Origin of the sequence: Lichenihabitans psoromatis (assembly GCF_004323635.1) — a bacterium.
Classification (GTDB): Bacteria; Pseudomonadota; Alphaproteobacteria; order Rhizobiales; family Beijerinckiaceae; genus Lichenihabitans; species Lichenihabitans psoromatis.
On record NZ_CP036515.1, the window covers coordinates 3,702,116 to 3,759,786 of the forward strand.

Sequence of the window (57,671 nt, forward strand, 5' to 3'; positions counted from 1 at the left end):
GGCATTGAACGCCGCAGTCTCACCATCCCCTTTGAGATCGGCCGGATAGGTGTGCGTAAAGACGATGCTGCTTTCGTTCCGCTGCTTTGCCTCGCGAAGCTCGCGATCGATCCACGCGACCTGATCCGGTCCCAGCCTGAAATCCGGGCCGCCGTGACCCGATCCGCTGGTGTCGAGGAATAAGCAGCGGACCCCGCGGATTGTTTTTGAGTGCGGCAGCAAGTCAGATTGCAAGATCGCGTAGAAAGCATCCAACCCGCCCTGCGCCATGTCATGGTCGCCGGGGATGGCATGCACCGGAATGCTCAGCATCTTCAGTGCTGTCGCGGCTAAAGCATATTGCCCGGGCAGGCCATTGTCGGCGTTGTCGCCGGGCAGGACGACGAGATCGACCATAGAGGCGCACTCGATCTCGATCTGAGCGACGATCGCGAGGAAATCGAGGAAGTTGCGTTGCTTGGCGTCGGTGAGGTGCAGATCGCCGATGTGGATAAAGGCCAGCACCTCACCAGAGTTGGCCGGGTGGGTGGATGGAGACGTCACGAGGGAAGCAGCGTCCGTCGTCATGCGGCAGCTCCGGCTTGAGCGACATCATTCATGTCATCGTCCGATCGTCCGGCACAGGCCGGTTTCAGAACGGACGCGAAGCCGACCCAAAGTGCGATGGAGCCGATCGCGAAGCTACCCAGGATGAGGAACATGGGGCTATACCCGATCGCTTGAGCAATCCAGCCGCCGATTGCAGGGCTTAGAGATGCGCCGAGGCCCTGAACCGTCATGACGGCCCCCTGCCCGACGTTGACGCGCCCCGTCCCATTCAGGATGCGTGCGACAAGCCCCGGCACCGCGACGCTCTGTAGGCCGGCCCCGATCCCATCGAGCATCTGCACGGGATAGACGCCCCATTTGCCAATGAAAAAGGCCGCGATCACGCCCCGAAGCGGGAGGGCCATGAAGGAGATCAGAAGCACGAGCCAATAGCCGCGCTTTTCAGCGACCCGCATCGCGACCAGAGAGACCGCGATCATGACGGCCTGGGCCACCACGATCGTGATGGCGACGAAGCTGGCCGGGTCGCTGTTGCGCGTGGCGACGACAGCCAGACCGTAAAGCGGCAGCATCGCGCCGTTACCGAGATGAAAGAATGCAAGCGCCGCAGCAAGGATAAGGAGCGGCTTGCACTCGAGCAGAACCCGAAAGCCACTGGCTTGCTCGCCCGTCCCCTTGCGATCGCCCTTTCCGTCTTTCATGCCGCGCGCCGCCTTGTCGTCGATCGCGTCTCGCGGGATCATCAGAACCGAAATGATAGCCAGAATGCCGAAGAGAGCGGCGAGCCAGAACACGGCCGTGAAGCCAAATTTCCAACCGAGAAAGCCTGAGAGCCCGGCCCCCACCATGTTGCCGGCATGGTTGTAGGCCTGATTGCGCCCATTCTGCTGGTTGAAACCCGCCTGGCGCGCAATGCCGAGCGTGATCCCGCTGACGGCCGGCCCGATCGCAGCGCCTGCGATCGCGGTTGCGATCTGCGATACGGCCACCAGCCAAAAGCTTTGCGACACGAGGATGATGGTGGAGGCCAGGACCGTGCAAATGCCGGGAATGATGACGTAAAGCCGCTTGCGCGAGGTCGCGTCGACCAATGCGCCAGCCGGTGCCGTCATCAAGGTGCCGGCAACGCCCCCGATGGTCATGACCGAGCCGATCAGCCCGCTTTCCCAACCATGGGCTCGAAGGAACACCCCGAGAAACGGACCAATTCCGGCCTGCATGTCGGCCATGAAGAAGTTCAGAGACTGGAGAGGCCAGACGGCTCGCGCGGCAGGATCGACAGTGACTTGCTTTTCGGGCAAACGGCCCTCCCCCTGTTTTTTTAACAACGATGGTGCGCTAACGGTCCGACGCCGTATTTCGTCGCGTCGATTTTTTGCTCGGCCGCCATCGTCTGGCTTTTGTCACTGGTATCGGCAGGAGGTTGCCTCAGCCGGGTCGCCTTCGTGGTTTTAGGCAACTCTCCCAAATCCAGCATGAACCTCCCGGTTCAGGTTGGGTTAAGCTATCGATCGTTGTTGGACAGTCCGCGCGCCGTCGTCTGGCCCAGCCAAAATTCGAGCCCCGTCATGACCCTGAGATCAGCACCAAAGCCGCTTCATCCGCTCGATCTCGATCGGGTCGCGGCCCTCACCTATAGCGCCGTTTTTTCGGACGTATGCGACGCGATGGGGCTTCGCGGCCAGACCGTGTCACCGGGGATCATGCCGCTCAGCCGGACGGGTACACTCGTTGGTTGGGCCCGCACCGCGTTCAGCGTGCCGGTGGAGGCGCCTCCCGCCCGCCATTACGGTGCCGAGATCGACTTCATCGACAGTCTGCGGCCGGGAGATGTCGCAGTAGTGGATTGTTCGCAACACCCGGCTGCCGCCTGGGGCGAACTCTTCTCGACGGCATCGCAAGGACGCGGCGCGCGCGGTGCGGTCATCGACGGCCTGATCCGGGATCGGCGAAAAATCGAGCAGCTTGGCTTTCCGATCTATGGGCGAGGACAGCGCCCGACCGACAGCCTCGGCCGTGTGTCGATCACCGAGATCGACCAGACCATCCAGCTCGGGGGCGTCGACGTCCACACCGGCGACCTGATCGTCGCCGACGAGGATGGCATTACCGTGGTGCCCCGCGACTATGCCGATGAGGCGGTGGATCGCGCGATTGCCAAAGCGACGACCGAGAACAAAGCTCGCGATCTTCTACTTGCCGGCGGAACACTCGCCGATGTCTGGGAGCGCTTCCGCGTGCTTTGACGACGGCGCGGTCAGGACAAAGCCTATCAGGGCCTTGTCGGTCCGCCATCGACCGAAACAGCGTCAGTGGTGATGTGCTCGTTATATTGCGGCAGGTCGTCGGTTATCGTGAACCACGCCGCCTTCGATCCGACGAAGATATGCGCGGTTGGCCGGATGGTGGGGTCGTCGATGAGCGTGCCCATGGTCACATGCACGTAGGCGCCGTCGCGAACGACTGCGAACAGCAATGAGCCGCATCGGTTGCAGCGCTCGTCATGCCAGCCGTGAGCGCCGATCACCTGGATGCAATCAAGACCTTGCGTGACCCTGAGCTTCGCGCGTTCGATACCGGCAAGCGGCTTGAAGGCGGCGCCGGTGCCCCGACGGCAAATCGAGCAGTGACAATTCACGGCATAAAGAAACGCATCCTCGACCAAATAGGTCACCTGTCCACATTGGCACGATCCGGCAAGGGTCCGCTGAGGGGTGGGTGGCTGCAGGGTCAAAGGCGGTCTCATCAGCAAAGGTCTCGCGAGCTCAATCTCGAGGTGCAATCGGAGGTTACGAGTTCGCCGAAAACGCGTTCATCCTGCAATGAGCCGGCTGACGTGGTTCATCAGCCTGTCCTCGCTGCACCGCAAGAGGTTGGCGTGGCTGCGCGGCACGAGCCGCCGCAACGTCTAACAGTACCATCTCCCAGAGGAGGAGATTTGCAACGAGATCGACGCCTAAACCTTCAATCGCCACTGTTCTGCTATCGCCATTATATTTGACTGTAACAACTGCGCCCGGGCCGAGGCCCCGCACGTCGATATCGCCGAAAAACGTGTTGCCACAATCACGCATGAGGTTTGTCGTCGCACGAGTTTGCCCCCTTGGCTCGCACGGCATGTAGCGTTCCCATGTGGCGGGTTGGAGTCCGGACGGTGTCGCAGACGGGCCGTTGCGTGAAGCGGCGTACCCGGATGACATCACTGGTCCGTGATCGGGTCGATCAGAAGCACCCCGTCGGGCCCGTATCGTTCGACGATGGCGGTTTGCCGGCGCAAGCTTACCGGTGTCGTGGACACGTCTTGCTCGACACGATGGCGAATGTGCAATTCTTCAACGAGATACAACTGCTTGACGATCACGAAGCGCTCTTCAAGCACGGGTACGATCGTGGTGTCGCCCTCTGTTCGAACACTAGGGGCTTCATCGACGATGCGCCCGACCGGTACACGCGAGACATCGACGATGCTTCGCTCGAGCGTGACCTCGGCCAAGGCCTCGACGCCTTCGGTTCGTGTCGAGACGCGAACTTTCCCGGTGAGAATGCTTTGTTTTGAAACGCTAAAGGTTTCCTCGATCAGCGGAATGCGCTGTGAGAGATCGGCGTCACCGTCGGCATGATCCGGTTGTTCAGCCACCTCACGCAATAAACCAGCCGCATTGGCATTTCGGTCAACTCCAATAGGATCCACCGAGGCTTCCTTGGTCACGTCGCTCATCGCCGCTGCCCACGCTTAAATTGTTCGGGGCGCGACAGCGCCCCGAGTCTATGGTTGAGACGCAAGACGCAGAGGTCGGCGTCTTGCGATCGTCAGCTCTTCGTTCAGGCTGCCGTCCATCGCGACATCACGTCTGCGGCTGCCGTCTTAAGCGTGACCTTCTGGTCAACCATCTTGACCCAATCGGTCGGGATCAAGTGATGGCTGCCACCGGAGGCTGGATCCATCTTCTTCAGCTTGATGGTCGCGCCATCGACATGATCGACGACACCGACATGTGCGCCATCAGATCCAACGACGTCCATGCCGTCGGCGATCGCGGTCGTCGCACCGCCGACTAGGTTGGCCTGGGTCCCGATCGTCCGCCCATCATCGATATCGACCTTCGTGCTGCGGACCGTGTCGGTGACGGTCTGGACACGATCGTTGACGGCCTTGCTGATTCCGATCTCTTCGACCACGCGCGCCGACTTGGCGACGACAGCCTCCTCCTTCATCTCGTCCATTTCGATCGTACGATCCTTAAAGGGATCGGCCCCGAGTTCGCCAACGCCCAAGGCGCGGTCGACGGGCCTGCGGTCGATGCTGACCGTCTCATCACGCAGATTTACTGTTTCGCTGACGGGTGTCTCAACCACATAGCTATGAATGCGAACCTTGCCGCGATTGACCGCGCGCTTGCCAACCTCGAGAGTCTCCTCGACGACCTGGAGAACATCGTCGGCTCCTGTCCGCGGGGAGGTGGCTTTAGACGCAACAGTCCGGTCGGTCGTTGTGGCGGCGACGGGTTTCACCGCAGTCACAGGAGCCGTCTCCGACACGGGAGACATCGACCGGAGCGGGCCAGCACCGGTATCAGCGACGCCACCGCCGGTCACGGCCGTTGCGCCTGTCCAACCGTCATTGCGCCAGGTCGTTTCGCGCTCGTCCATATCGACCGAGCCATGCTGCTCGAGAATGCGGATCGCATCGTCGACATGAGCGTCATCGACGTGAGCCACCACCATGACGCCGCCGCGGCGAAGTCCCTCCGCATAGGTCTCGTGATCGGCAGAGCCACCGAACATGTCTTCCAACGATGCCCAAAACCCCTTGGCCGGGCGATTCGCGTCGTCATAAGAAACCGTTGTGGAGCTTTCCGGCGATACCGTCACGTCTGCGTCGGGGATGCCGGCCTGTCGAAGCATGAGCGCTGCGTTATTGGCATATTCGCGGGTATCGTAAAAAGCAGTAATGGTTTGCTTTGCCATGGTGTGACCTCGTTGTTCGGATGAATTTTCGGTCAAGTCGAGAGAGGCCGCTGTATAGAAAATACAGCGCGCATCTTAAGCTGAACAATTGGCTTGCTTGACTTTGATCTAGGGGTCGGTGGTGACACCGGCACTGAGGTGCAACGATCCCAAGCGCCGGTGAGACGAGGGACAGTGTGAAAACACCACGTTCACTCCAAAGCGGAGCCGGACTGCTTCCTGCTAAATTGCTGTCGCATCTAACAGGTCCTCCCGATGAGGTCTTTGCATTGCAAGAACCGCTCGGATGATGGTTGGTTCCGCGCAAAAGCGCAGTAGTTTTCGGCGATGTTTTATTTTTCTTCTTGCGTCGGAAACAAGAATAGAAGCGACTATTAAAGCCAAGATCAAGCTTGGATCGCTTTGTGCTCTCGACGACGAGATCTGACGAGACGGTTTCGGCTCATCATCCGGTGTCGTGGCTCATTGTTCTTTGTCACGGAGTGCTGAGATCGTGCGCACGAGCGGCCGTCGTGGCGTCGCCGCTGCGCCCGATGATGTGGTCCCGTAAATCTGGACTATGCCCTGCCGGCCGACCGCGTCGGCGCGCAACATCTTTCGGGATCGGCTCAGCCGCGACGGCGCGCGCCGTCGCGGAAACCAGCCGGCAGAAGAAAGCGAACGCGACGGCTCGTCAGGCCGCCCATTCGCCGCGACGGAAAACCGGGACCGTCGTTCCATCCGCCGCGATGCCGTCGATATCTATCGAGCCCGACCCGATCATCCAGTCGATATGGATCAAGCTTTTATTGCCGCCCTGCGCGGCGATTTGCTCGGGGGTGAGCGACGCTCCATCGAGAAAACATTTCGAGTAGCATTGACCGAGCGCGATATGGCACGCGGCATTCTCATCGAACAGCGTGTTGAAGAAGAGCAAGCCGCTCTTCGAGATGGGCGACGAATGCGGCACCAGCGCTACTTCGCCGATGCGGCTGGCGCCCTCGTCGGTCTCGAGCACCTTGCGCAGGACGTCTTGGCCACGGGTCGCATTGGCCTCGACAATGCGGCCCTGCTCGAAGCGGACCGCAATGCAGTCGATCAACGTCCCCTGATACGACAAGGGTTTGGTGCTGGCGACATAACCATCGACGCGGCGTGCATGCGGCGTCGTGAAAACCTCTTCGGTGGGAATGTTCGGATTGCAGGTGATGCCGTTTTTAGCGGTCGAGGCCCCACCCTGCCATTCATGACCATCTGCTAGCCCGATCGTCAGATCCGTCCCCGGCCCGGTGAAATGCAGCGACGCAAACCGCTTGCTGTTCAGCCATTGTGTTCGGCTGCGAAGCGCACTGTTGTGGAGGGTCCACGCGCCGATGGGATCGTCACCCTGAACGCGTGATGCTGAGAAGATCGCCTCGGCGAGCTTGCCGATTGCTGTCTCTTCGGAATCGTTCGGAAACACCAGCTTGGCCCAAGCAGCCCCGGGATAGGCCAGGATGTTCCAGTTGATATCGAAACCCGCGATCTTCTCGAGCGCCGGTTGGTAGGCGCGCGACATGGCCTTGCTGGCGCGCGCGACCTTGCTGGGCTCCTCGCCAGACAGAAGCATCGGGTTGTCGCCGACGATCGCGAGTCGCGCGGTGTTGGACGCAAAAGCTTTCGCGATCCCCTCGTATAACCAGTCGGCGGCCCGATCGAAGCTGTCATCCTGCCCGACGCGATAGCGCGCCAGCGTGATGGCTTCGTCCGAGAGGAGCGGCGTCACCACGCCAGCGCCAACCCGATAGGCATGCTCTGCGATGCGCCGCACTAGCGGCAGAGCCGCCACGGGCGCCGTGATGACAAGGTCCTGCCCGGCTTGCAGTTGAAGCCCGACCTTCACGGCGGTTTCGGCGAGTCGGTCCAGCTTCACGAGGTCGATGGCGGGAGAGGTCGCGATGGCATCATGGGTCATGGATCGAAAAATCTCCGAACATGGAAGGGCCGTCGAGCCGTACCACGGCTCACGAGCCAGAACTCTAGCCAAGGAGGTCGATGAAAGCGCAAGGGGTTGTTGTCGCGGCGCCAACCTCGCGACGGCGCCGGTCTAGGCCACTGCGTCAAAGGTGCGAATGTGAGAAGAGCCCACCCGCCGATGCGGACTCGATCTTCCGCTGAGCAGATATGCCGAACCAAGCAGTCGGACGACAGGCGTCCGAAATCAATCCTTGGTTTTGTCGGCGGCCGGTCCCGGTCGCTCATCCGGTTTGGTCGGCGTGTCCGGGGTGACAGCCGTCCGCCGCTTCTCGCTCTGATCCGACGCCTGGCTTAATTCGTCGGATAATCTCCGCATCTCCGCCGCCAATCGATTCGCTCGTGCGACCGCCTCGCCAGCGCGCTGCGCCAGCGCCCGGTCGAGGTCTTTATCACCAGATTCCGCCAAGCTTCCTCATCCCAAAATGAAGCACAAAGCGAAACTACGACGGCACCGTCGCGGAGTTTCAACCGGGAGTCACTTTCGGCGGCTCTGTCTCATCGACGTCAGCGTCCGACCGCGACCACGAGGACCTCGCCGCCTGCAACGAAGGCCTCATCGCCGACGCGTTTGCCGAGAAGGGCGCGCGCCAGCGGCGACACATGGGACACTGAGCCTCGAGCCGCATCAGCCTCGTCCTCGCCCACGATGCGAAAGGTTTGACGCCGCCCGTCGTCGCGGTCGAACGTGACAGTCCCGCCGAACGCGACCACGTCGGACTGCGTGGGCGGCTCGATGAGCTGGGCACTCGCCCGGCGCGAGGCGTAATAGCGGAGGTCGCGGGTCGCCAGCGCCATCGCGCTTCGATCGCCTTGGACGCCGCCGTCGGCCTGGGCCGCCTGATGCGCCGCCCGCGCTCTCGCCAGAGCCTCGTCGAGCGCCGCGAGACCCGCGGGCGTCACGTTGTTGGGATGCGGCGATACGGGTCGATCCGGCACAAACGCCGCCGCAGCCTCGACATCCTCCTCGCGCGTGAACGCAACACTCATGGTTCTCGATCTCCAAACAGGCGAAACATCGACCGCCCCGATTGGCGAGCCCTGATCAGGGTCTCTAGCTGGGGATGACGGGCCGCCACGCAAGGCCGGACGTGGTTTGGATGGGTTTCAATGCGCCTCGATGGTTGCGAGATCGATCGCCTCGCCCATTCTTCGATATCCAGCATCGTTGGGATGCAGATGATCGCCGAAATCGTAATCGGCGATCAGGTGGTCGGGGCGAGCGGGGTCGCGCAGCAAGGCATCAAAATCGATGACCCCATCGAGGGTCTTGGTGGTGCGGATCCATTGATTGACGGCTTGACGTTTCGTTTCGCCCTCGGCGGAATAATAGCCTGGAAAGACGGTGTCGCCGTAAGGCGTCAGGGTCGCGCCGAGTACCCGTATCCCGTGAGCGTGGGCCCGGTCGGCGAGTTGGCGCAGCCCAGCCGTAATCTCCTCCGGCGCGACAGCTTGTTCGGCCAAGCCGGCGCTTCCCGGGTGCCCGATATCATTGATCGACTCCATCACGATCACGGTTTTGACGCCCGGAACCGACAGCACATCGCGATCAAACCGCGCGAGGGCCGATGGGCCAAAGGTCCCTTCCGGCAGATCGTGCAAAACGCGATTGCCGCTGATCCCGGCATTGACGATCCCCAGCGATCGTTTTCCAGCCGCGATACGGTCCGCCAACACGTCCGGCCAGCGATGATCCGCATCGGCGGTGGACCCGTAGCCATCGGTGATGCTGTCGCCGAACGTCACGATCGTCCCGGCGCCGGGAGCCTCGACCTCGATGCCTGACAAAAAGAACCGGGCCGTACTGGTCGTGGCGTTCGGCAAGGTCGCCAAGGCGGTTTGGTCTCCGGCATCCGAAAGCGTCGTCGTGGCTTGGCCAAGCGGGTGGGTGGCGGCCGGACCGGTGTCCCGCGCGACATAGAGGCTCACTGTGAGCCGATCGAGCGCCGCCGTCTCGAGCGTCACAGGATCGCTGAGCACCGGCGCACCCGGCGGCACCGTCACGCTGGTTTGACCCGCGAAGGTCAGCGCCCGATCGGTCGAGGGATCGATGCTGCCGACCGTCGCGCCCGGTCTGGCGATGTGGGCCGCCCCGATGACGAGCGGCGACGTCCCCATCTCATTGCTCAAGCGAATCCGAACCGCGTGCCCCCCGAGCGACAGGCGGACGACCTGCCGAATGGTCCGATTGGTAATCTCCGGGCCGTTCGGGAAAGCCGGCGAGGCGCCCCAGCTTCCCACCCAATGCGGCGCAGCCGCAATGTCCTGGGCACTGGCATCGGAGCGGACCGCCAGCGGGGCGACGGACAGCAACACAAAAGCGATCGCGGTCTGCGACGCGGCAAGTCCCAGGCGTTTCATGACGTCTCCCTCGATCTCTTTTGAAGGAGCTTTTCGCTCGCGACACGTCTTGTCAACCAGATCGCATCCGCCAGCCAAGTTGACGCTCGGCGATGGTGTTGTGGCGCGGCCTCGCCGATTGTAGGACTGCGCGGCCCGCAAGGGTCATCTCGATAGCCGGTGCCGTCTTCGCCATGCCGCTCCCCCTCGGATCCGACACGCTTTCCGCAGCCGATAGCGTGGCTCACGTCATTCAAGTCGCGTTGACGCCGGTGTTCCTGCTGTCCGGCATCGCATCGCTGCTCGGGGTATTTTCTGGGCGACTGGCGCGTGTCGCCGACCGTGTCGACCAACTCGCAGAGAAACTCGAAACCGCCGATCTCGGCGAAAAAGGCCGGCTCAGCCGACGCCTCTCCCATTTGCGGCGACGCTCTCGGACGCTCGACGTGGCGGTTTTGCTCGGCACCGCAGGCGGATCAGCCACCTGTGCGGCCGCACTCGCGCTGTTCATCGGGACGTTGCGCGACAGCAGCGGGGGCATCTTGATGTTTGCGGCGTTCGGCTTGGCCCTCGTTTGCACAGCAGGAGCGCTCTCGGCCTTCGCGCTCGAAATGCTAATGGCGAGCCGCGGCTTGCGCGACGAGGTCGCGGTCCATCGCCGCGAGGCGCAACGCGAGGGACCCATCGACGCCGAACCGGAAGCGCCTGGCGACGAGGCGGCGGACGCGTGCCCGCCGCCCGGTTCTTCAGGCTAGCCGATCACGCTGCAGCGAATGCTGCGAGATCGGCGTTCAAGCGGTCTTTGGCGGTGGAGAATAGGCCGTGTGGCTCCCCATCATATTCGACCAAGCGAGCGCTCGGGATCATTTTGGCAGTGACCCGACCCGAATGGTCGATCGGCACGGAGGCGTCGGACGTCCCGTGGATGATGAGGGTCGGCACCGTAAAAGCGGCCATGTCGGCGCGGAAATCCGTTGCCGAAAAAGCCTTCACACATTCGATCGTAGCGCGAAGCGACCCCATCATGGCCATCTGCAGCGACCACTGCAGCACCTCGTCCGACACGCGTCTCCCGACCAATCCATTGCCGTAGAAGCCCTTGGCAAATCCCGCGAGGAAGTGGGGTCGATCCTTCCGCAGACCGTCGATCATCTGATCGAAAACCGATGGATCGACACCCGTCGGATTGTCGTTCGTCTTGAGCAGATAGGGCGTGACAGCGGAGACCAGCACCGCCTTGGCGATGCGAGCGGAGCCGTGCCGCGCGAGATACCGCGCCACTTCGCCGCCACCCATGGAAAAGCCGACCAACGTCACATTCGAGAGGTCGAGATGATCGAGCACCGCGGCGAGATCGTCGGCCAACGTGTCGTAATCGTAACCGGTCCAGGGTTGGCTGGACCGTCCAAAGCCGCGCCTGTCGTAAGTGATGGCTCGAAAGCCGTTTTCAGCCAGGAACACGGCCTGGTCGGACCACATATCCCCGTCGAGCGGCCAGCCGGGCACCAGCACGATAGGGCGGCCCTGCCCCCAGTCGTTATAGTAGAGTTCGGTTCCGTCCTTGGTTGTGACGCGTGCCATGCGTTGCTCCTTTTCCAAGCCGTTGAAACTCGGTTAGCGACGGAATGGTTCGGTGATGACGGTCCGCAGGATCTCGAAGGGAAACACAATGGACCACCTGAACGTGCAGGCGAATGGCGCCTCGTTTCATGTCGCGAGCGTGGGGACCGGGCGCCCCCTTCTGCTGCTTCACGGCTGGCCGGAATTCTGGTTGACGTGGGAGCCCGTGATGCGCCGCTTAGAGAAGCGTTATTGCCTGATCGCGCCCGATCTTCGGGGCTTCGGGCAGAGCGACAAGCCGTCGGGCCCTTATGGTGCTGCCGAACACGCGACGGATCTTCTGGCCTTGCTCGATGCGATGGGGCTCGATCGTGTCGGCGTCGTCGGGCATGACGTCGGCGGTTCGATTATGCAGCCGCTTGCCCGCAAGGCACCCGAACGGCTGACCGGACTCTTCTTCTTCGATTTTGCCTACCCAGGCATTGGCCACCGCGGCGGTACGCCGGATCGTCTCGGTGAGATCTGGTACCAATCCTTCCACCAGATGAAACTGGCGACCGAATTGGTCGGCGCGTCACGGGAGAGTTGCCGCGCCTATGTGTCGCATTTTCTGCGCCATTGGTCGTTCCGCAAAGAGGCGTTTAACGACGTTCTCGAAGCGTTCGTCGACAACTTCATGCAGCCAGGCAATATCGACGGCGGCTTCGACTATTATCGGGCCGCACAGGCCAGCCGTCTCGCGGTCATGACAGGCGAGGCGCCGACGTTGCCGCCGATCTCGGTTCCGACCTGTGTGCGATGGGCCGAACACGATCCGCTCTTTCCTTTTGCGTGGACCGACCGACTCGGCGAGACCTTCACGCAACTCGATCTGGCGCAGTTCCCTGGGGTCGGGCATTTCCCACATCGCGAAGACCCCGATCGGGCAGCCTTTGAGATCGCGAGCTTCTTTGATCGGATCGGTTGATCCAAAACGAGCGGCACGGTGGCAGATCGTGACCCAGCGTTAACCCGCCTCAGTCTAGAAGGAGTGAACAGAAAAACATCAAGTCGATCGATTGGGGACCAGTCAAGATGGCACGGAGCCGATTTTACCATGTCCTCCTGATGTCCACGGCCTTGGTCTCGATCGGCGTCGCCGATCGATGCGCGACAGCCCAGACGCTCGATCTCGCGGGGCAGGATGTGACGTTGCCGCGCGGCACATCATTCAACGGACAGGGCTTTCTCAACGGAAGCGACGCGGTCACCAACAATGGCGGATCGGCCGCGACCCTGACAGAGGGTGGCGGAACCAGCGGGACCACCTATTCTGGAGCTGTTTCCGATGGCACCGCGCAGACGTCGCTGGTCCATAGCGGTGGCGCGGTCACGCTGACCGGCCCGAATTCATATTCCGGCACCACGACGGTTCAAGCCGGCAACGTCCAACTCGGCACGGCCACGGCCGAGACGTCGTTGGCCGGAAGGGTCAACGTGCTGCCCTCCGCTGCCGTGGCGGTCGTCAATGCCGATCTCGGACGAGTGACCGAAACAATCAATGACGGCGGCACCATCACGTTCTCCGGGACCGCGAACGCGGCACCCTCGACCCTTACTAACAGCTACAATGCTGCCTCGGGTCTTGGGCTCGTGCAGTTCACAGAAGCAAATTCGGCGGCTGGCGCGACACTGGTCAACAATGCCGGAGCCACGATCGCCCTGTCGGGCAGCAGCCGCCTCGGCTCGGCGGCCACAACGGGCGATTATACGACGACGCTGAACAACAATGGCACGGTCACGTTCGTGGACGGCAGCTCCGCGGGACATGCGCGGCTGGTCGACAATGCTTCCGGTGTCACGACATTTGCCGGGCAAGCGAATGCCGCGACGGCCTCGGTCGACAACAATGGCGTGCTGTCGTTCACCGGACAGAGCAGTGCCGCCGCCGCGACTGTGGTCAACAACGGATCCTTGCGCTTCACTGATACCAGTACGGCTGGCTCCGCCCAGATCGCCAACAATGCCACGGCGACCTTCGACAGCGCTGCGAGTGCTGGGTCGGCCACCCTGACGACCAATGGAACGGGGCGCTTGACGTTCTCGGGCACCAGCACGGCCGGCACCGCGCAGGTGATCGACAATGGTGCGACCGTGTTCGCCGGGTCGAGCACGGCCGCCGCCGCCTCGATCACCACCAATGCGACCGGCACGCTGACGTTCCAGGACACCGCCCATGCGGGCACCTCGACCGTCACCAACAATGGCGACTTGCAGTTTGCGGGACAAGCATCCGGCGACAGCGCCACAGTCGTCAGCAATCTTGGCAGCCGAGTCGATCTCTCCGGTCTGACGAATGGCGGCACCACACTTGGGTCTCTCGATGGCGCCGGTGCCGTGTCGCTAGGCGGCAACGTTCTGGCGGTCGGCAGCAACGATCGATCGACCACTTTGCTCGGCTCCGTGACGGACGGTGGAGCGGGCGGCGGTTTGACCAAGCTCGGCAGTGGGACTCTCATTCTGGGCGGGCAGAACACCTATGCGGGCCAGACGGTGGTGGATGGCGGCACACTGAAGGCCGCGGCCTCCGGCGCGTTCGCGTCAGGATCAGCCTTCACGGTCGCGAGCGGTGCGACGCTCGACCTCGGCGGCACCAATCAGACCACGGCGTCGATCTCGGGTAGCGGCACCATCGGCAATAGCGGCGCTCCGAACGCGGTGCTGACGACCGGTGCCAATGATGCGTCGACGATCTTTTCCGGAGTGATTCAGCAGGTCGGCCTGAACAAGGTCGGCGACGGCACGCTGACGCTGAGCGGCGACAACACTTATGCGGGTGCCACGGTGGTGAGCGGCGGGACCTTGCTGGTGAGCGGATCGATCGCCAATTCGACCGTCACGCTGGAGAACGGCGGTATGCTGGCTGGAAGCGGCCTGCTTGGGGCACTCGTGGTGCAGGCCGGCTCGGTGCTGGCGCCCGGCGCCACCACACCCTTCTCGACCCTGAAGATTTCCGGCAACGTCACCTTCGACCAAGGCTCCATCTACCGGATCAACGTCGATCCCACCGGACGAACCGACTCGATTGCGGCAACTGGCAGCGCCACCCTCAACGGCGGCACAGTTGATGTCGTAGCGGGCGGTCGTTTCGCGACATCGCAGCGCTATACGATTCTCACTGCGGAGGGTGGTGTGACGGGCGCCTTCTCGTCCCTCACCGCAACCTCGAACCTCGCCTTTCTGGCACCCACGCTCAGCTATGACGCGACCAGCGTCTCGCTCGGGCTCACGCGCAACGAGGTCGATTTCGTCAGTCTGGCGCAGAGCGCAAACCAGCGCGCGACCGCGCGGGCGCTCCAATCTCTTGACCTCGACAACGTGCTCTATAATGCCGTGCTGAACCAAAGTGCGGCCGGAGCGCGACAAGCTTTCGACGCGACCTCGGGCGAAATTCACGCGAGCGCCGTGACGGCGGCCTTCGAGGATGCGACCCAGGTGGTCCGCTCGGTGACGAACCGGCTGGACGACGCCGATCGTGCGACCTCGGGCACCGCCCTGCAATCGCTCAATCAATTCGCTCCCCCGCCCGCGCTTCTTCCCGGCTCCGCCCAGGGTTATGCTCCGCCGGCGCAGACGGTTCAGGTCCCAGCATCGCTGCCCTACTCCCTTTGGGGCAGCGGTTTCGGCGACTTCGGGCATAACGGCCGCGACGGCAATGCTGCAGCGCTCGATCGTGCGCTCGGCGGCTTCGTGCTGGGCGGCGACGTCCGCATCGACGGATCGGCCTTGAACAACTGGCGCATCGGTCTCGTCGGTGGCTACACAAACGATCAGATCGACGTGAAGGCGCGCGGCGCGTCCGGCAGCGTCGAAACATTCTTCGGTGGCGTCTACGGGGGCGCGCATTATGGCGCAGTCGATATCAAGCTCGGGGTCACGGGCGGTGGCCTCCAAACCACGACGCAGAGCAATGTCGCTTTTCCGGGCTTCATCGACCGGACCGACGCGACCTATGGTGGCTCGATGGTCCAGGGCTTCGGTGAAATCGGTTATAAGATCGCGCTCGGCTACGGCACGATCGAACCCGTTCTACAGGGCGCCGCGATCCATATTGACCAGGATGGGTTCACCGAACGAGGCGGAGCCGCTGCGCTTTCGGGCTTCACTCGAGGCTATGACGTCCAAACGACGACGCTCGGCCTCCGGGGAGAGAGCGCAATTTTCACCACGCTGCCGCTGAGCGCCCGCGGGTTTGTCGGCTGGCGTCATGCATTCGGCGACGTGACCCCGAGCGCATTGCTGGCCTTTAGCGCGGGTTCTAATGCGTTCGCGATCAGTGGCAGTCCCATCGATCGCGACGCTGTGGTGGCGGAGGTTGGCCTCGACTATCATGCGGCGGCAAATCTGGTCATCGGGGTCAGCTATGCCGGCCAAGCTGGCCAACGCGCTTATGACAATGCCATTTCGGCCCGCCTCGCTTATCGCTTCTGATCGAGACGACAAGAATGCCGCGGCGGTGAAACGCGAAAGGGAGGCCTGTGAGCCGCAACGACGAACAGACCAAGCTGACCGCGACATTTCTGAACACGATCGCGGTGGCGGTCATCGTGGCGGGAACGATAGCGCCGCTCTTCAGCGTGCTTTATGGACTAACGACGCTGACGCCAGATCAAATTCGGTTCATTGCACTAGCGGCGCCGACTTGGTTCTTGATCGGAGTCGCCATACATTCACTGGCGAGGCTGGTTCTACGCAGCGTCGGAGGATCGCATGACCCTGTTTGAAGTTTATGCCGTGTTTGGTGCACCGCTGATGCTCTTGGCCGGCTGTGCCGGCATCGCCTGGTACGCCATTCACCATTGAACGTCACCATCGCGCAGGCGGGTGGAGGCGTTTCAGTCGACGGTTGCTAATCGCCGGTTGAGGTGCAGGTAATTCGGATTAAATCCGGAAAATGCCGCCAGTTTTGCCACGTCGATAATGTCGAGGACGCCCGCTTTGAAGGTGATGAACCGATCGTAGCGGAGTTGCTGCAGCGTTCGGTTCACGTGAATGGTCGAAAGCCCCATCGTGTCAGCCAGTTCTTCCTGCGTCATGGGCAGGTCGAAACTGTTGTTGTGACACAGGCCAACCGCCTGCAGCCTGAAAAAGAGCTCGCAGAAGAGATGAGCGATCTGCTGATCGGCCGGGCGTTGCCCCATGCTGACCAACCACTCCCTTAAGATGCCCTCATCGACAAGGGTCGCCCACCAGAGCGCGCGGCTGATGCGGGAGTGTCGCGCGGTGAGTTCCTCAACGACGACGCGAGGGATATCGACGATAATGCAAGGGCTGAGGGTGCCGATGTTATGGTCCATCTCGCCGAGGATCGCGACATGCAGGTCGCAAAAGTCGCCGGGGACCAAAAAAGCCAAAATCTGACGGCGCCCCTGCTCGATGATCTTATAGCGACACGCAAATCCCTTCATGACGAGACGGACGTGCTCGGGTCGGTCGCCTTCCCGGATCAGGTCGCGATGACTGTCGACCTGCCGGGTTCGGGAGGATAGATGCGCGAGCGTTACATTGTCGGCGACGGTCAGAAACCCGCTATGGGCGAGCTTGCGGATGAGCGGATTTTGCATGTCGCGTCCTCCGGCATTGGCGATCAAAGTGAGCCGGTGACCTCCAAGGGTCCGACACTCGATTGATCACGCATCCCGGAAAAAACGTCGAGACCCACCAACGACACCTAGCCCTAACACGGCCCGAACACTCTGTACGTTTTGTGATGTTGCATCCGGCAGACACGTGATCGCCAGACACGCGGACGCCCTGACCGAAGGCCGTCTCGTTGCGAAGCGAAACCGGAACGATGATCGTGGCAATGGGTTGTTTTCATGAATATGTCGTAAACGGAGTCGAAAAATGACAAGGCAGACGATCGTCGTCGTCGAAGACGAACCCGCACAACGGATCGGGGCTGCTGCGATGTTCGCCGATCATGGCTTCGACACTGCCGAATTCGAGAATGCTGACGAGGCGGGCGCCTACGTGCGGCAGAACGAGGATAAGGTGCTGGCCGTTTCACCGATGTTCAAATGCCGGGCGACACCGATGGCGTCAATCTCGTGGCCCAGATCGCGGTCACTTGCCCGACCATTACGTTGTTGGTGACGTCGGGACGATCCGAGGGCGTTCTGGAGCGACTACCCCCGAATGGGTTCTTCGTCCCGAAGCCGTGGAGCGCGACGGATCTCGATCAGGCCATCGACCATATCCGACGCCGCCAACAATAAACCCGAAGGTCACGAGGGCGGTTGATCGAGAGTCTCGCGCAAGGTCACGAGTTTGGTTTTCAGTGCGTCGAGCTCGTCGAACGGGAGCCCGGTCGCGCATATCATCCCGGTGCGGATCGATCTGCAGCGCTCGTGGAGCGCTTGGCCCGCTTCGGTCAGGGACACTCGAACCTGCCGCTCGTCGACCTTATCGCGGCGTCGCGAGACGAGGCCGGCGGCTTCGAGCCGCTTGAGCAGGGGCGTTAGCGTCCCTGAATCCAGCAGCAATCGTTCGCCGATCGCCTTGACGGTCAGCCCGTCCGTCTCCCACAGCACCAACAGGCAGACGTATTGCGGATATGTGATGCCGATCTCGTCGAGATGCGGTTTGTAGCGGCGGGAGAACGCATGCGCCAAGGCATAAACCGCAAAACAGATCTGGTCGCCCAGCAGCAAGGACGCCTGTCCCGCCTCCCCGACACGTTCCAGATCATCGACGTCGCTCGGCGACCCATTATCCGCATTCGGCGTCTCGCGTGAGCCCGACGGTCGCGCCGGATCGTCAGAGAGAATCATGCTGATCTACCTGTCACAAAAATCCCGAATACGTCGACGGCGAGAACGGGGATGGATCGCACACCCTGTTCAATCCCCAACGACCAAGCTCTTGAAGCTGAACCATAACATCAGCAAAGCGCTCCCGTGTCATCCGAAGGATGACCGAAGCTGGTAGGTAGAGTGAGCGGCGGCGTGCACTTGGTCTCCGAGAATTTTCTGTTGACCCTGCATCTTCGAGCCTTGTCAAAACTGGCACATTCACCTGTTGTTCTGGCTTCGATGGCGATTCGACTTGCGCCACTCCCCCGTCCCGCCTTCGCCCTAATGCTGGATCATTTCCGATGAGCATGCGTTGACGAAAGCAATTGGAAGGCAGTTCTATGATCCTTAAGACCCTCACGTTCGTTGGAGCCCTGGTGCTTGTTTGCCCCACGCTGGCTTTGGCGCAGCATCAAGGCTCGATGGAAGACCAACTCGCGTGCACCCCCGACGTCTACCGGCTTTGCTCATCCATGATCCCGGACGAGGATAAGATCGTGGCGTGCCTTGAGCGGAACAAGCCAACCCTGTCGGCGGCCTGTCAGAAGGTGTTTTCGGCGCCGAACCCCGGACACAGTCAATCCGACAACAACGACGACTGACCCGCTTTCCCGACCGAAAGGTTCACTGATCGGCAGACGACGACTCGTCTTCATCTGGGTCGTCTGTCGCGGGCACCGCATAAACCCCGCCAAGCCATCTGTTGAGATCGACATCCGCGCAGCGGGTTGAGCAAAACGGATCATGGGCGGGGACGACAGGCTTTCCGCAGATCACACAGGCCTTGGACTGACGCCCCGCCTGATCTTTATTGTCGTTAGCGGCTGGCATGTTCGCAGCCTTTCGGTCGTCGGATGCAGTCATCGCAGATCCTGAGACGTGCAGAGTTCAAGCCTGGTTCAGCCATAGGAGATGGGCGGGATAGCCTTCGCCGACCAGCAGCCCCAAGGTCTCGTAAAGCGGCAGACCAACCACCGACGAATGCGAGCCGATGAGCTTCATGACGAAGGCCTCGGCCAAGCCTTGGATGGCATAGCCGCCAGCCTTGCCGCGCCACTCGCCCGACGCCAGATAGGCTTCGATTTCCTGGCTGGACAAGCGCTTGAAGCGCACCCGCGTCTCGACCAATTTATGGCGGACATGTCCCTTCGGGGTCATGACGCTGACGCCGGTGTAGACGCGATGGGCGCGACCCGAGAGCAGCCGAAGACAATCGTCGGCCTCGTCGAGGATTTCACATTTCGGCAGAATGCGTCGTCCGACACAGACGACTGTATCGGCGGCGACGATAAAGCAATCCTCGAGATCGGCGCGGGCTTGTGCCGTGGCGGTTGCGGCATTCAGCTTTTCGGCCGCAAGGCGGCCAGCCAGCACACGCGGAAGTTCACCCTTGTGCGGCGTCTCGTCGATATCCGTCGGCAGAAGGACGTCGGGCTCAATGCCGATCTGTTGCAGCAGAGCCAACCGTCGAGGCGACGCGGATGCGAGAACGAGCTTGGGACGCCAAGTTCCGGTACGGCCGGCGCCGCCCCGTCGGTCCGTCGCGTTCACTTGAAGCGGTAGGTGATACGGCCCTTGGTGAGATCGTAGGGCGTCATCTCGACCAGCACCTTGTCGCCCGTGAGCACGCGGATCCGGTTTTTACGCATTTTTCCGGCTGTGTGAGCCGTGATTTCGTGATCGTTCTCAAGCTTCACGCGGAACATCGCATTCGGAAGCAATTCGGTGACGGTTCCCGGAAACTCGAGCAGTTCTTCTTTCGCCATATGATCCATTCTTTCTGGCGCGCGAGCCATCCCGGCGCGGTGTGGCAACGCGAGCATTCATCCCGAACAGGCGAAAAGGCCGATCCGCGAGACATTCTCATCATCGTATCGATCGGCACGCCCACGCAAAACCGCTCTCCCGAGCGAGTAGTCCGGCAGTGCCTCTCTCGCATGTAGTTGAACCAAGCAGGTTTGTGAACCATCGCATCACCGACGGAGGAGCGATTCCGTCGTTCTGCCGTCATTTTGGACAATCTTAATTCCCGGACGCCGGAAACTGAGCCGAACCGGTCGTCCGGTCTTCATCCGCCCCCGCGGCCACGAGCGCATCGCGCTGCTTCAATTGGCGAACGCGACGCATGCTGATCGGGATGTGCACCAGATAAGCCAAGGTCAAGACGATCAACATTTCCATCGGGAATGTCGCCAGCAAAAGGATCACGACCGCGACGCCGAAGAGAACGAAGATCACCTGATCGCGGGGGACTCGCCCAATGGTCTTCCCCGACCAATGCGGGAGGCGGCTCGCCATCAAGGCCGCCACGGCCAGCACATAGATGATCTCGAGCGGCACAAAGACGCGAGAGATGTTCAGCTCGAACACCGAGTAATGCAGATAGAGCGGCATCAGGACGACCACGGCGCCCGCCGGAGCCGGCATCCCAGTGAAGAACTGAGATGTCCAGGAGGGCTTATCGTCATCGTCGAGCGCGACATTGAAACGGGCGAGTCGCAGCGCACAGGCGATCGCGAACACCATGGCGGCGAACCAGCCAAAGCTTTTCACGCCACTGAGAGACCAGAAATAAAGCGTCAGTGCTGGCGCCACGCCGAAATCGAGGAAGTCGGCAAGCGAATCGAGCTCTGCCCCGAAGCGGGTCGTGCCCTTGAGCGCGCGCGCCAGGCGCCCATCGATCCCGTCGAGCACCGCAGCCGCCAAGATCGACAAAACTGCCTTATCGAACTGCCCGTCAGCGGCCATCCGGATGGCCGTCAACCCGAGACAAAGCGCCAGGATCGTCACGAGATTCGGAAGAATGATCCGCATCGGCACGGCACGAAAGCGCTTCGAACTCTCGCGCCGATAGGGTCCACGATCGAAGTCAGGCGTCATTTACGATCCCCGCAGCACGAGCGGGGACGATGTCGTCCAGCCGAGCCACACCGCAGCGCGCCCCGCCGCGAGCTTCTTCAAACATGATCCGCCGTCATCTGTCGATCATCATCTCGCGCCATCGACTCAGCCGCGCCCAGCAGCGGCCTTGGACCGGGCCGGAAGATTTCGACCTTTTCGGTGAAGCCACGAGCGGGGAACAGCCCGATTTGCTCGGCACCGCGTCGCATGTGATTGACGAAGGCGGCCGACAGCAGCAGAGGCTGGCTCAATTTGGCATTCATGCTGGCAATCCGACTGGCCAGAGCGACATCCCGCCCGATCACGGTGAAATCCAGCCGCAGGCCGGATCCGACGTTGCCATAGGCCACTTCGCCGTAATGCAAGGCTATTCCGATTTCCATGGGTCGACGATCCGGATGCAGCCGGTTGAAGGCATCCACCGCGTCGAGAGCCGCTTCTGCCGCCTCAAGCGCCCGATCGGATGCGTCGCAGGACCGCTCCTTCGTTTCGCGGAAGACAGCCAAAAGGCCATCGCCCAGATATTTCAACACCTCGCCGCGTCGCTCTTCGACCGGCGGCACGAGACAATCGAACAAATCGTTGAAGAGATCGACAGCCTGGACCGCACTAAGTTCGGCCATGTGGCCAGTCGAGTCGCGGAGATCGGCCACCAGCATCGCGGCCCGTATGGTTGAGACCTGCCCCCGCTTCGCGCGGCCCGCCAAAATGGCGCGGTGCGGTTCATCGCCCACATAGGTGCGAAGCAACTTGTCGAGGGTGGACCACCCGAGCCGCGCATCGATGCGGGTCGTCAGCGGCGGAATCCAAAACGCGATCGTCATCAGATCGAGCTTCGAAAACCCGGTCTGCTGTCGCGTCGCGAAGGTCACCCAGGCATTGGCGCCATTCGTAAGCAAGATCGGAACGCAGATGTAATGCGTGATGCCGCGATCGCGAAGTGATTTGACGATACCGAACCGGTCATCCGACGTGTCGGGAATCCAGACCTCGACCCATTGCTGGGTTTGTGCCGCAAGATAATAGGGGCTTGCGAGATACTCTGGAGCTCGTTCTTCCGTCTGAACATAGACGGTTTCGGTCACACCTTCGCCGCGGACCCAATAGCGGCCCACTGCATCATGCTCTGCCGTGACCATCGAGGTCGACGAGGCATAACGATCAAGCGGCAAACCCGCCTCGATCATCCGCTCGCATAATTCCTCGATCAGCGACTTGGATGCGGTGCGTCTATCCGATCGCATGAGCCAGTCGACGAGGTCGACCGCCTTGCGAGCACGGTCCGACGGCATGCCGGCCAGAAGATCAGGCATCGACATCCCGGATACCGTCAATCCCGATACCGCGGGTCGTGCGATCTGCTGACCTGCACCACCGATCGATCCGGTGGAGCCCTCCTCGGTCATTCCGGTCATGGCACGATCCTAACCAGCCTTGAAGCTCCGTGACGACTCCGCCCCCTTCACATCGGCCAGTACGGTTTCGCCCGCGATCGCTCGAGATCCATGGCCGACCAACACGCGCACGCCTTCGGGAAGATAGACATCGACGCGGGACCCGAACCGGATAAGACCGAAGCGATCCCCCGCGCCGATCGACTCGCCTTCACGCACGAAGGACACGATGCGGCGGGCAATCAAACCGGCAATCTGCACGACACCGATCCGGCCGCTCGCGGTTTCCAGCACCATGCTGGATCGTTCGTTATCTTCGCTGGCCTTGTCGAGATCGGCGTTTACGAACAAGCCGGGTTTGTAAGCGATCCGCACGATTCGGCCGGTCATCGGCGCCCGATTGACGTGGCAATCGAACACACTCATGAACACCGAAATGCGCTGCATGGGCCGGTCGCCCAATCCGAGTTCCGAGGGCGGCACGAAGAAACCGATCGACGAAATCACGCCATCGGCGGGTGATATCACCAAGCCTTCCCGCATGGGCGTCACGCGCTGTGGGTCGCGGAAGAAATAGACGCACCAGAGCGTCGCGATCCCACCGATCCAGCCGAGCGGGCTCCAAATCCAATCGAGGATCAGGGCCACGACCGCAAAGGCCGCGATGAAAATATAGCCTTCCGGATGAACGGGCGTGAGCTGCCGTCGAATACTCGCAAACATAGACATCAGGTCTTCAGCGCCCTTCCGAATGAGTCAACATTTTCGCATTGTTTGTGTGCGAAGTCACCCGCTGAGCATCATGCCTGTTGGCTGTGCACCGCACGGTTGAGACAAGGCATCACTCTGCGGCGCGAGCCGATCCGGAAGCAGGCTCGAAGGAGTTCTCCGGCAGGTCATCGCCCTCTTCATCGGCGCGGCGGAGAGCATCCCGTGCGGCATCGGCTTGACGTTGGCGGTTCCACATGGCCGCATAAGTGCCCCCGCGCAGCAATAACTCGTCGTGGGTGCCGCGTTCGGCGATCACGCCCTTGACCAAAACGAGAATCTGATCTGCCGCCACTACGGTCGACAGCCGATGCGCGATGACCAGCGTGGTCCGCCCGCGGGAAACGCGCACGAGCGCATCCTGAATTTCGCGTTCGGTAAAGCTATCGAGCGCCGACGTCGCCTCGTCGAGCACCAGCACCGGCGGCGCCTTGAGGATGGTGCGTGCGATCGCAACGCGCTGTTTCTCACCCCCCGAAAGCTTCAAGCCACGTTCACCGACCTGCGCGTCATAACCGCCGGGCACAGAGATGATGAACTGGTCAATTTGCGCGTCCTTGGCGGCCTCGCGGATATCCTCGGGGCTGGCTTCCCAGCGCCCATATCGGATGTTGTACTCGATCGAGTCGTTGAACAGCACCGTATCCTGCGGAACCATGCCGATGGCCGACCGCAAGGATTTTTGGGTCACGTTCAGGATATCCTGCCCATCGATGGTGATGCGACCGGACGAGGCTTCGTAGAAGCGGAACATCAGCCGTGACAGCGTCGACTTGCCGGCGCCGGAGGGGCCGACGACCGCAACCGTCTGGCCGGGTGCAATCTCGAACGAGACGTCTTTCAGGATCTCCCGCGCCGGGTCGTAGCCGAAATTCACATGCTCGAAACGCACCCGCCCTTCGGTCACCTTCAGGTCACGCGCGCCCGGCTTGTCCTTCACTTCGGCCGATTGATCGAGAATCGAGAACATCAGTTCGATGTCGATGATGGCCTGTTTGACCTCGCGGTAGACGAGGCCCATGAAGTTCAAGGGCTGGTAGAGCTGGATCATCATGGCATTGACGAGAACGAAATCGCCGACAGTGTTGTGACCGGCCCGGATGCCGCGCAGACACATGATCATGACGACCGCAAGACCGACGCTGAAGATCAGCGCCTGACCAGCATTGAGAAAGGCCAATGACGTGTAGGTCTTGACGCTGAGTTTCTCGTATCGCGCCATCGACCGATCATAACGATCCGCCTCGCGCTCCTCGGCACCGAAATATTTCACGGTTTCGAAATTGAGGAGACTGTCGATCGCCTTCGTATTCGCGTCCTGATCGCTTTCGTTCATCGACTGGCGGATCGCGATGCGCCAATTCGTCGCCACCGTCGTGAACAGCATATAGGCGATGATCATGATCGTGACCGCGAGCGCGTAAAGCCAGTCGAACTGAAGCGTGAAAACCGCGAGGATCAGCACGAATTCGACAGCGGTCGGGACGCCGGTCAGCATGATCATCCGCACGATCGTCTCGATCGCCGTGCGCCCCCGCTCCAAAACGCGGGTCAAGCCACCCGTCTTGCGCTCGAGATGATAGCGCAGCGACAGTTCGTGCAGATGCACAAAGACTTCTGTCGCGAGACGACGCACAGCATGCATCGCGACGGACGCAAACAAGGCGTCGCGCCCTTGCGTAAACAGCGCCATGACGATCCTGAGGACCCCATAGGCCACAGTCAGCGCCACAGGCCCCGTCATGTCGGACGGGAGGAAGCCGAGACCATGATCCGCTTTGCCGACCACGGCATCCGTCGCCCATTTGAACGAATAGGGGATCGCAATGGTGATGAGTTTGGCAACGATCAGCAAAACGAGCGCCGCATAAATGCGACGGCGGAGATCGGCCCGGTCGCTCGGCCAGATGTAAGGCCAAAGATTGCGGACAGTCGTGAAGAGACTGGCCTCGGCTTTGACGCGCGGTTTTGATGGCGCGGCAGGCCCGGCCACCGGCAGGGTTTGATGGGTCATACGGCGCCGGAAGCCGAGAAGCAGTGACGTTTGAGCATGGCGTCTATATAGCGCCAAAAGCCCGATTTAGAACCCTTACAACCACGCCATTGATGTTCAGTTGGTCGCGCGGTTCGGCACGACGAAGATTTGACCGGGATAAATCAGATTCGGGTTGCGAATCTGCGTCGCGTTCGAGGCGTAAATCTCGGTATAGGCGACCCCATGCCCCAACATTTTACGGCTGATCCTCCACAGGCTGTCGCCCCGGATCACCGTTGCGGATTGCAGTTGCGCCACGATCGCGGCTGCCGCCGCTCCATCCGACGCAGCGCCCGGTTCTGTCGGTGCCGTATCGGTCGATCGTGCGGCGCCAGGGCTCGCGATGTTGGGGGTTCCGGACGTCGCAAGTGCAGTCGACGTCGAAGCGGGGCCGGCGACACCCGGCATGGCACGGGAGCCATCGGTCGCTGACGCCGCTCCCCCAAGCCCAGGCGAGGCGGAGGCAAGCCCAGCCGAGGCCGAGGGAGGAGCATTCGATGCGACCACGGATGGGTGGGTGGCGCCAAGCTGCTGCTGCGCGCCCGCCATGGCCTTCGATGGGGTAGCAGGCGGCGCCTTCGCGATCAGCATGCGCTTCCCACGCCCGATCGCGCCGGCGGCGGGATAATCGAACGGCACCTCGGCCCGGTTGACCACCTTACCGCTCGCCGCCTCCAACTCATCGGCCCGCACGGTATATTTGCCGGGTCGCATCCCATGCTCGACCTTGACGGACCAACGGCCATCTTTTCCGGCCGTGACGTCGGCCAGAAACGCGCCATTGAGGTACACGCGGCATTGGTTCCCTGCATGAGCCGATCCCGAGGCCGTGAACTGACCACCCTGCCCGGCTTCGACGCTTTGGATCGACACGGGAGCGGATGGGCCGGCCGTCGCGACCGATGACACGAGCGGTGTACCGTCCGACAAGACACGGGCCGGTTGATCCGGTGACAGAATGGCCACCATCGGCTTCGCCGTGCCGCTCTTGGCGATCGAAACCGCAACCGATTGGCTCGAAGGAACCGGCCCCTGGCCGGTCTTCGCGGTCTGCAGGGTCAGGTAATGCTCCCCTTCGCCGAGAGTGGGTGGCAACAGAGCGAATTGTCCGGATCCGTCGATCGTCATATGGGCCACAACGACGCCCCGATCGACGAGCGACACCTCACTGCCGGGCTCACCGCGCCCCGCGACGACCGCCTCACCGGTCGGCTCGACGCGCACAACATCGAAGCTCGGCGCAGCCGCTCCGCCGGTCGGGTTAGTCGCAGGCGCGGCAAGCGGGTCTGTTGTCTTGCTGAGAGGCGCGACGCTTGCGCCTGGCTGCCCGGCGGACGACGTCGATCCGGTCGATGATGCCGTCGCGGTCGGATTTGACGCCATGGTCGAGGTCGGCGAAGGGGCCGGTGCCGCCTCGCTCGCAGAATTTGTGATCGGCTTCTTGGGCTGGCTGGTCGATGCATCCGTGCCGAACAAAGGAGCAGGCTTGACCGCAGGCGGGGTCATCAAGGCGAACGGGGTCGGGTGTTGACCGCCTCGCCAGAACGCGAAGCCGAACGCCAAAAGAACGAGCACGACCAGGATCGTAGTCGTAACGCTCCCACGTGGGCTCCTCAGCCAGGCCAACATCATCGTGCTCCTCTTTGAGAGCACGCTAGCGAGTCTTCGCCCCAGGTTCCAATAAACTTTACAGAATCCTTAACATGGCCGTTATCGTTTCGATTGGATGTGGCCGAATCGGGCAACGTGACGCGCGCTTGACCCATCCGACGGCTCGGGCGACAAGCGTCCCCATGAGCGATCTGAAATCAATCTGCGTCTACTGCGGCTCCGCGAGCGGCACGAACCCGCACCATCTCCAAACGGCCGAAGCGCTTGGACGCGCCATGGCGGAAGCCGGAATCGGCCTCGTCTATGGAGGCGGCAACGCGGGTCTGATGGGCGCGACGGCCCGGTCGGTTCTGGCCCATGGCGGTCATGTGACCGGCATCATCCCCGACTTCCTTCGCGATCGTGAACTCGTGCTGAGCGACGCACAGGAGATGATCGTCGTCCCCGACATGCACACCCGCAAGCAGATGATGTTCGAGCGATCCGACGCTTTCGTCGCCCTGCCCGGCGGCATCGGCACGTTGGAAGAATTAGTCGAGCAGATGACGTGGGTGCAGCTCGAACGCCACACCAAGCCCGTGCTGATCGCCGATATCGACGGGTTTTGGCAGCCGCTTGTCGCGCTTCTCGAGCATATGCGCGAGAATGGCTTCGTTCGCCCGAGCGCGGAGGTCAATTATATCGTGGCCGAACGAACCGCAGATATCATTCCGATGCTTCGCGAGGCTCAGGCCCGAACGGCGCAGCTTGGACTGAGCCATACTGTCCTCGATACGCCGCTCTGACGCGATCGTGACCTAAGGTCTTGGCTTGACGCCGATCTTGGTGTGAATCGCAGCGGCGACGCTGGCTGGCACAAACGCTGAAATATCCCCACCCATCGCGGCGATCTGACGAACCAAGGTCGCCGTAATGAAACGACTTGCCGCCGAAGCCGGGATCAGCACGGTCCTGACCTCCGGCGCCAGGACCGCATTCATTCCAGCCATCTGCATTTCATAATCGAGGTCGGTGCCGTCCCGCACCCCGCGGAGCATCAGAGTAGCGCCGCACCGACGCGCCGCCTCCACAGCGAGCCCATCAAAGGTAGCGACCTCGACGTCGCATCCGGCAACCGTCGCGATGGACGCGCATTCTGCTTGGATCAGTGCGGCCCGCTCGGCAGCGTCGAAAAGCGGCGTCTTCGAGGGATGAACCCCGATCGCCACGACGAGCCGATCGCAAATCGCCATTGCGGCCGAGATGACATCGAGGTGTCCGTTGGTGAGAGGATCGAACGACCCCGTGTAGAGGCCGGTTCGAGCCATCAGGCCTCCGGCTCCTCGTCGAGGTCCGCCCCGCCGACATCCGTGCCGCTGTCAGCCGCCTCGGGAATATGTTCGACCGACACTACCTTCTCGTCCTTAGCGGTGTTGAACACGATGACGCCTTGCGTGTTGCGGCCAGCGACGCGGATGCCTTCGACCGGGCAGCGGATCAACTGACCACCGTCCGTCACCAGCATGATCTCATCCGCATGTTCGACCGGGAACGACGCCACCAGTTTGCCGTTGCGGGTATTGGTCACCATGGCGACGATACCCTTGCCGCCGCGTCCCGTCAGCCTATACTCGAACGACGAGCTTCGCTTGCCGAAGCCCCGCTCCGAAATCGTCAAAATGTCCTGCTCGGCTTCAGACATCTCGATATAGCGCTGCGGCGACAGCGTGTCGGGCCCATCCGGGGCGTCGCCGTTCTCACCGACGACCTCGTGTTCGATATCGTCTTCCACCACGCCCTCGCGGGCACGGCGCCGCTTGAGGTATGCGATCCGCTCGCCCGGCTCTGCCTCCATGTGCCGCAGGATCGACAGGCCGATCACCTTGTCGCCCTCGGCGAGCGACACGCCACGGACACCCATCGAGTCACGACCCTTGAAGACCCGCACGTCGCCAACCGCAAAGCGGATGCACTGGCCCTGGGCCGTCGTCAGCAGAACATCGTGCTGGCTTTCCGCACAGATCTGCACGTCGACGATGCCGTCGCCTTCATCGAGCTTCATCGCGATTTTGCCGGCCCGATTGACCTGAGCGAAGTCGCTTAGCTTGTTGCGCCGCACGGTGCCGCGTGTCGTCGCGAACATCACGTCCAGCGTATCCCAACTCGCCTCTTCCTCCGGCATCGGCATGATGGTGGTGATCCGCTCACCCAGTTCGAGCGGCAGGATGTTGACCAGCGCCTTGCCCCGCGCCTGCGGGGCCGCGAGAGGCAACCGCCATACCTTTAGTTTGTACGCTTGCCCGCGCGAGGAGAAAAACAGCATCGGGGTATGCGTATTGGCGACGAACAAACGCGAGACGAAATCCTCGTCGCGGGTCTGCATGCCCGAGCGGCCTTTGCCGCCACGCCGTTGCGCCCGGTAGGTCGATAGCGGCACGCGTTTGATATAGCCGGCGTGACTGACCGTCACGACCATATCCTCGCGCTGGATGAGGTCTTCGTCATCCATGTCGGCATCGCTGTCGAGGATCATGGTCCGGCGCGGCGTCGCATAAGCGATGCGGATCGCGAGAAGCTCGCCTCTCACGATGTCGAAGATCCGAGCGCGCGACCCGAGGATTTCCAGCAGATCGGCGATTTCGACCGCCAGCTTGTTCAAAGCCTCGGCGATCTCGTCGCGACCAAGAGCGGTCAAACGAGCGAGGCGCAACTCGAGGATGGCACGGGCCTGCGCCTCCGACAGGCGATAGGTGCCATCCTCCGCCAGCGCGTGACGCGGGTCGGCGATGAGCGTGATCAGGGGCGCCATATCACGGGCGGGCCAGGCCCGTTCCATCAAGTAGACGCGCGCCGCCGCCGTATCGGGCGATGTGCGGATCAAGCGGATCACTTCATCGATATTGGCGACCGCGATCGCGAGACCGACCTGAACATGGGCCGCGTCACGCGCCTTGTTGAGGCGGAACTTGGTCCGACGGGTCACCACCGTCTCGCGGAAATCCAAGAATGCGACCAGGATATCCTTGAGGTTCAGGACTTCCGGGCGGCCGCCGTTCAGCGCGATCATATTGGCGCCGAAGCTGCTCTGGAGCGAGGTGTAGCGCCAGAGCTGGTTCAGCACCACGTCCGGCACCGCGTCGCGTTTGATCTCGATCACGATCCGCATGCCGTCGCGATCGGATTCGTCACGCAATTCGGAAATGCCCTCGACCCGCTTCTCGCGGACCAGCTCGGCGATTTTCTCGATCAGCGTCGTCTTGTTCACCTGATACGGAATTTCGGTCACGATCAGGGCTTCGCGATCGCGGCGGATTTCCTCGATCAAAACCTTGGCTCGAATCGGGATCGAGCCGCGGCCCGTATGATAGGCCGAGCGGATGCCGCTTCGTCCGAGGATCGCGCCTCCTGTGGGGAAATCCGGGCCTGGCACGATCTCGATGAGGTCGTCGATCGTGATGTCGGGCCGATCCATCAATGCGATAACCGCATCGATGACTTCGCCGAGATTATGCGGCGGAATATTGGTGGCCATGCCGACCGCGATGCCGCCGGCACCGTTGACCAACAGATTCGGAAACCGCGCCGGCAGCACGACGGGCTCGCTCTCCTTGCCGTCGTAGTTAGGTTGGAAGTCGACCGTGTTTTCGTCGATGTCCTGGATCAGCGCCAACGACGGAGCCGCCAAACGTGACTCCGTGTACCGCATCGCGGCTGCAGGATCGCCGTCGATGGAGCCGAAATTACCCTGCCCATCGATCAGCGGCAGCCGCATCGAAAAGGTCTGCACCATGCGGACCATGGCGTCGTAGATCGCGCTGTCACCATGGGGATGGTACTTGCCCATCACATCGCCCACGATCCGCGCTGACTTAACGTAAGGCCTGTCCGGTAAGTAATTGTTTTCCTGCATGGAATGCAGAATGCGCCTATGCACCGGCTTCAACCCGTCCCGCACATCCGGCAGGGCGCGGCTCACGATGACGCTCATGGCGTAATCGAGGTAGGACCGCTTCATCTCGTCCGTAATGGAGACCGGTCGGATACCCGACGATTCGTCCGGTCGATCTTTGTCGTGCTCAGCCAAAAACTTCGATTCCCAAACAGTTCAAGCCGTTATCTCTACTGGAAAGCGCCTGCGAGGCCAACCGTGGCGGAGAAGCGATCAGAACGGGATGTCGTCGTCGATCGTCTCGGACAAGCGCCCACCGCCGGTGTTGCTCGGTCCACTGCTCGACCGTTGGTCCGACGCGCTCCGTCCGTAGCTGGACCCTGAGCCGCCCCCGCCAGACGGGCGCTCGAAGGAACCGCCCTCCTCGCGGCCACCGAAGTCACCGCCAGACCCGCGGCTATCGAGCAGCGTCAGTTCACCGCGATAGCGCTGCAGCACCACCTCGGTCGTGTATTTTTCGGCACCATCTTTGTCGGTCCATTTCCGAGTCTGCAACTGTCCCTCGACATAGACCTTCGAGCCCTTCTTCAGATATTGCTCGGCGACTTTCGCGATATTCTCGTTGAAGATCACGACGTTGTGCCACTCGGTCTTTTCCTTGCGCTCGCCCGACGCCTTGTCGCGCCATGTTTCGGACGTCGCGATCGTCAGATTGACGACCGCCTCACCCGAATTCATGCGACGGACTTGCGGGTCCTTGCCGAGATTGCCGATCAGGGTCACCTTGTTGACGCTACCCGCCATCACCAACTCCTCAAAAACTCAATCGACCGTTGTCGTTCTGCCGATGATCCTGCGCCGTTTGGCCCCGGAGGCGCAAGCCAAACCGAGCCGTTTGCAGGCTCAGATCACAGGTTCGGACACGTCGTCCACGGATTTTGTTCTTTTTCTGTTCCAATCGGGACAGAGCTTTGATACCCACTCGGTACCATCCGAGGTTCCGCTCGCGCGTCGAGCCTTGTCGCTGCGGCCCCGTGCTGGCGGGACGGGCGTCGCGTTGCAAAAAGGCATGAGGCCGCATGGCACGGAGACAGAAACAGGCTGGTGAAGCGGATGCGCCCGCCTCGGAAGCACTCGTGGTTTCGCAGGCCCCCGCGCTGCCGCCTTCGGCCAAGCCGGTTGAGACGCTCGTCGGCGTCACAACTCCGGCGTTTGACGGCCGCACGATCACGGTCCGTGGCGCGCGGGAGCACAATCTCAAGAACATCGATCTCGTCATCCCACGCGACAAACTTGTCGTGTTCACGGGGCTGTCCGGGTCGGGTAAGTCGTCGCTGGCTTTCGATACGATCTATGCCGAAGGACAGCGCCGCTATGTCGAGTCCCTCTCGGCCTATGCGCGCCAGTTTCTCGAGATGATGCAGAAGCCGGACGTCGACCAGATCGACGGACTGTCGCCAGCGATCTCGATCGAACAGAAGACCACGTCGAAGAACCCCCGCTCCACCGTCGGCACCGTCACGGAAATCTATGATTACATGCGCCTGCTCTGGGCGCGGATCGGGATTCCCTATTCGCCCGCGACCGGATTGCCGATCGAGAGCCAGACCGTCAGCCAGATGGTCGACCGGGTTCTGGCCTTGCCCGAGGGAACGCGCCTTTACCTGATCGCGCCAGCCATTCGCGGCCGCAAGGGCGAGTACCGCAAGGAAATCGCCGAATATCAGAAGAAGGGGTTTCAGCGTCTCAAGATCGATGGGGAGTTCTACCCCATCGATGAGACCCCGATTTTGGACAAGAAGTTCAAACACGACCTCGGTGTCGTTGTCGATCGGATCGTCGTGCGGCCCGATATCGCGACGCGACTCGCCGAAAGCTTTGAGACCGCGCTAGAGCTCGCGGATGGCATAGCGGTCGTCGAACTTACCGATCCTGCAGACGGTCAAGACCGGGAAATAACCTTCTCGTCGAAGTTCGCCTGCCCTGTCTCGGGGTTTACGATCGCAGAGATCGAGCCACGGCTGTTCTCGTTCAACAATCCGTTTGGCGCTTGCCCGATCTGCGCCGGGCTCGGCTTTCAGATGTCGGTCGATCCGGAGCGCGTCGTCCCCGATACCACGTTGACGTTGAAGCGCGGTGCGATCGCGCCTTGGGCAAAATCCACCTCACCTTATTATGTCCAGACACTCGACGCGCTCGGCAAGCATTTCGGCTTTAAGCTCGATACCCGATGGGAGAGGCTGCCAAAACAGGTCCAGAACGTCATTCTGTTCGGATCCGGGAGCGAGGAGGTTCGGTTCGCCTATGACGACGGCGTCCGGTCTTATGCGGTCAACAAGGCTTTCGAAGGCGTGGTCAATAATCTCGACCGGCGCTTCAAGGAGACCGAGAGCGAATTTGCGCGCGAGGAGATCGGCCGCTTCATGAGCGCGACACCGTGCCTCGCCTGTAGCGGCACGCGGCTCAAGCCCGAAGCGCTCGCCGTGAAGATCGACATGCAGACCATCAGTGCGGTTTGCGATCTTCCCATCCGCGCATGCCTCGACTGGGCTGCCTCGCTTCCCGAGAAACTCGACCCGCAACGAAATGAGATCGCGGCCCGCATTCTCAAGGAAATCCGTGATCGACTCACCTTCCTGCTCGATGTCGGGCTTAATTATCTGACGCTTGCGCGCGCAGCCGGCACCCTTTCGGGCGGCGAAAGCCAGCGCATCCGGCTCGCGTCGCAAATCGGCTCCGGCCTCACAGGCGTGCTTTACGTTTTGGACGAGCCATCCATCGGCTTGCATCAGCGCGACAACGAGCGGCTCCTCGACACGCTGCGGCGTTTACGGGGGCTCGGCAACAGCGTCATCGTGGTCGAGCATGACGAAGATGCGATCCGAGCGGCCGATTACGTGGTCGATGTCGGGCCCGGCGCCGGCATCCACGGCGGCGAGATCGTCTCGGCCGGTACGCCCGAGCAGATCATGGCGGACCCCAATTCGCTCACCGGGCAATATTTGACCGGCGTCAAGATGGTCGGCGTGCCGCGCACGAGGCGCAAGGCTAAGAATGGCGATCACCTGCGCGTCACCGGCGCGCGCGGCAATAATTTGAGGAACGTGACGCTCGACGTGCCCCTCGGCACCTTCACATGCGTCACGGGCGTGTCGGGGGGCGGCAAGTCGACGCTGGTGATCGACACCCTTTACAAGGCGGTCGCGCGGCGACTGAACGGAGCCATCGATCACCCTGCCCCGCATGACGCGATCGAGGGCCTCGAACACATCGACAAGGTAATCGACATCGATCAGTCGCCGATCGGGCGGACGCCGCGGTCCAATCCGGCCACTTACACGGGAGCGTTCACGCCGATCCGCGAATGGTTCGCCGGCTTGCCGGAATCCAAAGCGCGCGGCTACCTGCCAGGCCGTTTCTCCTTCAATGTGAAGGGTGGCCGTTGCGAGGCGTGCCAGGGGGATGGCGTCATCAAGATCGAAATGCACTTCCTGCCCGACGTCTATGTCACCTGCGACGTCTGCAAAGGAAAGCGCTACGGACGCGAGACATTAGAGGTCAAGTATCGCGACAACTCGATCGCCGATGTGCTCGACATGTCGGTCGAGGAGGCCGCGACGCTGTTCAAACCGGTACCGTCGATCCGCGAGAAGATGGAGACGCTGGCACGCGTCGGGCTCGGCTACATCAAGGTCGGGCAGCAGGCCAATACCTTGTCGGGTGGCGAGGCCCAGCGCGTCAAACTGTCGAAGGAGTTGTCGCGACGCTCCACCGGGCGGACGCTTTACATTCTCGATGAGCCGACGACGGGGCTGCATTTTCACGATGTCGCCAAACTACTCGAAGTGCTGCACGAACTCGTCGATCAAGGCAATACGGTCGTGGTCATCGAGCATAATCTCGAAGTCATCAAAACAGCCGATTATGTCGTCGACATCGGACCGGAAGGCGGGAGCGGCGGCGGTCAGGTCGTGGCGACAGGAACACCCGAAGATATCGCGCGCTCGAAGGCCAGCCACACAGGGCGCTTCCTGCGAGACGTGTTGAAGCGTCGGCCCTTGGTGCTTGAGGCTGCCGCCGAATAAACCCGTCACCCTCTCGCATCGTGCGATGCGCCCCGAGGATGATTAACCCGATGGTGCGATGCAATATCTCCACTACATCCGACATCCGGCATCTACCTAAATACCGCGCAGTCTCCGCGTCTGACCTCCGGACGTCATGCGATTTTCACATCGCACCTTTGGCGAACTGCAGCAGCGCAGCAACTTCGGCCGGGTCCACGGACCGGATCGAGTCGCATTAGCTTGATTGTCTTAGCGGTTTGCTAAGATCGTCATGCGTTTCGCGCATGGGTGGGCTTAAGACGAGACGGGTTATCGACGCTGCGATTTTCGATATATTGCACTGCATCAAAGCGGTCGTGGCGCAGCAGATAGTTGAGCGACGACTTAATAAGAAGGAACAGTGCTATGATCAAAACTCTCTCTGCAAAGCTGCATGCTTGGCGCCGTTTCCGCGAGTCGGTTCGGGAACTGTCGCGTCTGTCGGATCGCGAATTGAACGACCTCGGCATCGGCCGGTCGGATATTGAAGACGTCGTACGTCAGGGCGCTCGTATCCACGACTGAATTCATCTGGTTCGCGGGTGTGGCCGATGCCCCCGTGACGTCAGAACGCCCGCCGGTCCTCCCCCGGCGGGCGTTTTCGGTTTATGCCGTTCATCGGTTCTGGTCGTGGCCAGCCGTTCACATGTCCGCGTTCCTGCTTTAGGTTGCGGTATGAATCCAATCCATATGATCAAACCCGTTCACGTCATTGGTGGCGGCTTAGCTGGCAGCGAAGCGGCCTTCCAGATCGCGAAAGCCGGTGTGCCTGTCGTGCTGCACGAGATGCGTCCGGTTCGCGGAACTGAAGCGCATCGCACCGACGGGCTTGCCGAGCTCGTCTGTTCCAATTCCTTTCGCTCGGATGATGCCAGCACCAATGCGGTTGGCGTCATCCATCGCGAGATGCGCCGGCTCGGCTCCGTCATCATGGCCTGCGCGGATCGGCATCAGGTCCCGGCTGGCGGTGCGCTGGCGGTCGACCGCGACGGGTTCTCGCGAGCTGTCGGAACCGCCATCGCGAACCATCCGCTGATTTCGGTCGAACGCGGCGAGATCGACGGCCTCCCGCCTGCCGATTGGGACAATGTCATCGTGGCGACGGGTCCGTTGACCTCGCCGGCGCTCGCGACCGCCATCGGGAGCCTGACCGGGGAAGAGCAGCTCGCCTTCTTCGATGCCATCGCGCCGATCGTCCATCGCGACACGATCGATCTCGACAAGGCCTGGTTCCAGTCCAGATACGACAAAATGGGCCCTGGCGGCACGGGGGCTGATTACATCAATTGTCCGCTGGATCGCGAGCAATATGAGGCGTTCCTGGATGCCCTGGTGGCGGGCGATACGGTCGGCTTTAAGTCGTTCGAGGGGACGCCTTATTTCAACGGCTGCCTGCCGATCGAAGTGATGGCGGAACGTGGCCGGGAAACGCTGCGACATGGCCCGATGAAGCCTGTGGGCTTGACCAATCCGCATAACCCGACCGTGAAGGCTTACGCGATCGTCCAGTTGCGTCAGGATAACGCGCTCGGCACGCTCTACAACATGGTCGGTTTTCAGACGAAGCTGAAATATGCCGAGCAAACAGCAGTGTTTCGGATGATTCCCGGTCTCGAACAGGCGGAATTCGCTCGCTTGGGTGGCTTGCACCGGAACACGTTCCTCAATTCACCCAAGGTGCTCGATCCGCTGCTGCGCCTCAAGGCGATGCCGCGTTTGCGCTTCGCGGGGCAGATCACAGGCTGCGAGGGTTATGTCGAAAGTGCCGCGATCGGGCTGATGGCGGGCCGAATGGCGGCGGCCGAGCGGCTCGGCACTGCGGTGTCGCTCCCGCCACCGACCACTGCGATCGGTGCGCTGATCAACCACATCACAGGCGGCCATCTCGAGACGATCGATAGCGGGCCACCGTCGTTTCAGCCGATGAATGTCAACTTCGGCCTGTTCCCGCCACTAGCCATGGTCCCCAAAGCGGAGGATGGAAAGCGGCTGCGCGGCCCTGAAAAGGCTGTCGCCAAGAAAAAGGCCATGAGCCAACGCGCCTCCGATGATCTCGACGCTTGGCTCTGTGAGCCCGTGTCGACAAGCGTTTCGGCCTAGAGGTCGTGGTCGGCCCGGTTCAATAGCGGACCGGGCCTGGACGTCACCACATGTCGAGAGCGACGCGGGCCTCGTCCGACATGCGGCTTTGATCCCACGGCGGATCGAACACCATCGACACCTTAGCACCCGCAACGCCAGGAACGCCTGCGACCGCGGTTTCGACCCAGCCCGGCATTTCGCCCGCAACCGGACAAGCCGGCGCGGTCAGCGTCATATCGACCGACACAAAACGACTATCGTCGATGTCGATCCGGTAGATCAGTCCGAGTTCGTAGATGTCGACCGGGATCTCAGGATCATAGACGGTCTTCAGCGCCGTGATGAGGCCTTCTGTCAGGCGATCGATCTCCTCCGGCGTGATGTCGGAGGGTTGCGCGATGGCCGGACGATTGGGCTGGGCGTCCTCGGTGGCGGCGGCCGACGCCGGGGCCGGAACTGATGGATTAGACATGAGCCTCACGCGAAAAGAGCTTCGGCCCGGGTCAGGGCCTCGGCGAGTTTATCGACATCGTCGAACGTATTATACATTGCAAAGGAAGCGCGGCAGGTTGAGGTGACACCGAAACGCTGCATCAGCGGCATCGCGCAATGAGTCCCGGCGCGAACCGCAACACCCGACCGATCGATGACGGTCGCCACATCATGGGCATGGGCGTTTTTCATCTCAAACGACAAGATCGCGCCTTTGTCTGGCGTGGTACCGAAAATCCGGAGCGAGTTCATACGCCCGAGGCGTTCATGCGCATAGGCGGTCAGAGCGGCCTCGTGGGCCCGGATCGCCGGGCGCCCGATCGCATCCACGTAATCGACGGCGGCCCCGAGCCCGATCGCCTGCACGATCGGCGGTGTCCCAGCTTCGAAGCGATGCGGCGGACCATTGTAGGAAATCGTGTCCTTCGTCACGACATCGATCATCTCACCACCGCCGTTGAACGGCGGCAACGCGGCCATCAGATCTCGCTTGCCGTAGAGCACGCCAATGCCGGTCGGGCCGTAGAGCTTATGCCCGGTGAAGACATAAAAATCAGCATCGAGATCACGCACGTCGACATCGAGATGCACGGCGCCCTGTGACCCATCGACCAACACCGGGATGCCGCGCTCATGTGCGATGCGGATGATCTCCTTGATGGGCGTGATCGTGCCGAGCACGTTCGACATATGCGTGATCGCGACGATTTTGGTCCGCTCCGTCAAGGCGCGCTCGAACGCCTCGATCTGAAACGAACCGTCGTCCTCGACATCGACCCAAGTCAGCACCGCGCCTTTGCGCTCGCGCAGAAAATGCCACGGAACGATGTTGGAGTGATGCTCCATGATCGACAGGACGATCTCGTCGCTCTCCCCGATATGCGCCTGCCCAAACGACGATGCCACGAGGTTGATGGCTTCGGTGGCCGAGCGGGTGAAGATGATCTCGTCGGTCGAGCCCGCGTTCAGAAACGCACGCACCTTTTCGCGCGCGCCCTCGAAAGCCTCGGTCGCGGCATTGGCAAGGTAATGCAAGCCGCGGTGCACATTGGCATATTCATGTTCATAGGCGTAGGTGATCCGCTCGATCACCGCCTTCGGCTTTTGCACCGAAGCGGCATTGTCGAGATACACCAGCGGCTTGCCATAGGGCCGAACCGACAGGATCGGGAAATCGGCGCGGATGCGCTCGACATCGAAAGCTGCCGGCTCGGCGTCGGTCATGACTCGCGGTTGTGCAACCATTGTTCGACGCTCCCGGTCAATTCCTGGCGGAGTTCCTCGGTCGCGACACCATCGATCGCGTCGGCCGCAAACGCATTCAGCAGCAGCGTCTCGGCGTCTTTGCGTGGAATACCCCGCGCGCGGAGATAGAAGAGTTGGTTTTCATCGAGATTACCGACAGTCGCGCCATGGCCGCAGACCACATCGTCGGCGAAGATCTCGAGTTCCGGCTTGTTAAACATGCTGGCGCCATCGGCCAGGAACAGCGCTTTGCTGAGCATCTTCCCATCGGTTTTCTGCGCGCCGGGCGCCACGACGACGCGGCCTTGGTAGACGCCAGTCGACTCGCCATCGAGGATCGTCTTGTAGTATTCGCGGCTCTCGCAATGGGCCGCCGTATGGGTCACGATCAAGGTCGTGTCGGCATGCGAGCGGCCGTCCAGCAACGACACGCCCTTGAAGTCGGCGGCCGAATGTGTGCCGGCAAATTCGAGAAAGCTCTGCCGGCGCGTGACGCCGGGCAGGGTCATGAGCGTGAACGAGGCGAAGCGAGCCTTCGAGCCGATGCGCGCCAACACGGTGCCAAGCTGCACCGACGATTTGGAGAAGCCGTCCATCCGCGCCACATGATCGATGGCAGCCTCGTCGCCGAGCGCCACGATCAGGGCATGGTTCCCCTGGTTGTCGGCCTCGCCCAGCGCGACATGTCGCTCGATCAAGGTGAGCGATGCGCCAGCGCCGACCTCAATGAGCGAGCGCGTTGAAATCGAGGCTTGGACACCCGCCGTCGCGAGGAACACGAGTTCGATCGGCTCGACCACGGAGGTGCCGGGCGAAACCGTCAGCGCAATGCCGCCCTGCATCAGCGCAGCGTTGAGCGCGAGAATAGCCTCAGGCGTCCCGAGCGCTTCGGCCGCCGAGAGAGCATCGCCGAGCGCCCCATTGGCGAGACGGTCGAGAACCGACACCAGCGTGACGCCGGCCGGGAGCGTCGCGACGCTGGAAAGATCGGGTCGATAGACGCCATCGAGCAGCACGGCGCGCGGCCCGACCGGATTGGGCATCGCGGCGACATGCGCTTTGGCAGCCGCGACACCCGCATCGTCAGCGAGATGTGCAGGCGCGAAGGCCTCCCGCAGCATGCTCCGAAGGTCTGTGTAGTGCCAAGCTTCGATGCGGCGGTGCGGCAGGCCCTTGGCGGCAAATCGCGCGAAGGCATCGGCGCGATAGGCTGCCAAACCCGAGCGATCGGTCGTGGCGCGCATCGCTTCGAAATAATCACCAAGCCTGGTTTCGGCCGGTGTCTTCATGAGAGTGATTTCGGCTGACATGGAGCTTGCCCTCACGCCGCGTCGGCGACGTAATCGCGGTAGCCGTTCTTTTCGAGTTCGAGCGCGAGATCCGCCGTCCCTGTCTTGATGACCCGGCCCTTGGACATGATGTGGACCGTGTCCGGGACGATATAGTCGAGCAGGCGCTGGTAATGGGTGATGACCACGAAGCCGCGATCCGGGCTCCGCAGCGCGTTGACGCCATTGGCAACGATCCGCAGCGCATCGATGTCGAGGCCGGAATCGGTTTCGTCGAGGAGGCCGAAGCGCGGCTGTAGCAGGGCCATCTGCAGGATTTCCATCCGCTTCTTCTCGCCACCGGAGAAACCGACGTTGAGCGGCCGCTTCATCATGTCAGGATTGACCTCGAGCTTGGCGGCCGCGTCGCGCACCGTCCGCATGAAGTCCGGCGTCGACAGTTCAGCCTCGCCACGCGCTTTGCGCTGAGCGTTGAGCGATGCCTTCAGGAACGTCATCGTCGCAACACCGGGGATCTCGACCGGATATTGGAAGGCCAGGAAGATGCCCTTCGCGGCTCGTGCCTCGGGATCGATCTCAAGAATATTTTCACCGTCGAGCAAAACCTCGCCCTCGGTCACCTCATAGTCGGAGCGACCCGCGATCACATAGGACAAGGTCGATTTGCCGGACCCGTTCGGTCCCATGATGGCGGCGACTTCGCCGTTCTTGACCGTGAGATTCAACCCGTCGAGGATCTTCTTGCCGTCGATCTCGACGTGAAGGTTTTTGACTTCCAGCATAATCGTTCCTGCAGTTCGTGTCGTGTCGGCGGCCTGAGCGGCAGCATCGTCAAAGCAATAAAGGTCGGCTCGACCTGATGGCCGAGCCTCATAAGAAGGTCAGCCCACGCTGCCTTCGAGCGAGATTGCGATTAGCTTCTGAGCTTCAACCGCAAATTCCATCGGCAGCTGCTGGAGCACGTCGCGCACGAAGCCGTTGACGATCAGAGCCGTTGCCTCTTCGCCGGATAGGCCGCGCTGACGGCAGTAGAACAACTGATCCTCGGAGATCTTCGACGTCGTCGCCTCATGCTCGAACACCGCCGTCGATGTCTTGGCCTCGATGTACGGAACCGTATGGGCGCCGCAATATTCGCCGATCAGCAACGAGTCGCAATTGGTGAAATTACGCGCGTTTGTCGCCTTGCGATGCGCCGACACCAACCCACGATAGGTGTTGTCGGACTTTCCGGCCGCGATCCCCTTCGAAATGATCCGGCTCGTCGTATTCTTGCCGAGATGAATCATCTTGGTGCCGCTATCGACCTGCTGGCGACCATTCGAGATCGCGATCGAGTAAAACTCGCCGCGCGAATTGTCGCCGCGCAAGATGCAGGACGGATACTTCCAGGTGATCGCGGAGCCGGTCTCGACCTGGGTCCAAGAGATCTTGGAATTATCACCTCGGCAGTCGCCGCGCTTGGTCACGAAATTGTAGATGCCGCCCTTGCCCTCAGCATCACCGGGGAACCAGTTCTGCACCGTCGAATATTTGATCTCGGCATCGTCGAGCGCAATCAATTCGACGACGGCAGCATGAAGCTGGTTCTCGTCGCGCTTGGGCGCCGTGCAGCCCTCGAGGTAGCTGACGTAGGATCCCTTGTCGGCGATGATCAGGGTCCGCTCGAACTGCCCCGTATTCTGCTCGTTGATGCGGAAATAGGTCGACAATTCCATCGGGCATCGAACGCCCGGCGGGATGTAGACGAACGATCCGTCGGAAAAAACCGCCGAGTTCAGGGTCGCAAAGAAGTTGTCGGTCACCGGCACGACGGAGCCGAGGTATTTCTTCACGAGGTCCGGATGCGAATGAACCGCCTCCGAGATCGGGCAGAAGATCACGCCGGACTTCGCGAGCTCGGCCTTGAAGGTGGTCGCGACCGAGACGGAGTCGAACACCGCATCGACCGCCACGCGCGAGGTCTGCACCCCGGCCAGGATCTCCTGCTCACGCAACGGAATACCGAGCTTCTCGTAGGTGCGGAGCAGTTCGGGATCGACCTCGTCCAGCGTCATGGGGCCGGTCACCGACTTCGGCGCCGCGAAATAGTAGAGGTCCTGATAATTGATCGGCGGATGATCGACGCGCGCCCAGGTCGGCTCGCGCATGGTCAAGAACCGGCGATAAGCGTCCATCCGCCAGTCGGTCAGCCATTCGGGCTCGCCCTTTTTGGCCGAAATGAAGCGAACGGTCTCCTCCGATAGCCCCTGGGCGGAACGCTCGGATTCGATTTCGGTCACGAAGCCGTATTTATATTCGCTCACGTCGAGCGACTTGACGTGATCGACGGTTTCCTGAACTGCGGCCATTCACCTTCTCCTCAAACCCTGGCGGCGCCATACGGCGCCAGGCGGTGACAAGCGGGCTTGTGCCACGCCTGTCCCGCAATCTTCAAGCGGCAGCTTGTGTCGAGCGCCTCTGGATCCGGCTGACGATCGCGCCGAGCGCCACCATCAACCGATCGACATCGGCCGGTATCGAACACCAGCCAAAACTTACTCTGATCACGCAGGCCTTTAGATGAGCATCGACTCCCATCGCCTCAAGGACATGCGACGATGAAACTTTGCCCGAGGAGCATGCCGACCCGGTCGAGACGGCCACACCTTTAAGGTCGAGAGCGATCAACGCCGTCTCGTTCGACACACCGGGAATCGCGAACGCGACCGTATTTGGAAGCCGCTCTGCGCCGTCGCCAAAAATCACGACCTCCGGCCAACTCGCCTGAAGGCGCTGCTCCAAGTTTTGACGAAGCTCGTTAAGATGCGGGGTTTCGACCAGGCCCGATACCGCGCGCGCCGCTGCGCCAAACCCGGCGATAGCCGCCACATTCTCGGTCCCGCCCCGCAATCCGCGCTCCTGGCCGCCGCCTCGAACCAGCGGATCGCCAAGGCGAAGCCGATCCGACGCGAACACCATGGCGCCGACGCCCAGGGGGCCGCCGATCTTATGCGACGAAACGAGAAGGACATCGGCCTGCAGCCGATCAAACGAACAATCGATCCGACCAGCCGCCTGCGTCGCATCGCAGACCAACAACCCACCGTGAGCGTGAATTAGATCCGCCACAGCGTGGATCGGCTGGAGAACGCCCGTCTCGCTGTTGGCCGCCTGCACCGCCACGATGCAACGGCCAGAAACCGACGCAAGAGCCTGCCGCATCGCGTCGAGGTCGAGTATCCCGTCGGACTGTACCGGTAGCAGCGAGACACGATCCGCAGCAAAACGATGACCCTGCAGCACGGCCGGATGTTCGGTGGCCGCGACGAGCAGCCGATCCGCAGGCGCCTGCACCGGCGCGTCCTGCAACGCTGGCGTCAGGGCCAAGGCGGCAGCTTCCGTGGTCCCGGACGTGAAGGTCACGTGATCAGCGCGCGTTCCAAACAGAGCCGCCACATCCGCGCGCGCCGTTTCGACCAGCCCGCGCGCGCGACGACCTTCCGTATGAACCGACGAGGGATTTCCGACCCGATCCAAGGCTTCGATCATGCGAGTCCGCGCGACAGGTCGCAGCGGCGAGGTCGCATTGAAGTCCAAATAGGTTCGCGGTCGGGACATCCCACTACTCAAAATACTTGCTTTTCGCCCTATAGCCCGTGCTAGAAGCCGGGTTGATCCGAGCGCGCAATCGTGCATTTGCGCGATGAGCGCCTGTGCAAATCTGTTAGAATAATTCTAACAGGTATTCTGTCGTCGAAGTCAAGCCGCACGCCTTTGTCGGGCTCCGATCCGCGCCGCGGCATTCGGGCGCGATGGCCTGTCCGGCACCCTGGAGTATCTATGCCTGAAGTCATTTTCACGGGTCCCGCTGGCCGTCTCGAAGGCCGCTTCCATCCCGCGAAACTGCGCGGCGCGCCGATTGCGATCATCCTGCATCCGCATCCGCAGTTCGGCGGCACGATGAACAATCAGATCGTCTACAATCTCTATTATACCTTTGCCGAACGCGGATTTTCGGTCCTGCGATTTAATTTCCGTGGGGTCGGCCGATCGCAGGGTGGGTTCGATCACGGCGCCGGCGAATTGTCGGATGCCGCTGCGGCGCTCGATTGGGCTCAGTCGATCAGCCCCGAGGCGCGGGCCTGCTGGATCGCGGGGGTGTCGTTCGGATCCTGGATCGGCATGCAGCTTTTGATGCGGCGGCCTGAGATCGAAGGCTTCATTTCGATCGCGCCACCCGCAACGCTTTACGATTTCTCGTTCTTGGCGCCCTGCCCCTCGTCGGGCCTGTTCGTCCATGGCGACAAGGATCGCGTAGCGCCTTTGAAAGAGGTGCAGGCCATGATCGAGAAGCTGAAGACCCAGAAGGGGATCCAGATCGAACATGCGATCATTCCGGGCGCGAATCACTTCTTCGAGAATTGCGTCGATCCGCTGATCGCCGATGTCGGCGTCTATCTCGACAAGCGACTCGGCAATCCGGAGCGGACCGCGACCCCAGCGCGCAGCGAACGCAACTGAGCGTCACGCTCGATAAAGTGTGCCTCCGCTGACCGGTGCTGCCACGCCAGTTGTCGATGGAAAGCTGAGCGGCAACCCCTCGTGCGAACGCACCGCCAGATAGGCAAACGCCTGCGCCTCCATGGCATCGGCGCTCCAACCATGCTGATCGGCCGAAGTCACCCGGCACGGTAGGCGTTTTGTAAGTTCGAGCATCAGCGTCGGATTGCTCGCGCCACCACCGCAGACGATGACCTCGATCGGAGGGGCGGGAAGATGCGGCAACACAGCCGCGATGCTCGCGGCCGTGAAAGCCGTCAAGGTCGCGGCCGCGTCGGCAGTGCCTAGCGGCTCGACCGGCGCGCGTGAAAAGGCATTCCGGTCGAGCGACTTCGGCGGTTTCTGCGAAAAATACGGATGGTTCAACAAGTACGACACGATCGCCTCGTCCGCAACGCCAAGCGCGGCTGTCGCGCCATCCCGGTCGAGCGGCTGCCCTGTCCGCTCCAGCATGAGATCGTCCAACAAGGCATTGCCCGGCCCGGTATCGCAGGCCACCGGATCATGGCGTTCGGCCACATAGGTGACGTTGGACACCCCGCCGATGTTCAGAAACAACACCGGGCCCACAAGCGCTCGGGAGGCTGCAAGCGCTTGATGATAAACGGGAACCAAGGGCGCGCCCTGTCCGCCCGCCACCATATCGGCAGCGCGGAGGTCGGCCACGACGTCGATGCCGATGCGGCTTGCGAGCTCCGCTCCATCACCGATCTGCACCGTCAGCGCCATCTCGGGCCTGTGCAGCACCGTCTGACCGTGAAAACCGACCACGGAAACGCTCGACGGCTCAATGGCATGCTCGCGCAAAAAGCCCAGCACGGCCTCCGCATGGCGCTCGGTCACGCGACGTTCGGCATCCCGCAAAACGCCGGGGCGCGCGAGCCGATCCGTCAGGCTGCCCGCGTCGACGAGCGCCCGCCGCAAAACGGCGCGATCATCCTCGGTGTAGGGCAGAAACCCAATCGGGCCGAACCGGACCACGTCGCGTCCATCTGTGTCGAGGATCGCAAGATCGACGCCGTCCATGGAGGTTCCGCTGATTAGGCCCAGGGCTCGCCGGACGCCGCTCGCTGCCGGCTCGGATGTTTCGGTCATGGATCCTCTCGATTTTTTGCGTTACCCGGTGCACAAGGCGGCACACGAGCCGCCTCCGCCTCGACACGGCGACCGTAGCCAGCCGAGGGCGTCGTCTTGCATGATGCCGTCGGCATGATGAAGCAAATCTAGCCCGGACCGCGATCGGGCCACACCGGAAAACGTCAATGTCCGACGCCAGCGTCACCTCCGACTTTCTGCACACCCTGACGGAGCGGGGCTATCTGCATCAATGCTCGGATCTGGCCGGGCTCGATCAGAAGGCGCTGTCGGGCGATCTCAAGGCCTATGTCGGCTATGATTGTACCGGCCCCTCGCTGCATGTCGGTCATCTCCTGTCGATCATGATGCTGCACTGGATGCAGAAGACGGGCGGCAAGCCGATCGTGCTGATGGGCGGCGGCACAACGCGGGTCGGTGACCCTTCCGGCAAGGACGAAACCCGCAAGGTTTTGACGCTCGAGCAGATCGAGGCCAACAAGGATAGCCTCAAAGACACGTTTTCGCGGTTTCTAGACTTCGGCGACAGCGGAACCGGCGCCATCATGGTCGATAATGCCGAGTGGCTCACCAAGCTGAACTACATCGACTTTTTGCGCGATGTCGGGCGGCATTTTTCGGTCAATCGCATGCTGTCGATGGATAGCGTCAAGATGCGGATCGACCGTGAGCAGGAACTCTCGTTCCTCGAATTTAACTACATGTGCCTGCAATCCTACGACTTCGTCGAACTCAACCGCCGGTTTGGATGCAGCCTTCAGATGGGCGGTTCGGACCAGTGGGGCAACATCGTCACCGGCGTCGATCTCGGCCGCCGCATGGGGACCTCGCAACTCTATGCCCTCACCTGCCCGCTCATCACCACGGCGTCGGGCGCCAAGATGGGTAAGACGGCGTCGGGCGCGGTCTGGCTCAAGGCCGATATGATGCAGCCCTATGGCTATTGGCAGTTCTGGCGGAACACCGAGGATGCCGACGTCGGGCGGTTCCTGCGGCTGTTCACGCTTCTCGGCCTCGACGAGATCGCTCGGCTCGAGCGGCTCGGCGGTGCGGAGATCAATGAGGCCAAGAAGGTCCTGGCGACGGAGGCGACGGCGCTGCTGCATGGCCGAGAGGCCGCCGACATTGCGAGCGAGACGGCGCGAAAGACCTTCGAGGACGGTGCCGTGTCGGATGACCTCCCGACGGTTTCGATCGCGATCGCGGAGCTTGCGGCCGGAGTCGGCGTTCTCGCGGCATTCGTGCGGGCGGGGCTGGTCGGATCAACCGGTGAAGCACGCCGACAGGTGAAGGGCGGTGGCCTCAAGGTCAATGACGCGACGGTATCGGATGAACGCGCCACGCTGACACCGGCCGATCTCGCCGAAGGGGGCGCGATCAAGCTCTCGCTCGGGCGCAAGAAACACGTTCTGCTCCGTCCGGACTAGGACGGATCAAGGCGGCGCTGGCGCCATCAATTCGGCACGAGGCCGCCAGCGGGACCGACGGCGTGATCTCCTTGCGGGATCGTCGATGCGGCAGAGGGATCGATACCCTGCTGTGCCGCATTATCGATGGCGCCGAAGATCTTCCGTAAAAATCCGGGCGCCAGCGCCGACAGCGGGTTGAAACTCAGCACAGGCGAACTCGCCGAACCATCGATGCGGTAGTTCAGCGCGAACAAGCCTTCATGCGCGCCCCCACCCAGCAACATGCCCACCACTGGAATTTGCGAGAAAAGATTGTTCAGACCGTAGATCGGGACGAACGTGCCATTCAGCGCGACGCGATCATGCGCGAAGTCGATCCAACCCTCGACGGTGGCACCGACCTGCGGGCCGAACATCGAGCCCTGGCGGACCTCGATCTTGTTGCCGACGCGGGAGAAATAAGCCTCCAATTTGGTGAAGCGGGTCGCCGACGTGTCGATCCGGGCCCCGGCATTGCGGCTATCACCCGGGATCTCCTCCGACGCCAGTTTCTTGATCGCCGGATCTTCCTTGATGGTGAAGTCGTGCACGACCGTATAGCCGTCCATCCGGCCATCGACGAACTTCAGCGTCGTATCCAGCCGTCCACCATCCATCCGCTTGTAAAGATCGAGGAACGACAGCGTTGCGCCGGCATCCTTCGCGGCGATCACGATGGTCGAATTCGCGCCCTGGCCGACCGTGTTGGCCGACAAGGTGCCTTTGCCCAAACGTCCTGTCATTTGCACGCGGCGGAAGTTTCCGTTCCGTCTCACGAGACGCAGGTCGGCATTGGTCAAGGCCTGGCTGTTCTGCCCGGTCAGGATGTTGGCGTGTAGATCGAGGTCGAGGTCTTTCGTCGTCGCGTCGTTGCTCGATCCGGAATCGCCGGTCGTCAACGATTTCAGGAAGGGGCGCGCATCGACGTTACTGCCCTTAACGACGAGTTTCAGCCCCTCGTTGGTCATCGTGATGTCGGCCCGCATGTCATCCCCGGGCGACAACCGAAGTTGCGTCAGCTTGGCGCCTTCAAATCCACCTTTGCTGTCGAGTTCCGCCGACCCCCTGATTGAGGTTGCGCCACTGTCGAAGACGATCTGGTCGAGCTGCACACCGTCAGATTGCTGCGTGGCCGTAAAGGTCGCCTTCGACGCTTTGCCGGCTGCCTTTTTCAATCCGGGAAGGGGGGAGTCGAGAACGGCGCGCGTAAGATCGACATCGATTGACGCTTTTCCCGACTCGCCGCCAGATAAAGTGGTGCTGATCTTCGCCGAAATCGGTCCGGTCACGCTCTTGCCAAGGGTGAAGCCGGCTTTCGCCCGCGCCGCATCATCGAGCGTGATCGAGACGACAGCTTCGCTCGGCGCGGTTCCGGCTGGCTTCTTGAGGTCGATCGTTGCGGGCGCGCCATACATGCGGCCTTCACCACGGGCGTGGATCCCGGCTTTGTCGGCCACGATGTTGACGGTCGCGTCTTCGAGCGGTTCCTTGCCGATGACCTTGTCGACGAAAAAGTCCTTTGCGACGGCCACGACCCCGATCTTGGTCTCGTCAGGCGGCACGTGATCGCCGACCTTCAGGTTGATGGTCATGCGTCCATCGATCTGGCCGGATACGGACGAGGCGTCGATCGGCAGATCCGCATAGGGCTTCAACGCGTCGCGCGCGAGCAGATCCGCCATGGCATCGATGCCACCCGTGATCCGGAGCGCGATGACGGCTGGGGACGGTTTGGGGTCGGTGCTCGGGATCGTAAAGGTGCCATCGCTGAGGAACAACTTGCGACCCGGTGAGACCTCCATCTCGCCCTTGCTGGCCGCAAACGTCAGCGTGTCGCCCGTCAGAACGCCGTTGCCGTCCAGGCCCTTCAGCGGCGGCACGCCATTCATGAACGTCAACGAGGCGTTCGAGACGCCGAATTCGATGTGGGAATGATCGTCCGGGACCGAATGCTGATGCTTCATCGTCTCGAGATCGACGTCTGTCAGCGCGAACTTGCCGCGCCCATAATCGAGCGTCCCACCCTTCAGGTTGGCCAGGAACCAGGCGCGCGGCGGCGATGCCACCCAATTGGGCCAGAGACGAATCACGACCGGTCCCGGCATCCGACCGGTGTCCATCGTGCTCGTGATGAGAAAGCCGCCTGTGTCGTTGCCCTGAAACACCGCATCCATGCGAAATGCGACGTCGGGTCCACGGACGCTGAAGTTTTGCACCACGACCTTTTTGGCGAGCATGTCGACATCGATCTTCATGTCGATGGCGTCGAGTTTGATCGGCTGCTCTCCCGGGCGCTCGGTTCCAAAAATGCCGGTCGAGGTCCCGACGACCTGCCACGGCGCACCATTCGTTTCGGGCGGGATGGCGCGCACCCCAAATTGAAAGCTCGACTCACCCGCCTTGAGATTGCCCCGGCCAAAATCGACCTCACCCGTGGCTGGATCGACCCGCAGCGTGACGTCGATGCCGTCCACCATCGCGGGCTCGTGATCGGGGTCGTCGAGCCGGAAATAGCCAGACCCCAGACTGAGATGACCCTCCGCACTCGTGAGGCTGCCGTCGGGCGCCGCTGCCATGTTCATGTTGAGCGACAACGGCATGTCGGTATCGAATGGCATGGTCCGAAGCCCAGCCGCCAGCATCATCTCGTCCATGGACAGATGGTCCACCGTCAGGTCGAGCATCTTGGTTCCATCCGAGGCCTGATTAACGCGGGCCGAGAATGACCAATGTCCGCTCGGCCCATCGGCGTCCGCCGTCAGGTAAATCCCACCATTGGCTTCGCGGTCGAAATCGACTTCGAAATTCTTATAGGTCATCGACGCTTTTCGCAGGCGGTCCTCGACCACCAATGTGCCTCGTTTGATGCCGAAGCGGTCGAGTGCCCGGAAGGGGCTGGCGGGATCGAAGACGGTGTCGACCACCTTGGCAACCACGGCGGCGAGTTCGCGAGGGAATCGCTTCGCCGGACGCGCGTCGCTTGCCAGCATCGGCGTCTCGCCGTTGACGACGGCCGTTTGATTCGGGGCCGCGGGCGTGACAACCTCTGCGGCACTCGCGAAGATGGTGGTCAGAGGCGTGTCGGCAATCTGATCGGCGCCCGCCGAGATGGCGATGGCCCCATCCTCGAGCCGCACGACCCGCATCAGAATATCCTGCACCTCGAGGCGCTTTGGCGACACACGGCCAAAGAAGAGCTCGAAGGGACTGACCGCGATGCCTGCACGCGGTGCCGCCATGACGGTCCGGCCGGCATGATCCTTGATGGTCAGCTGGCGTAACGACAAGGTCGGACCATGGTCGGTCTGTTCGATCGCGGTCGCACCGATCGCAAAGGCATAGCCGCCGCCGACCCGCTCGCCGAGCGCCTGAGTGATCTGCTGGCCGAGGTCGACGTCGATGGGTCCCTGCGCCAGCCGCATGAAGAAGACGCCGCCGGCGATCAGCCCGAGAAAGAGGATACTGGCGAGGAAGGCCATGCCGGTGACGCAAGCCCGGCGGAAACCCCAACGTCGAACCCGCCCCGTCGCGCCGCGCGCCGGACGGATCCCTGCGGAACCGCTTTTGACAAGGCGATGTTTGGGAGGGTCGATCGTATCGGCCAAACCGTCGAGATCCTTTTGCATGTCACGATCAGGACTTCTGCACTCATCGTTTGCCCATTAGAATGGCAACACGGCCTGTCCCATATACATCGAATTAGCACCCAAAAAGACGAAAGGAAGGCGTTATGCCGCAAACCCTCACGATCGGCGATCCGGCACCAGATTTCGATTTGGCAGTTTCGACCGAAACAACCTGTTCGCTCCGCTCGCTGGCGGGTCGCAAGGCCGTTCTTTATTTTTATCCCAAGGACGATACGAGCGGCTGCACCAAGGAGGCGATCGACTTCAACGCGTTGCGCGGCGCTTTCAACGACGCCGATACGGCCGTCATCGGCATCTCTCCTGATCCGATCGCCAGCCACGCCAAGTTCAAGGCCAAGCATGGTCTCGACCTGACGCTCTTGTCCGACGACAGCAAGGCGATGTTGGAAGCCTATGGTGTCTGGGCGCAAAAAAGCATGTACGGCCGAACCTATATGGGCGTCGAACGCACCACGTTCCTGATCGACCGGGAGGGTCGCATCGCCAAGATCTGGCCGAAGGTCAAGGTACCGGGCCATGCGGCCGACGTGTTGGCGGCCGCGCAAGCGCTGTGATCCTGCGCGTCTCGCGCGCCGCATCGATCACACACTCTTAACCTTAGCGGAAACTTAACCTTAACGCGGTGATCTGAACGCCTCGGCCTCTCCGCAGGATCAGTTCATGTCACCGCTTCCAATCGGGACCGCCGTTCCCTCGTCTCGATCTCGCTATGTCGTGTCGATCGTGCGAGGCACCTCGCATCGCGGGTTTACGGTGCGGGTCGACCTCGCCTGGAGCGTGATCGGGCTTCTGATCGGCATGGCTTGCGCGGGCGTGGGTGCGGGCCTCTACCTCGCCTGTCATGACGATATGGTCGCGTCCCTCATGGCCGAACACGCCAGCATGCAATATGGCTACGAGGATCAAATCGCGGCGCTCCAAAGCCAAATCAAACACGATGCCGGGCGCGGTCGCGTTCAACAGAGCAGCCTCGATACAGAGATGCGGGCCCTCACGATCCGGGCGGAGCGGCTCGAGACGCGATCGAGCCTGCTGGGACAATTGGCCGAAGCAGCGGGCGCCGCACGACCTCAATCAGGTCGCGCGAGCCATGACCCGGCCGTCGCAATTCGGACAACGATCCAGGAGTCCGCAGCCAGCGCGATCGACAATCCGCTCAGCTCCCCCTCGCCAGCGGTCGCGCCGGTCGTCAGCGGTTCCGATGTCACGGGATCGATCCGCGACATGCCGACCGATGCGGGTGGCGTGGCATCATCCGGCGACGATGAAACGGCATCGATTGGTCCAGGGGGTGTGAACAGCGCTTTGGCGGATGTGGCAGAGGCGCTGGAGCGGGTCGATGCGTCGCAATATCGCGCCATTGCGGCCGTCGATCAGACCGCCCGCAAGACATCCGACGACATCGTGTCGATCGTGGCGGCGTCCGGGCTTTCGGCGGCTCGGCTGAAAAGCGCAACTCCGGTCGATGCGCCGCTCGGCGGACCCTTCGTGGCCTTGCCGGTCGATCGTCTCGACGCACGGTTCGGATCGGCACTGGCGAGCCTGCAGGCTGACGTCGCGAACACGCGGCAGCTTGTGGCCAGCCTCCCGCTCCTGCCCTACGGGGCTCCGGTCCAAGGCGTTCTGGACGTGACATCGCCGTTCGGGCCGCGTCTGGATCCCTTTCTAGGGCGACCTGCCTTGCATACGGGCGTCGATCTTCGTGAAGCCTATGGCGCAGAGGTTCGATCCACCGCGGCCGGACGCGTCGTGACCGCAGGGGCCACCGGAGGATATGGCACGATGGTCGAGGTCGATCACGGCAACGGTCTCTCGACCCGCTACGCACATCTCGCCTCGGTTCTTGTCACACCAGGTCAGCGCGTGGCCCGTGGCGACGTGCTCGGTCATGTCGGAGCGACGGGACGCGCGACAGGACCGCACCTCCACTACGAGACCCGCATCGATGGCGAAGCCGTCAACCCGACCCGGTTTCTGGAAGCGGGCCAGCGCCTCGCCGCCTTGCATCTCGCGCCCTAAAACCGTCCGGCATTGTCTCATGAATACGACAGGCCGGTCGAATTAGTCGCTCATCCCCGCCGCCGAGCAAGATATGAGGAACAAACTTCAGTAACACTCGACTTAAGCTACGCTTGCACGGCGCTCTCATTTGCCAGAAAGCATGAGCGCGGGGCTCGAAATGGGTGGATCGATGATCGTTCGACGTGGTTCTGTGCTGGGCATCATCATAGCCTCCAGCGTTGCGCTTGCTGGCTGTACGTCCACAGAATTCGCCCGCATTCCCTATACGGCCTCCGAGGCTGCGATGGCCGAAATCCCCGGCATGTCGAACGTGCGCTTCTACGGCGATACCTCGGCGTCCGTGTTCGACAGCTTTACGACATCGACCAAAGGCGTCGCGGTCAAAACGGGCCCGGTCAACTATCTCGCGCTGTCCGGCGGCGGCGCCGATGGTGCGTTCGGGGCCGGCCTGTTGCATGGCTTGACCGAAACCAATCGACGTCCAGATTTCACCATCGTGTCGGGCGTCAGCACCGGCGCCCTGATGGCGCCCTTCGTGTTTCTCGGACCATCCTACGATGACACGCTCCGCGATCTCTACACGGGTGATTTGGGCGCGGGCCTGATTAAGAACGTGAACCTTCTCAACGGTGTCTTCGGTAACGCGCTGGTCGAAAACGACAAGCTCGGCCGTCTCGTGAGCAAATACGTCGATCAGACCATCATGGACCGCGTTGCGGAAGAGCATCGCAAGGGACGGCGATTGTTCGTGGCGACCACGAATCTCGACTCGCAACGGTCGGTCGTGTGGGACATGGGCGCGATTGCGACAAGCGGCTCACCCAATGCGCTCTCGCTCTTCCGACAGGTCTTGACGGCATCAGCCTCGATCCCAGGCTTGTTCCCGCCTCGCCTCGTCAGTGTCGAGGCAGGTGGACGCGAGTTCAAGGAGATGCATGTCGACGGGGGCACCATTCAGCAGGTTTTTGTGGCGCCCGATGCTGTCCTGTTCGGCGAGCAGAAGGACCGTCCGTTCCCGCAGCTCAAGAATCTCTACGTGCTGCTGAACAACAAGGTCGACCCGGTTTTTCAGGTGGTCGACAACAATGTGTTGAAGCTCGGCACACGCTCGCTATCCACCATTCTGAAGCGTGAGGTTCATAACAACGTCCAGGCCGCCTACGCCTATGCCCGGCGACACAACGTTGGCTTCCACATGGCCTCGATCGAGGCGGATGTGAGCGAGGAAGGCTCAAACACCTTCGATCAAGCTTACATGAAGAGCCTCTATGCCTATGGGATCGAGCAGGGCAAGGGCGCCAATCCTTGGACGGATGCCCCCACCATGTCGGTGCGTCCGTTGGCCAGCAACCGGAAGCTGACCGCTCAGAAGTGAGAAGCGTGTCCCCGGCTCGGATCGATCGAGCCGGGAACCCGGTGCCTTACTCGGCACCCGATGACTTAATCAACGTCCTCGACCTCGACAGTACGGCCCGACAGCCGATGCGCGAGCGCGGCCTCCATAAACGGGTCGAGGTCGCCGTCCAGCACGTCGTCCGGCGTTCCTGACGTCACACCGGTCCGCAGGTCCTTGACCAACTGGTAGGGCTGCAGAACGTAGGACCGGATCTGGTGACCCCAGCCGATATCGGTCTTTGACGCCGCGTCGGCGTTGGCCGCGGCTTCGCGTCGTTCGAGTTCCGCCTCATAAAGCCGGGCTCGCAACATGTTCCAGGCGGTCGCGCGGTTCTTGTGCTGCGATCGCTCGTTCTGACAGGCCACCACGATGCCGGAAGGCATGTGCGTTATCCGCACCGCCGAATCGGTGGTGTTGACATGCTGACCGCCGGCGCCCGACGACCGATAGGTGTCGATGCGGCAGTCGGTTTCCTTCACGTCGATGTCGATCCGGTCGTCCACCAGGGGATAGACCCAAGCCGACGCAAAGCTCGTATGCCGACGCGCCGCCGAATCGAAAGGCGAAATCCGCACGAGACGATGCACGCCCGACTCGGTCTTCAACCAGCCGTAGGCATTATGGCCCTTGACCAGCAGCGTCGCGGACTTCAGTCCGGCTTCGTCACCGGCCGTTTCCTCGACAACCTCGACCTTGAACTTATGCCGCTCCGCCCAGCGGTAGTACATGCGGAACAGCATGCGGGTCCAATCCTGGCTCTCGGTTCCGCCGGCCCCCGAATGGACCTCGATGAAGGTGTCGTTTGCATCGGCTTCGCCGGCCAGCAAAGCCTCGATCTGGCGACGTGCCGCATCGGCCTTGAGGGCCTTCAGTTGATCGATCGCTTCCTTTTCGACCCCGACATCATCTTCCTCTTCGGCGAGTTCGACCAGCATGATGGCATCGTCGAGATCACGCTCGAGGCGTGTCACGCCGCCCAGCCGATCTTCGAGCTCGGTGCGCTCGCGCATCAGTTTCTGGGCGAGTTGCGCGTCGTTCCAGAGCGCAGGGTCTTCGGATTTGGCGTTTAATTCGGCGAGGCGACGGGTTGCAGTATCGACGTCAAAGATGCCTCCTCAGCAGCCCTACGGACTGCTTGATGTCTTCGACGAGCTGCAGCGGTTCAGCGCGCATGGGTGCTCAATCTGGTTTGGGGACGACGACCATATGGCCGCCGGGAGGCCGGACCCTAAAGCAGGACGCCCTGCCCCTCAAGGCGAAAGCCCTGACCTAGCACAATGTCTGCCGGTCCATGATGGCGACGAGGTCGACATTGCATGCCAGCGCGCCGTAGCTGAAAGCGTGATCGGGCGCGATCCGGGCCATACAGAAGGCATCCGACACGGCCGATGGCGCGTAGCGGATCAGCAGCGCGGCCTGCAACATCACGGCCATTCGCTCCACAAGATGCCTCGCACGGGCTTCAGCGGGCGCCGTCTCGCTCATCGCCTCGCGGAGGATCTGCGCCGCACTATCGAAAGCCGCATGGATCCCGAGCGCGGGCGCCAGTTCGGCCTCGTAGGCTGCGCGGGCCGCCGGCTCCCGCGCCAGGGTCCGCAAGACATCGAGAGCGATGACATTGCCGGAGCCCTCCCAGATGGCGTTGAGCGGCGCTTCTCGGTAGAGGCGCGGCATCGGCCCGTCCTCGACGTAACCGGCGCCACCCAGACATTCCATCGCCTCGTAGACGAAGTTGGAGCAGCGTTTGGTCAGCCAATATTTGGCCAGCGCCACGCCGAGGCGCGCAAAGGCACGTTCGCTCTCGTCGGTCGCAGAAAAGGCGCGAGCGACACGCATCACCAGCACGACCGCGGCCTCGTAATCGAGCGCGAGATCGGCCAGCACCGCCGTCATCAGCGGGTGTGCGATCAAGGGTTTGCCGAAAGCCATCCTGCGCGACGTGTGATGCACGGCTTGGGACAGAGCGGCCCGCATGATGCCGAGCGTGCAGGCGATCGTTCCCAGCCGTGTGTGATGCACCATATCGATGATGACTTTGACGCCACTCCCTTCCGGCCCAAGCCGGAAGGCGGCCGCATCTTCATATTCGATTTCGGCTGAGGCGTTGGATCGATTGCCCAGCTTGTCCTTTAGTCGCATGAGGCGAATGCCATTGCGCGTGCTGTCTGGTGCGATGCGCGGCACGAGAAAGCACGTCAGACCGCCCGGCGCCTGAGCCAAGGTCAGGAACCCGTCGCTCATCGGGGCCGAACAGAACCACTTGTGCCCTGTCAGCCCGTAGGTTCCGTCCTGCCGCGCGTCGGCTCGGGTTGTATTCGCGCGGACATCGCTGCCGCCCTGCTTCTCGGTCATGGCCATGCCGAGCGTGACGCCGGCTTTACCCTCGATCGGCCGCAAGGGCGCGTCGTAGCAACCGCTTAGCACCTTGGCGATCCAGGCTGCTGTCAGGTTGGGCTCGACCCGTAACGCTGGCACGGCCGCATAGGTCATGTTGATGGGGCACATCGTTCCGGCTTCGCTCTGCGCAAAAACCGCCAGCAAAGCCGCATGGGCGACGTGACCGCCAGGCTGACGCGTCGTCCAGGCAAGGCTGTGGATCTCGTGGTCGGTCGCAAGCGCCATCAGCGCATGATAACTCGGGTGGAACCGGACCTCGTCGATCCGCCGCCCGAACCGGTCAAAGCTCGTGAGCTCTGGCGGGAACCGGTTCGCATCCTGCCCAAGCGCCACCACGGCTTGCGATCCGACGACCGCCCCAAGCCGCATCGCGCGCTCGTCCAGCCACGCCCCCGCCTCCCGCAGCACGGCCTCGCGGAGCGCGATGTCGTCGGCATAGAGGTTACGGTCGACGAGGTCGCCCGGCTGGTTGCCGACGTCGTGAGTCGCAAGATGTGTGGTCGGTGCGAAAGGCGACATGCGAACGCTCTCCCGGCGCGACGGAAGCAGTCTCGCCCGATGGGCTGACGCATTGTTTCACCCTGCCTGCCGATGTGCAACGGATCGAGGCGGCGCCCACCTGACAGAGACGCTCTGGTGTCCTCAACGCCGTTAGGGCATAAGCGATCGACTTTTTATAAACCGCTGCCCGCCCCACCCCGATCGCGCTGACGCCACATTTTTCCCGGCAAACACCTGCCATGGGTGCCGCGACCGCGAGCGGACGAAGAACGGCAGAATCTCACTCCTCTGCGATCGTAGGTATGATGTTGCGTTACTGTGGATTGCCGTTGGTTCTTGTTGCGATGTTGATGTCCGGCGCTGACGCGGGCGCCGCCACACCAGGCGCTCCAGGCAAATCGGGTGCGCCTGCTGGAGCGCCTGCCGGGGGTGCAGCGGCCGCGTCCGGCCGATCGAGCCAAGGCGGTTCCTCCGCGATGCCGCGTGCCCCAGCCGCTCCGACCGGAGCGGTCGCGCCCCAGGACGCAGCGGCGCGAGCCCGCATGCATGAATGCGGGCATCAATGGTCGACCATCAAGAAGGCCGGCAAT

General features: G+C 62.1%; 49 protein-coding genes (2 of these 49 running past the window's edge). 17 read left to right on the plus strand and 32 right to left on the minus strand.

What is annotated here, in order from left to right; genetic code table 11:
* On the minus strand, positions 1 to 567 hold the beginning of the coding sequence (locus EY713_RS17310; RefSeq protein ID WP_131117210.1) for a metallophosphoesterase. Its footprint begins 606 nt before the window's first position; 567 of the gene's 1,173 nt are visible here — the first part of the coding sequence; the start codon lies at positions 565 to 567; the stop codon falls past the left edge of the window.
* Positions 564 to 1,850, minus strand: a complete 1,287-nt coding sequence (locus EY713_RS17315) for an MFS transporter (RefSeq protein WP_281015439.1) — start codon at positions 1,848 to 1,850, stop codon at positions 564 to 566. The genes EY713_RS17310 and EY713_RS17315 overlap by 4 nt, the downstream gene beginning before the upstream one ends.
* Before the next feature lie 267 nt (positions 1,851 to 2,117).
* On the opposite strand from EY713_RS17315, the gene EY713_RS17320 reads away from it, so the two are divergent.
* Entirely contained in the window at positions 2,118 to 2,795 is a 678-nt protein-coding gene (locus EY713_RS17320; RefSeq protein WP_165491177.1) for an RraA family protein, read from the plus strand.
* 26 nt (positions 2,796 to 2,821) lie between these two features.
* Here EY713_RS17320 and EY713_RS17325 read toward each other — a convergent pair whose 3' ends face one another.
* The 6 genes from EY713_RS17325 to EY713_RS17350 all read right to left on the minus strand — a co-directional run bounded on the left by EY713_RS17325 (position 2,822) and on the right by EY713_RS17350 (position 9,870).
* Positions 2,822 to 3,295: a GFA family protein gene (locus EY713_RS17325; protein ID WP_131117216.1), complete on the minus strand. Its 474-nt coding sequence runs from the start codon at positions 3,293 to 3,295 to the stop codon at positions 2,822 to 2,824.
* A 453-nt stretch (positions 3,296 to 3,748) separates the two neighbouring features.
* The gene (locus tag EY713_RS17330) at positions 3,749 to 4,267 is read right to left on the minus strand and encodes a YsnF/AvaK domain-containing protein (protein WP_131117219.1); all 519 of its coding nucleotides are present in this window, start codon (positions 4,265 to 4,267) and stop codon (positions 3,749 to 3,751) included.
* Between the two features lie 104 nt (positions 4,268 to 4,371).
* Positions 4,372 to 5,517 (minus strand): DUF2382 domain-containing protein, encoded by a 1,146-nt coding sequence (locus EY713_RS23240; RefSeq protein ID WP_131117222.1) that lies wholly within the window; start codon positions 5,515 to 5,517, stop codon positions 4,372 to 4,374.
* Between the two features lie 673 nt (positions 5,518 to 6,190).
* Positions 6,191 to 7,450 (minus strand): aminopeptidase, encoded by a 1,260-nt coding sequence (locus EY713_RS17340; protein WP_131117226.1) that lies wholly within the window; start codon positions 7,448 to 7,450, stop codon positions 6,191 to 6,193.
* Between the two features lie 566 nt (positions 7,451 to 8,016).
* Positions 8,017 to 8,499 (minus strand): transcription elongation factor GreA, encoded by a 483-nt coding sequence (greA, locus tag EY713_RS17345; RefSeq protein WP_131117228.1) that lies wholly within the window; start codon positions 8,497 to 8,499, stop codon positions 8,017 to 8,019.
* Between the two features lie 117 nt (positions 8,500 to 8,616).
* Positions 8,617 to 9,870: an SGNH/GDSL hydrolase family protein gene (locus EY713_RS17350; protein WP_131117231.1), complete on the minus strand. Its 1,254-nt coding sequence runs from the start codon at positions 9,868 to 9,870 to the stop codon at positions 8,617 to 8,619.
* 173 nt (positions 9,871 to 10,043) lie between these two features.
* On the opposite strand from EY713_RS17350, the gene EY713_RS17355 reads away from it, so the two are divergent.
* Positions 10,044 to 10,604: a DUF2721 domain-containing protein gene (locus tag EY713_RS17355; RefSeq protein ID WP_131117234.1), complete on the plus strand. Its 561-nt coding sequence runs from the start codon at positions 10,044 to 10,046 to the stop codon at positions 10,602 to 10,604.
* Positions 10,605 to 10,608: 4 nt separating this feature from the next.
* Here EY713_RS17355 and EY713_RS17360 read toward each other — a convergent pair whose 3' ends face one another.
* Positions 10,609 to 11,430, minus strand: a complete 822-nt coding sequence (locus tag EY713_RS17360; RefSeq protein ID WP_131117237.1) for an alpha/beta fold hydrolase — start codon at positions 11,428 to 11,430, stop codon at positions 10,609 to 10,611.
* 88 nt (positions 11,431 to 11,518) lie between these two features.
* Here EY713_RS17360 and EY713_RS17365 point away from each other — a divergent pair, with 88 nt between their 5' ends.
* The 3 genes from EY713_RS17365 to EY713_RS23005 all read left to right on the plus strand — a co-directional run bounded on the left by EY713_RS17365 (position 11,519) and on the right by EY713_RS23005 (position 16,172).
* Entirely contained in the window at positions 11,519 to 12,376 is an 858-nt protein-coding gene (locus EY713_RS17365; protein ID WP_131117240.1) for an alpha/beta fold hydrolase, read from the plus strand.
* 140 nt (positions 12,377 to 12,516) lie between these two features.
* Positions 12,517 to 15,879, plus strand: a complete 3,363-nt coding sequence (locus EY713_RS17370) for an autotransporter outer membrane beta-barrel domain-containing protein (protein WP_165491178.1) — start codon at positions 12,517 to 12,519, stop codon at positions 15,877 to 15,879.
* A gap of 47 nt (positions 15,880 to 15,926) precedes the next feature.
* Positions 15,927 to 16,172: a hypothetical protein gene (locus EY713_RS23005; RefSeq protein ID WP_210215282.1), complete on the plus strand. Its 246-nt coding sequence runs from the start codon at positions 15,927 to 15,929 to the stop codon at positions 16,170 to 16,172.
* A 111-nt stretch (positions 16,173 to 16,283) separates the two neighbouring features.
* Here the strand turns inward: EY713_RS23005 and EY713_RS17375 are convergent, their stop codons facing one another.
* The gene (locus tag EY713_RS17375) at positions 16,284 to 17,012 is read right to left on the minus strand and encodes a Crp/Fnr family transcriptional regulator (protein ID WP_131117246.1); all 729 of its coding nucleotides are present in this window, start codon (positions 17,010 to 17,012) and stop codon (positions 16,284 to 16,286) included.
* 456 nt (positions 17,013 to 17,468) lie between these two features.
* Here EY713_RS17375 and EY713_RS17380 point away from each other — a divergent pair, with 456 nt between their 5' ends.
* Positions 17,469 to 17,666, plus strand: a complete 198-nt coding sequence (locus EY713_RS17380; protein ID WP_131117249.1) for a hypothetical protein — start codon at positions 17,469 to 17,471, stop codon at positions 17,664 to 17,666.
* A 9-nt stretch (positions 17,667 to 17,675) separates the two neighbouring features.
* On the opposite strand, the gene EY713_RS17385 is transcribed toward EY713_RS17380, so the two are convergent.
* The gene (locus EY713_RS17385) at positions 17,676 to 18,221 is read right to left on the minus strand and encodes a MarR family winged helix-turn-helix transcriptional regulator (RefSeq protein WP_131117252.1); all 546 of its coding nucleotides are present in this window, start codon (positions 18,219 to 18,221) and stop codon (positions 17,676 to 17,678) included.
* Positions 18,222 to 18,583: 362 nt separating this feature from the next.
* On the opposite strand from EY713_RS17385, the gene EY713_RS17390 reads away from it, so the two are divergent.
* The gene (locus EY713_RS17390; protein WP_131117255.1) at positions 18,584 to 18,844 is read left to right on the plus strand and encodes a hypothetical protein; all 261 of its coding nucleotides are present in this window, start codon (positions 18,584 to 18,586) and stop codon (positions 18,842 to 18,844) included.
* 22 nt (positions 18,845 to 18,866) lie between these two features.
* Here EY713_RS17390 and yacG read toward each other — a convergent pair whose 3' ends face one another.
* The 8 genes from yacG to EY713_RS17430 all read right to left on the minus strand — a co-directional run bounded on the left by yacG (position 18,867) and on the right by EY713_RS17430 (position 26,972).
* On the minus strand, positions 18,867 to 19,106 hold the full coding sequence (gene yacG / locus EY713_RS17395; protein ID WP_425374320.1) for a DNA gyrase inhibitor YacG: 240 nt from the start codon (positions 19,104 to 19,106) through the stop codon (positions 18,867 to 18,869).
* Positions 19,107 to 19,130: 24 nt separating this feature from the next.
* Positions 19,131 to 19,793, minus strand: coding sequence for a Maf-like protein (locus EY713_RS17400; protein WP_131117258.1), 663 nt, complete (start codon positions 19,791 to 19,793; stop codon positions 19,131 to 19,133).
* Entirely contained in the window at positions 19,790 to 20,008 is a 219-nt protein-coding gene (gene infA, locus EY713_RS17405; RefSeq protein ID WP_131117261.1) for a translation initiation factor IF-1, read from the minus strand. Before infA ends, EY713_RS17400 begins: the two co-directional genes overlap by 4 nt.
* Positions 20,009 to 20,264: 256 nt before the next feature.
* A complete protein-coding gene (locus EY713_RS17410) occupies positions 20,265 to 21,122 on the minus strand; it encodes a CDP-alcohol phosphatidyltransferase family protein (protein WP_131117265.1) in 858 nt (285 codons plus the stop codon).
* A gap of 77 nt (positions 21,123 to 21,199) precedes the next feature.
* Positions 21,200 to 22,558, minus strand: a complete 1,359-nt coding sequence (locus EY713_RS17415) for an adenylate/guanylate cyclase domain-containing protein (protein WP_131117267.1) — start codon at positions 22,556 to 22,558, stop codon at positions 21,200 to 21,202.
* Between the two features lie 9 nt (positions 22,559 to 22,567).
* On the minus strand, positions 22,568 to 23,266 hold the full coding sequence (locus EY713_RS17420) for a phosphatidylserine decarboxylase (protein ID WP_131117269.1): 699 nt from the start codon (positions 23,264 to 23,266) through the stop codon (positions 22,568 to 22,570).
* A gap of 112 nt (positions 23,267 to 23,378) precedes the next feature.
* Entirely contained in the window at positions 23,379 to 25,319 is a 1,941-nt protein-coding gene (locus EY713_RS17425; RefSeq protein ID WP_131117271.1) for an ABCB family ABC transporter ATP-binding protein/permease, read from the minus strand.
* Between the two features lie 96 nt (positions 25,320 to 25,415).
* Positions 25,416 to 26,972: a LysM peptidoglycan-binding domain-containing protein gene (locus tag EY713_RS17430; protein ID WP_131117273.1), complete on the minus strand. Its 1,557-nt coding sequence runs from the start codon at positions 26,970 to 26,972 to the stop codon at positions 25,416 to 25,418.
* 161 nt (positions 26,973 to 27,133) lie between these two features.
* Between EY713_RS17430 and EY713_RS17435 the strand changes: the two genes are divergently transcribed.
* A complete protein-coding gene (locus tag EY713_RS17435; protein WP_170314088.1) occupies positions 27,134 to 27,736 on the plus strand; it encodes an LOG family protein in 603 nt (200 codons plus the stop codon).
* Positions 27,737 to 27,748: 12 nt separating this feature from the next.
* On the opposite strand, the gene coaD is transcribed toward EY713_RS17435, so the two are convergent.
* The 3 genes from coaD to ssb all read right to left on the minus strand — a co-directional run bounded on the left by coaD (position 27,749) and on the right by ssb (position 31,623).
* Entirely contained in the window at positions 27,749 to 28,258 is a 510-nt protein-coding gene (gene coaD / locus EY713_RS17440) for a pantetheine-phosphate adenylyltransferase (protein ID WP_131117275.1), read from the minus strand.
* Positions 28,258 to 30,945 (minus strand): DNA gyrase subunit A, encoded by a 2,688-nt coding sequence (gyrA, locus tag EY713_RS17445; RefSeq protein WP_245572768.1) that lies wholly within the window; start codon positions 30,943 to 30,945, stop codon positions 28,258 to 28,260. Before gyrA ends, coaD begins: the two co-directional genes overlap by 1 nt.
* 147 nt (positions 30,946 to 31,092) lie before the next feature.
* The gene (gene ssb / locus EY713_RS17450) at positions 31,093 to 31,623 is read right to left on the minus strand and encodes a single-stranded DNA-binding protein (RefSeq protein ID WP_131117279.1); all 531 of its coding nucleotides are present in this window, start codon (positions 31,621 to 31,623) and stop codon (positions 31,093 to 31,095) included.
* A gap of 275 nt (positions 31,624 to 31,898) precedes the next feature.
* On the opposite strand from ssb, the gene uvrA reads away from it, so the two are divergent.
* The 3 genes from uvrA (at position 31,899) to trmFO (ending at position 37,025) form a co-directional block, all read left to right on the plus strand.
* On the plus strand, positions 31,899 to 34,904 hold the full coding sequence (uvrA, locus tag EY713_RS17455) for an excinuclease ABC subunit UvrA (RefSeq protein WP_131117282.1): 3,006 nt from the start codon (positions 31,899 to 31,901) through the stop codon (positions 34,902 to 34,904).
* Positions 34,905 to 35,291: 387 nt separating this feature from the next.
* On the plus strand, positions 35,292 to 35,450 hold the full coding sequence (locus tag EY713_RS17460; RefSeq protein ID WP_131117285.1) for a DUF1127 domain-containing protein: 159 nt from the start codon (positions 35,292 to 35,294) through the stop codon (positions 35,448 to 35,450).
* Positions 35,451 to 35,615: 165 nt separating this feature from the next.
* A complete protein-coding gene (gene trmFO, locus EY713_RS17465) occupies positions 35,616 to 37,025 on the plus strand; it encodes a methylenetetrahydrofolate--tRNA-(uracil(54)-C(5))-methyltransferase (FADH(2)-oxidizing) TrmFO (RefSeq protein ID WP_170314090.1) in 1,410 nt (469 codons plus the stop codon).
* Between the two features lie 43 nt (positions 37,026 to 37,068).
* Here trmFO and EY713_RS17470 read toward each other — a convergent pair whose 3' ends face one another.
* From EY713_RS17470 to EY713_RS17495, 6 genes are all read right to left on the minus strand, one after another.
* A complete protein-coding gene (locus EY713_RS17470; RefSeq protein WP_131117290.1) occupies positions 37,069 to 37,479 on the minus strand; it encodes an SUF system Fe-S cluster assembly protein in 411 nt (136 codons plus the stop codon).
* A 5-nt stretch (positions 37,480 to 37,484) separates the two neighbouring features.
* On the minus strand, positions 37,485 to 38,723 hold the full coding sequence (locus EY713_RS17475) for a cysteine desulfurase (protein WP_131117293.1): 1,239 nt from the start codon (positions 38,721 to 38,723) through the stop codon (positions 37,485 to 37,487).
* Complete coding sequence (sufD, locus tag EY713_RS17480; protein ID WP_131117296.1) at positions 38,720 to 40,054, minus strand: Fe-S cluster assembly protein SufD; 1,335 nt, start codon at positions 40,052 to 40,054, stop codon at positions 38,720 to 38,722. The genes EY713_RS17475 and sufD overlap by 4 nt, the downstream gene beginning before the upstream one ends.
* A gap of 11 nt (positions 40,055 to 40,065) precedes the next feature.
* Positions 40,066 to 40,815 (minus strand): Fe-S cluster assembly ATPase SufC, encoded by a 750-nt coding sequence (gene sufC / locus EY713_RS17485; protein ID WP_131117299.1) that lies wholly within the window; start codon positions 40,813 to 40,815, stop codon positions 40,066 to 40,068.
* Between the two features lie 99 nt (positions 40,816 to 40,914).
* The gene (sufB, locus tag EY713_RS17490; RefSeq protein ID WP_131117303.1) at positions 40,915 to 42,384 is read right to left on the minus strand and encodes a Fe-S cluster assembly protein SufB; all 1,470 of its coding nucleotides are present in this window, start codon (positions 42,382 to 42,384) and stop codon (positions 40,915 to 40,917) included.
* 82 nt (positions 42,385 to 42,466) lie between these two features.
* Positions 42,467 to 43,564 carry a cysteine desulfurase family protein gene (locus EY713_RS17495; protein ID WP_245572769.1) on the minus strand — a complete coding sequence of 366 codons (1,098 nt, stop codon included), beginning with the start codon at positions 43,562 to 43,564 and terminating at the stop codon, positions 42,467 to 42,469.
* 291 nt (positions 43,565 to 43,855) lie between these two features.
* Here EY713_RS17495 and EY713_RS17500 point away from each other — a divergent pair, with 291 nt between their 5' ends.
* Entirely contained in the window at positions 43,856 to 44,536 is a 681-nt protein-coding gene (locus tag EY713_RS17500; protein ID WP_131117309.1) for an alpha/beta hydrolase, read from the plus strand.
* A gap of 3 nt (positions 44,537 to 44,539) precedes the next feature.
* Here the strand turns inward: EY713_RS17500 and EY713_RS17505 are convergent, their stop codons facing one another.
* Positions 44,540 to 45,670, minus strand: a complete 1,131-nt coding sequence (locus EY713_RS17505) for an anhydro-N-acetylmuramic acid kinase (protein WP_131117312.1) — start codon at positions 45,668 to 45,670, stop codon at positions 44,540 to 44,542.
* A 167-nt stretch (positions 45,671 to 45,837) separates the two neighbouring features.
* On the opposite strand from EY713_RS17505, the gene tyrS reads away from it, so the two are divergent.
* On the plus strand, positions 45,838 to 47,097 hold the full coding sequence (gene tyrS, locus EY713_RS17510; protein WP_131117315.1) for a tyrosine--tRNA ligase: 1,260 nt from the start codon (positions 45,838 to 45,840) through the stop codon (positions 47,095 to 47,097).
* A 26-nt stretch (positions 47,098 to 47,123) separates the two neighbouring features.
* On the opposite strand, the gene EY713_RS17515 is transcribed toward tyrS, so the two are convergent.
* Positions 47,124 to 50,744, minus strand: a complete 3,621-nt coding sequence (locus EY713_RS17515; protein WP_131117317.1) for a YhdP family protein — start codon at positions 50,742 to 50,744, stop codon at positions 47,124 to 47,126.
* Positions 50,745 to 50,848: 104 nt separating this feature from the next.
* Between EY713_RS17515 and EY713_RS17520 the strand changes: the two genes are divergently transcribed.
* The 3 genes from EY713_RS17520 (at position 50,849) to EY713_RS17530 (ending at position 54,162) form a co-directional block, all read left to right on the plus strand.
* Complete coding sequence (locus EY713_RS17520) at positions 50,849 to 51,319, plus strand: peroxiredoxin (RefSeq protein WP_131117321.1); 471 nt, start codon at positions 50,849 to 50,851, stop codon at positions 51,317 to 51,319.
* A gap of 106 nt (positions 51,320 to 51,425) precedes the next feature.
* Positions 51,426 to 52,784: a M23 family metallopeptidase gene (locus EY713_RS17525; protein ID WP_131117325.1), complete on the plus strand. Its 1,359-nt coding sequence runs from the start codon at positions 51,426 to 51,428 to the stop codon at positions 52,782 to 52,784.
* A gap of 172 nt (positions 52,785 to 52,956) precedes the next feature.
* Positions 52,957 to 54,162 carry a patatin-like phospholipase family protein gene (locus EY713_RS17530; protein WP_165491179.1) on the plus strand — a complete coding sequence of 402 codons (1,206 nt, stop codon included), beginning with the start codon at positions 52,957 to 52,959 and terminating at the stop codon, positions 54,160 to 54,162.
* A gap of 65 nt (positions 54,163 to 54,227) precedes the next feature.
* Here the strand turns inward: EY713_RS17530 and prfB are convergent.
* A protein-coding gene (gene prfB, locus EY713_RS17535) for a peptide chain release factor 2 (protein WP_131117330.1) occupies positions 54,228 to 55,356 on the minus strand; the annotation gives its coding sequence in 2 pieces (ribosomal slippage) (positions 54,228 to 55,286 and positions 55,288 to 55,356; 1,128 coding nt in all).
* Positions 55,357 to 55,452: 96 nt separating this feature from the next.
* A complete protein-coding gene (locus EY713_RS17540) occupies positions 55,453 to 57,099 on the minus strand; it encodes an acyl-CoA dehydrogenase family protein (RefSeq protein ID WP_131117333.1) in 1,647 nt (548 codons plus the stop codon).
* Positions 57,100 to 57,431: 332 nt separating this feature from the next.
* On the opposite strand from EY713_RS17540, the gene EY713_RS17545 reads away from it, so the two are divergent.
* Positions 57,432 to 57,671 carry the 5' portion of a hypothetical protein gene (locus EY713_RS17545; protein ID WP_131117336.1) on the plus strand. Its footprint extends 54 nt past the window's final position, so 240 of the gene's 294 nt are visible here — the first part of the coding sequence; it begins with the start codon at positions 57,432 to 57,434; its stop codon lies off the right edge, out of view.

Excerpts from the sequence above, each read along its gene's own strand:
- EY713_RS17365 (WP_131117240.1), top strand. The coding sequence starts at position 11,519 with ATGGACCACCTGAACGTGCAGGCGAATGGCGCCTCGTTTCATGTCGCG.
- EY713_RS17505 (WP_131117312.1), bottom strand. The coding sequence starts at position 45,670 with ATGACCGAAACATCCGAGCCGGCAGCGAGCGGCGTCCGGCGAGCCCTG.
- gyrA (WP_245572768.1), bottom strand. The coding sequence starts at position 30,945 with ATGAAGCGGTCCTACCTCGATTACGCCATGAGCGTCATCGTGAGCCGC.
- EY713_RS17530 (WP_165491179.1), top strand. The coding sequence starts at position 52,957 with ATGATCGTTCGACGTGGTTCTGTGCTGGGCATCATCATAGCCTCCAGC.
- sufC (WP_131117299.1), bottom strand. The coding sequence starts at position 40,815 with ATGCTGGAAGTCAAAAACCTTCACGTCGAGATCGACGGCAAGAAGATC.
- EY713_RS17330 (WP_131117219.1), bottom strand. The coding sequence starts at position 4,267 with ATGAGCGACGTGACCAAGGAAGCCTCGGTGGATCCTATTGGAGTTGAC.
- EY713_RS17525 (WP_131117325.1), top strand. The coding sequence starts at position 51,426 with ATGTCACCGCTTCCAATCGGGACCGCCGTTCCCTCGTCTCGATCTCGC.
- EY713_RS17370 (WP_165491178.1), top strand. The coding sequence starts at position 12,517 with ATGTCCACGGCCTTGGTCTCGATCGGCGTCGCCGATCGATGCGCGACA.
- EY713_RS17355 (WP_131117234.1), top strand. The coding sequence starts at position 10,044 with ATGCCGCTCCCCCTCGGATCCGACACGCTTTCCGCAGCCGATAGCGTG.
- EY713_RS17415 (WP_131117267.1), bottom strand. The coding sequence starts at position 22,558 with ATGACCGGAATGACCGAGGAGGGCTCCACCGGATCGATCGGTGGTGCA.
- infA (WP_131117261.1), bottom strand. The coding sequence starts at position 20,008 with ATGGCGAAAGAAGAACTGCTCGAGTTTCCGGGAACCGTCACCGAATTG.
- EY713_RS17470 (WP_131117290.1), bottom strand. The coding sequence starts at position 37,479 with ATGTCTAATCCATCAGTTCCGGCCCCGGCGTCGGCCGCCGCCACCGAG.
- trmFO (WP_170314090.1), top strand. The coding sequence starts at position 35,616 with ATGATCAAACCCGTTCACGTCATTGGTGGCGGCTTAGCTGGCAGCGAA.
- yacG (WP_425374320.1), bottom strand. The coding sequence starts at position 19,106 with ATGACTGCATCCGACGACCGAAAGGCTGCGAACATGCCAGCCGCTAAC.
- EY713_RS23240 (WP_131117222.1), bottom strand. The coding sequence starts at position 5,517 with ATGGCAAAGCAAACCATTACTGCTTTTTACGATACCCGCGAATATGCC.
- greA (WP_131117228.1), bottom strand. The coding sequence starts at position 8,499 with ATGAGTGTTGCGTTCACGCGCGAGGAGGATGTCGAGGCTGCGGCGGCG.
- tyrS (WP_131117315.1), top strand. The coding sequence starts at position 45,838 with ATGTCCGACGCCAGCGTCACCTCCGACTTTCTGCACACCCTGACGGAG.
- EY713_RS17475 (WP_131117293.1), bottom strand. The coding sequence starts at position 38,723 with ATGACCGACGCCGAGCCGGCAGCTTTCGATGTCGAGCGCATCCGCGCC.
- EY713_RS17430 (WP_131117273.1), bottom strand. The coding sequence starts at position 26,972 with ATGATGTTGGCCTGGCTGAGGAGCCCACGTGGGAGCGTTACGACTACG.
- sufD (WP_131117296.1), bottom strand. The coding sequence starts at position 40,054 with ATGTCAGCCGAAATCACTCTCATGAAGACACCGGCCGAAACCAGGCTT.
- EY713_RS17540 (WP_131117333.1), bottom strand. The coding sequence starts at position 57,099 with ATGTCGCCTTTCGCACCGACCACACATCTTGCGACTCACGACGTCGGC.
- EY713_RS17390 (WP_131117255.1), top strand. The coding sequence starts at position 18,584 with ATGATCCTTAAGACCCTCACGTTCGTTGGAGCCCTGGTGCTTGTTTGC.
- sufB (WP_131117303.1), bottom strand. The coding sequence starts at position 42,384 with ATGGCCGCAGTTCAGGAAACCGTCGATCACGTCAAGTCGCTCGACGTG.
- EY713_RS17360 (WP_131117237.1), bottom strand. The coding sequence starts at position 11,430 with ATGGCACGCGTCACAACCAAGGACGGAACCGAACTCTACTATAACGAC.
- EY713_RS17340 (WP_131117226.1), bottom strand. The coding sequence starts at position 7,450 with ATGACCCATGATGCCATCGCGACCTCTCCCGCCATCGACCTCGTGAAG.
- uvrA (WP_131117282.1), top strand. The coding sequence starts at position 31,899 with ATGGCACGGAGACAGAAACAGGCTGGTGAAGCGGATGCGCCCGCCTCG.
- EY713_RS17425 (WP_131117271.1), bottom strand. The coding sequence starts at position 25,319 with ATGACCCATCAAACCCTGCCGGTGGCCGGGCCTGCCGCGCCATCAAAA.
- ssb (WP_131117279.1), bottom strand. The coding sequence starts at position 31,623 with ATGGCGGGTAGCGTCAACAAGGTGACCCTGATCGGCAATCTCGGCAAG.
- EY713_RS17410 (WP_131117265.1), bottom strand. The coding sequence starts at position 21,122 with ATGACGCCTGACTTCGATCGTGGACCCTATCGGCGCGAGAGTTCGAAG.
- EY713_RS17515 (WP_131117317.1), bottom strand. The coding sequence starts at position 50,744 with ATGCAAAAGGATCTCGACGGTTTGGCCGATACGATCGACCCTCCCAAA.
- EY713_RS17500 (WP_131117309.1), top strand. The coding sequence starts at position 43,856 with ATGCCTGAAGTCATTTTCACGGGTCCCGCTGGCCGTCTCGAAGGCCGC.
- EY713_RS17520 (WP_131117321.1), top strand. The coding sequence starts at position 50,849 with ATGCCGCAAACCCTCACGATCGGCGATCCGGCACCAGATTTCGATTTG.
- EY713_RS17380 (WP_131117249.1), top strand. The coding sequence starts at position 17,469 with ATGCCGGGCGACACCGATGGCGTCAATCTCGTGGCCCAGATCGCGGTC.
- EY713_RS17350 (WP_131117231.1), bottom strand. The coding sequence starts at position 9,870 with ATGAAACGCCTGGGACTTGCCGCGTCGCAGACCGCGATCGCTTTTGTG.
- coaD (WP_131117275.1), bottom strand. The coding sequence starts at position 28,258 with ATGGCTCGAACCGGCCTCTACACGGGGTCGTTCGATCCTCTCACCAAC.
- EY713_RS17495 (WP_245572769.1), bottom strand. The coding sequence starts at position 43,564 with ATGATCGAAGCCTTGGATCGGGTCGGAAATCCCTCGTCGGTTCATACG.
- EY713_RS17435 (WP_170314088.1), top strand. The coding sequence starts at position 27,134 with ATGAGCGATCTGAAATCAATCTGCGTCTACTGCGGCTCCGCGAGCGGC.
- EY713_RS17375 (WP_131117246.1), bottom strand. The coding sequence starts at position 17,012 with ATGCAAAATCCGCTCATCCGCAAGCTCGCCCATAGCGGGTTTCTGACC.
- EY713_RS17385 (WP_131117252.1), bottom strand. The coding sequence starts at position 18,221 with ATGATTCTCTCTGACGATCCGGCGCGACCGTCGGGCTCACGCGAGACG.
- EY713_RS17460 (WP_131117285.1), top strand. The coding sequence starts at position 35,292 with ATGATCAAAACTCTCTCTGCAAAGCTGCATGCTTGGCGCCGTTTCCGC.
- EY713_RS17320 (WP_165491177.1), top strand. The coding sequence starts at position 2,118 with ATGACCCTGAGATCAGCACCAAAGCCGCTTCATCCGCTCGATCTCGAT.
- EY713_RS17325 (WP_131117216.1), bottom strand. The coding sequence starts at position 3,295 with ATGAGACCGCCTTTGACCCTGCAGCCACCCACCCCTCAGCGGACCCTT.
- EY713_RS17420 (WP_131117269.1), bottom strand. The coding sequence starts at position 23,266 with ATGTCTATGTTTGCGAGTATTCGACGGCAGCTCACGCCCGTTCATCCG.